Origin of the sequence: Microbacterium phyllosphaerae (assembly GCF_050628115.1) — a bacterium.
Lineage (GTDB): Bacteria > Actinomycetota > Actinomycetes > Actinomycetales > Microbacteriaceae > Microbacterium > Microbacterium phyllosphaerae_A.
Window position 1 is genome coordinate 3,766,759 of sequence record NZ_CP192502.1, and the last position, 55,315, is coordinate 3,822,073.

The 55,315-nt window shown below is 68.3% G+C and carries 53 protein-coding genes and 1 riboswitch (2 of these 54 running past the window's edge); of the genes, 34 read left to right on the forward strand and 19 right to left on the reverse strand.

Annotated elements, in window-relative coordinates:
- Nucleotides 1-590, reverse strand: partial view of a transcription-repair coupling factor gene (mfd, locus tag ACQ4LY_RS18085; protein WP_431073780.1) — the start only. 2,974 nt of this gene lie to the left of the window's left edge; the window shows 590 of its 3,564 coding nt (coding positions 1-590); the start codon lies at nt 588-590; the stop codon falls past the left edge of the window.
- Between the two features lie 78 nt (nt 591-668).
- On the opposite strand from mfd, the gene ACQ4LY_RS18090 reads away from it, so the two are divergent.
- The 7 genes from ACQ4LY_RS18090 (at nt 669) to ACQ4LY_RS18120 (ending at nt 6,226) form a co-directional block, all read left to right on the forward strand.
- Nucleotides 669-1,232: a GNAT family N-acetyltransferase gene (locus ACQ4LY_RS18090; protein WP_431073782.1), complete on the forward strand. Its 564-nt coding sequence runs from the start codon at nt 669-671 to the stop codon at nt 1,230-1,232.
- 46 nt (nt 1,233-1,278) lie between these two features.
- Nucleotides 1,279-2,142 carry an Fpg/Nei family DNA glycosylase gene (locus tag ACQ4LY_RS18095; protein WP_431073784.1) on the forward strand — a complete coding sequence of 288 codons (864 nt, stop codon included), beginning with the start codon at nt 1,279-1,281 and terminating at the stop codon, nt 2,140-2,142.
- Nucleotides 2,143-2,196: 54 nt separating this feature from the next.
- A riboswitch (FMN riboswitch) is annotated at nt 2,197-2,342 on the forward strand.
- Nucleotides 2,343-2,414: 72 nt separating this feature from the next.
- A complete protein-coding gene (gene ribD / locus ACQ4LY_RS18100; protein WP_431073786.1) occupies nt 2,415-3,449 on the forward strand; it encodes a bifunctional diaminohydroxyphosphoribosylaminopyrimidine deaminase/5-amino-6-(5-phosphoribosylamino)uracil reductase RibD in 1,035 nt (344 codons plus the stop codon).
- A complete protein-coding gene (locus ACQ4LY_RS18105) occupies nt 3,449-4,078 on the forward strand; it encodes a riboflavin synthase (protein ID WP_431073789.1) in 630 nt (209 codons plus the stop codon). Before ribD ends, ACQ4LY_RS18105 begins: the two co-directional genes overlap by 1 nt.
- Nucleotides 4,075-5,343 carry a GTP cyclohydrolase II gene (gene ribA / locus ACQ4LY_RS18110; protein ID WP_431073791.1) on the forward strand — a complete coding sequence of 423 codons (1,269 nt, stop codon included), beginning with the start codon at nt 4,075-4,077 and terminating at the stop codon, nt 5,341-5,343. Before ACQ4LY_RS18105 ends, ribA begins: the two co-directional genes overlap by 4 nt.
- The gene (gene ribH, locus ACQ4LY_RS18115; RefSeq protein ID WP_056308824.1) at nt 5,340-5,813 is read left to right on the forward strand and encodes a 6,7-dimethyl-8-ribityllumazine synthase; all 474 of its coding nucleotides are present in this window, start codon (nt 5,340-5,342) and stop codon (nt 5,811-5,813) included. The genes ribA and ribH overlap by 4 nt, the downstream gene beginning before the upstream one ends.
- A gap of 53 nt (nt 5,814-5,866) precedes the next feature.
- The gene (locus tag ACQ4LY_RS18120; protein WP_431073793.1) at nt 5,867-6,226 is read left to right on the forward strand and encodes a Fe-S protein; all 360 of its coding nucleotides are present in this window, start codon (nt 5,867-5,869) and stop codon (nt 6,224-6,226) included.
- Nucleotides 6,227-6,247: 21 nt separating this feature from the next.
- Here ACQ4LY_RS18120 and ACQ4LY_RS18125 read toward each other — a convergent pair whose 3' ends face one another.
- A complete protein-coding gene (locus tag ACQ4LY_RS18125; protein ID WP_431073795.1) occupies nt 6,248-7,333 on the reverse strand; it encodes an ATP-binding protein in 1,086 nt (361 codons plus the stop codon).
- Between the two features lie 210 nt (nt 7,334-7,543).
- Between ACQ4LY_RS18125 and ACQ4LY_RS18130 the strand changes: the two genes are divergently transcribed.
- Both ACQ4LY_RS18130 and ACQ4LY_RS18135 read left to right on the forward strand, forming a co-directional pair.
- A complete protein-coding gene (locus ACQ4LY_RS18130; protein ID WP_431073797.1) occupies nt 7,544-8,293 on the forward strand; it encodes an ion channel in 750 nt (249 codons plus the stop codon).
- A complete protein-coding gene (locus ACQ4LY_RS18135; protein WP_431073799.1) occupies nt 8,290-9,918 on the forward strand; it encodes an MFS transporter in 1,629 nt (542 codons plus the stop codon). Before ACQ4LY_RS18130 ends, ACQ4LY_RS18135 begins: the two co-directional genes overlap by 4 nt.
- A 30-nt stretch (nt 9,919-9,948) precedes the next feature.
- Here ACQ4LY_RS18135 and ACQ4LY_RS18140 read toward each other — a convergent pair whose 3' ends face one another.
- Nucleotides 9,949-10,932, reverse strand: coding sequence for a LacI family DNA-binding transcriptional regulator (locus ACQ4LY_RS18140; protein ID WP_431073801.1), 984 nt, complete (start codon nt 10,930-10,932; stop codon nt 9,949-9,951).
- Between the two features lie 160 nt (nt 10,933-11,092).
- Between ACQ4LY_RS18140 and ACQ4LY_RS18145 the strand changes: the two genes are divergently transcribed.
- The 5 genes from ACQ4LY_RS18145 (at nt 11,093) to ACQ4LY_RS18165 (ending at nt 16,537) form a co-directional block, all read left to right on the forward strand.
- Nucleotides 11,093-12,010 carry a carbohydrate ABC transporter permease gene (locus ACQ4LY_RS18145; protein WP_431073803.1) on the forward strand — a complete coding sequence of 306 codons (918 nt, stop codon included), beginning with the start codon at nt 11,093-11,095 and terminating at the stop codon, nt 12,008-12,010.
- Nucleotides 12,011-12,056: 46 nt separating this feature from the next.
- Nucleotides 12,057-12,902: a carbohydrate ABC transporter permease gene (locus ACQ4LY_RS18150; RefSeq protein WP_056311840.1), complete on the forward strand. Its 846-nt coding sequence runs from the start codon at nt 12,057-12,059 to the stop codon at nt 12,900-12,902.
- Between the two features lie 68 nt (nt 12,903-12,970).
- Nucleotides 12,971-14,326 carry an ABC transporter substrate-binding protein gene (locus ACQ4LY_RS18155; RefSeq protein WP_431073805.1) on the forward strand — a complete coding sequence of 452 codons (1,356 nt, stop codon included), beginning with the start codon at nt 12,971-12,973 and terminating at the stop codon, nt 14,324-14,326.
- 65 nt (nt 14,327-14,391) lie between these two features.
- Entirely contained in the window at nt 14,392-16,134 is a 1,743-nt protein-coding gene (locus tag ACQ4LY_RS18160) for a glycoside hydrolase family 35 protein (protein ID WP_431073807.1), read from the forward strand.
- A gap of 37 nt (nt 16,135-16,171) precedes the next feature.
- Nucleotides 16,172-16,537 carry an HNH endonuclease gene (locus ACQ4LY_RS18165; RefSeq protein WP_431073809.1) on the forward strand — a complete coding sequence of 122 codons (366 nt, stop codon included), beginning with the start codon at nt 16,172-16,174 and terminating at the stop codon, nt 16,535-16,537.
- Nucleotides 16,538-16,546: 9 nt separating this feature from the next.
- Here the strand turns inward: ACQ4LY_RS18165 and ACQ4LY_RS18170 are convergent, their stop codons facing one another.
- Complete coding sequence (locus ACQ4LY_RS18170; protein WP_431073811.1) at nt 16,547-17,068, reverse strand: GAF domain-containing protein; 522 nt, start codon at nt 17,066-17,068, stop codon at nt 16,547-16,549.
- Complete coding sequence (locus ACQ4LY_RS18175; RefSeq protein WP_431073813.1) at nt 17,065-17,562, reverse strand: metallophosphoesterase family protein; 498 nt, start codon at nt 17,560-17,562, stop codon at nt 17,065-17,067. The genes ACQ4LY_RS18170 and ACQ4LY_RS18175 overlap by 4 nt, the downstream gene beginning before the upstream one ends.
- Nucleotides 17,563-17,712: 150 nt before the next feature.
- On the opposite strand from ACQ4LY_RS18175, the gene ACQ4LY_RS18180 reads away from it, so the two are divergent.
- A complete protein-coding gene (locus tag ACQ4LY_RS18180) occupies nt 17,713-19,173 on the forward strand; it encodes an MFS transporter (protein ID WP_431073815.1) in 1,461 nt (486 codons plus the stop codon).
- A gap of 118 nt (nt 19,174-19,291) precedes the next feature.
- Here the strand turns inward: ACQ4LY_RS18180 and ACQ4LY_RS18185 are convergent, their stop codons facing one another.
- Nucleotides 19,292-20,323 carry a S66 family peptidase gene (locus tag ACQ4LY_RS18185; RefSeq protein WP_431073817.1) on the reverse strand — a complete coding sequence of 344 codons (1,032 nt, stop codon included), beginning with the start codon at nt 20,321-20,323 and terminating at the stop codon, nt 19,292-19,294.
- 93 nt (nt 20,324-20,416) lie between these two features.
- On the opposite strand from ACQ4LY_RS18185, the gene ACQ4LY_RS18190 reads away from it, so the two are divergent.
- Both ACQ4LY_RS18190 and ACQ4LY_RS18195 read left to right on the forward strand, forming a co-directional pair.
- Complete coding sequence (locus tag ACQ4LY_RS18190) at nt 20,417-20,623, forward strand: AsnC family protein (RefSeq protein ID WP_431073819.1); 207 nt, start codon at nt 20,417-20,419, stop codon at nt 20,621-20,623.
- A 77-nt stretch (nt 20,624-20,700) separates the two neighbouring features.
- Nucleotides 20,701-22,584 carry an ABC transporter ATP-binding protein gene (locus ACQ4LY_RS18195; protein WP_431073821.1) on the forward strand — a complete coding sequence of 628 codons (1,884 nt, stop codon included), beginning with the start codon at nt 20,701-20,703 and terminating at the stop codon, nt 22,582-22,584.
- A 156-nt stretch (nt 22,585-22,740) separates the two neighbouring features.
- Here the strand turns inward: ACQ4LY_RS18195 and ACQ4LY_RS18200 are convergent, their stop codons facing one another.
- Complete coding sequence (locus ACQ4LY_RS18200; protein ID WP_431073823.1) at nt 22,741-24,603, reverse strand: phosphoenolpyruvate carboxykinase (GTP); 1,863 nt, start codon at nt 24,601-24,603, stop codon at nt 22,741-22,743.
- Between the two features lie 109 nt (nt 24,604-24,712).
- On the opposite strand from ACQ4LY_RS18200, the gene ACQ4LY_RS18205 reads away from it, so the two are divergent.
- Entirely contained in the window at nt 24,713-26,155 is a 1,443-nt protein-coding gene (locus ACQ4LY_RS18205; RefSeq protein ID WP_431073825.1) for a helix-turn-helix domain-containing protein, read from the forward strand.
- Nucleotides 26,156-26,173: 18 nt separating this feature from the next.
- Here the strand turns inward: ACQ4LY_RS18205 and ACQ4LY_RS18210 are convergent, their stop codons facing one another.
- On the reverse strand, nt 26,174-27,235 hold the full coding sequence (locus tag ACQ4LY_RS18210; protein WP_431073828.1) for a winged helix DNA-binding domain-containing protein: 1,062 nt from the start codon (nt 27,233-27,235) through the stop codon (nt 26,174-26,176).
- A 36-nt stretch (nt 27,236-27,271) separates the two neighbouring features.
- Complete coding sequence (locus ACQ4LY_RS18215) at nt 27,272-28,720, reverse strand: glyceraldehyde-3-phosphate dehydrogenase (RefSeq protein WP_431073829.1); 1,449 nt, start codon at nt 28,718-28,720, stop codon at nt 27,272-27,274.
- Nucleotides 28,721-28,931: 211 nt separating this feature from the next.
- Between ACQ4LY_RS18215 and ACQ4LY_RS18220 the strand changes: the two genes are divergently transcribed.
- Nucleotides 28,932-29,303: a DMT family transporter gene (locus ACQ4LY_RS18220; RefSeq protein ID WP_431073830.1), complete on the forward strand. Its 372-nt coding sequence runs from the start codon at nt 28,932-28,934 to the stop codon at nt 29,301-29,303.
- Nucleotides 29,300-29,623 (forward strand): DMT family transporter, encoded by a 324-nt coding sequence (locus tag ACQ4LY_RS18225; RefSeq protein ID WP_431073831.1) that lies wholly within the window; start codon nt 29,300-29,302, stop codon nt 29,621-29,623. Before ACQ4LY_RS18220 ends, ACQ4LY_RS18225 begins: the two co-directional genes overlap by 4 nt.
- 32 nt (nt 29,624-29,655) lie before the next feature.
- Here the strand turns inward: ACQ4LY_RS18225 and ACQ4LY_RS18230 are convergent, their stop codons facing one another.
- Nucleotides 29,656-30,186, reverse strand: coding sequence for a hypothetical protein (locus ACQ4LY_RS18230; protein ID WP_431073832.1), 531 nt, complete (start codon nt 30,184-30,186; stop codon nt 29,656-29,658).
- A 65-nt stretch (nt 30,187-30,251) separates the two neighbouring features.
- On the opposite strand from ACQ4LY_RS18230, the gene ACQ4LY_RS18235 reads away from it, so the two are divergent.
- Nucleotides 30,252-30,836, forward strand: a complete 585-nt coding sequence (locus ACQ4LY_RS18235; protein ID WP_431073833.1) for a TetR/AcrR family transcriptional regulator — start codon at nt 30,252-30,254, stop codon at nt 30,834-30,836.
- 133 nt (nt 30,837-30,969) lie between these two features.
- Entirely contained in the window at nt 30,970-32,949 is a 1,980-nt protein-coding gene (locus tag ACQ4LY_RS18240; RefSeq protein ID WP_431073835.1) for a primary-amine oxidase, read from the forward strand.
- A gap of 70 nt (nt 32,950-33,019) precedes the next feature.
- On the opposite strand, the gene murQ is transcribed toward ACQ4LY_RS18240, so the two are convergent.
- Both murQ and ACQ4LY_RS18250 read right to left on the reverse strand, forming a co-directional pair.
- The gene (murQ, locus tag ACQ4LY_RS18245) at nt 33,020-33,955 is read right to left on the reverse strand and encodes an N-acetylmuramic acid 6-phosphate etherase (RefSeq protein WP_431073836.1); all 936 of its coding nucleotides are present in this window, start codon (nt 33,953-33,955) and stop codon (nt 33,020-33,022) included.
- Nucleotides 33,945-34,895, reverse strand: coding sequence for an N-acetylglucosamine kinase (locus ACQ4LY_RS18250; protein WP_431073837.1), 951 nt, complete (start codon nt 34,893-34,895; stop codon nt 33,945-33,947). The genes murQ and ACQ4LY_RS18250 overlap by 11 nt, the downstream gene beginning before the upstream one ends.
- A gap of 102 nt (nt 34,896-34,997) precedes the next feature.
- On the opposite strand from ACQ4LY_RS18250, the gene ACQ4LY_RS18255 reads away from it, so the two are divergent.
- Nucleotides 34,998-35,852, forward strand: coding sequence for a MurR/RpiR family transcriptional regulator (locus ACQ4LY_RS18255; protein ID WP_431073838.1), 855 nt, complete (start codon nt 34,998-35,000; stop codon nt 35,850-35,852).
- Nucleotides 35,853-35,876: 24 nt separating this feature from the next.
- On the opposite strand, the gene ACQ4LY_RS18260 is transcribed toward ACQ4LY_RS18255, so the two are convergent.
- Entirely contained in the window at nt 35,877-36,983 is a 1,107-nt protein-coding gene (locus ACQ4LY_RS18260; protein WP_431073840.1) for a DUF998 domain-containing protein, read from the reverse strand.
- A 112-nt stretch (nt 36,984-37,095) separates the two neighbouring features.
- Here ACQ4LY_RS18260 and ACQ4LY_RS18265 point away from each other — a divergent pair, with 112 nt between their 5' ends.
- The 7 genes from ACQ4LY_RS18265 to ACQ4LY_RS18295 all read left to right on the forward strand — a co-directional run bounded on the left by ACQ4LY_RS18265 (nt 37,096) and on the right by ACQ4LY_RS18295 (nt 44,210).
- On the forward strand, nt 37,096-38,052 hold the full coding sequence (locus ACQ4LY_RS18265) for a helix-turn-helix domain-containing protein (protein WP_431073842.1): 957 nt from the start codon (nt 37,096-37,098) through the stop codon (nt 38,050-38,052).
- 255 nt (nt 38,053-38,307) lie between these two features.
- On the forward strand, nt 38,308-39,099 hold the full coding sequence (locus ACQ4LY_RS18270; RefSeq protein ID WP_431073844.1) for a MoaF C-terminal domain-containing protein: 792 nt from the start codon (nt 38,308-38,310) through the stop codon (nt 39,097-39,099).
- Between the two features lie 58 nt (nt 39,100-39,157).
- Nucleotides 39,158-39,547, forward strand: a complete 390-nt coding sequence (locus tag ACQ4LY_RS18275) for a nuclear transport factor 2 family protein (protein WP_431073846.1) — start codon at nt 39,158-39,160, stop codon at nt 39,545-39,547.
- Nucleotides 39,548-39,618: 71 nt separating this feature from the next.
- Nucleotides 39,619-40,782 carry an ABC transporter substrate-binding protein gene (locus ACQ4LY_RS18280; RefSeq protein WP_431073848.1) on the forward strand — a complete coding sequence of 388 codons (1,164 nt, stop codon included), beginning with the start codon at nt 39,619-39,621 and terminating at the stop codon, nt 40,780-40,782.
- Nucleotides 40,783-40,901: 119 nt separating this feature from the next.
- Nucleotides 40,902-41,762 carry a branched-chain amino acid ABC transporter permease gene (locus tag ACQ4LY_RS18285; protein ID WP_431073850.1) on the forward strand — a complete coding sequence of 287 codons (861 nt, stop codon included), beginning with the start codon at nt 40,902-40,904 and terminating at the stop codon, nt 41,760-41,762.
- On the forward strand, nt 41,749-43,521 hold the full coding sequence (locus ACQ4LY_RS18290) for an ABC transporter permease subunit (RefSeq protein ID WP_431073852.1): 1,773 nt from the start codon (nt 41,749-41,751) through the stop codon (nt 43,519-43,521). The genes ACQ4LY_RS18285 and ACQ4LY_RS18290 overlap by 14 nt, the downstream gene beginning before the upstream one ends.
- 20 nt (nt 43,522-43,541) lie before the next feature.
- Nucleotides 43,542-44,210, forward strand: coding sequence for an ABC transporter ATP-binding protein (locus ACQ4LY_RS18295; protein WP_431073855.1), 669 nt, complete (start codon nt 43,542-43,544; stop codon nt 44,208-44,210).
- Nucleotides 44,211-44,227: 17 nt separating this feature from the next.
- On the opposite strand, the gene ACQ4LY_RS18300 is transcribed toward ACQ4LY_RS18295, so the two are convergent.
- Entirely contained in the window at nt 44,228-44,473 is a 246-nt protein-coding gene (locus tag ACQ4LY_RS18300) for a hypothetical protein (RefSeq protein ID WP_431073857.1), read from the reverse strand.
- Nucleotides 44,474-44,583: 110 nt separating this feature from the next.
- Between ACQ4LY_RS18300 and ACQ4LY_RS18305 the strand changes: the two genes are divergently transcribed.
- Nucleotides 44,584-45,237, forward strand: a complete 654-nt coding sequence (locus tag ACQ4LY_RS18305; protein WP_431073859.1) for an HAD-IA family hydrolase — start codon at nt 44,584-44,586, stop codon at nt 45,235-45,237.
- A gap of 130 nt (nt 45,238-45,367) precedes the next feature.
- Here the strand turns inward: ACQ4LY_RS18305 and ACQ4LY_RS18310 are convergent, their stop codons facing one another.
- The 3 genes from ACQ4LY_RS18310 to ACQ4LY_RS18320 all read right to left on the reverse strand — a co-directional run bounded on the left by ACQ4LY_RS18310 (nt 45,368) and on the right by ACQ4LY_RS18320 (nt 48,975).
- Complete coding sequence (locus tag ACQ4LY_RS18310; RefSeq protein WP_431073862.1) at nt 45,368-46,960, reverse strand: DUF222 domain-containing protein; 1,593 nt, start codon at nt 46,958-46,960, stop codon at nt 45,368-45,370.
- 385 nt (nt 46,961-47,345) lie between these two features.
- On the reverse strand, nt 47,346-48,161 hold the full coding sequence (locus tag ACQ4LY_RS18315; RefSeq protein ID WP_431073864.1) for an SDR family NAD(P)-dependent oxidoreductase: 816 nt from the start codon (nt 48,159-48,161) through the stop codon (nt 47,346-47,348).
- A gap of 67 nt (nt 48,162-48,228) precedes the next feature.
- Entirely contained in the window at nt 48,229-48,975 is a 747-nt protein-coding gene (locus tag ACQ4LY_RS18320; RefSeq protein WP_431073866.1) for an SDR family NAD(P)-dependent oxidoreductase, read from the reverse strand.
- A 243-nt stretch (nt 48,976-49,218) separates the two neighbouring features.
- Here ACQ4LY_RS18320 and ACQ4LY_RS18325 point away from each other — a divergent pair, with 243 nt between their 5' ends.
- From ACQ4LY_RS18325 to ACQ4LY_RS18335, 3 genes are read left to right on the forward strand one after another with little or no spacing between them, the layout of a single operon-like run.
- Nucleotides 49,219-50,676, forward strand: a complete 1,458-nt coding sequence (locus ACQ4LY_RS18325; protein ID WP_431073868.1) for an APC family permease — start codon at nt 49,219-49,221, stop codon at nt 50,674-50,676.
- Between the two features lie 42 nt (nt 50,677-50,718).
- Entirely contained in the window at nt 50,719-51,558 is an 840-nt protein-coding gene (locus tag ACQ4LY_RS18330; RefSeq protein ID WP_431073870.1) for a molybdenum cofactor biosynthesis F family protein, read from the forward strand.
- 1 nt (nt 51,559) lies between these two features.
- A complete protein-coding gene (locus ACQ4LY_RS18335; RefSeq protein ID WP_431073872.1) occupies nt 51,560-53,209 on the forward strand; it encodes an amidohydrolase in 1,650 nt (549 codons plus the stop codon).
- Between the two features lie 89 nt (nt 53,210-53,298).
- Here ACQ4LY_RS18335 and ACQ4LY_RS18340 read toward each other — a convergent pair whose 3' ends face one another.
- Together ACQ4LY_RS18340 and ACQ4LY_RS18345 are read right to left on the reverse strand one after the other, a co-directional pair.
- A complete protein-coding gene (locus ACQ4LY_RS18340; protein WP_431073874.1) occupies nt 53,299-54,774 on the reverse strand; it encodes a GMC family oxidoreductase in 1,476 nt (491 codons plus the stop codon).
- Nucleotides 54,771-55,315 carry the 3' end of an aldehyde dehydrogenase family protein gene (locus ACQ4LY_RS18345; protein ID WP_431073876.1) on the reverse strand. 901 nt of this gene lie beyond the right edge of the window, so 545 of the gene's 1,446 nt are visible here — the last part of the coding sequence; its start codon lies beyond the right edge, outside the window — the gene reads right to left on this strand; it ends in the stop codon at nt 54,771-54,773. Before ACQ4LY_RS18345 ends, ACQ4LY_RS18340 begins: the two co-directional genes overlap by 4 nt.

Genomic DNA, 55,315 nt, shown 5'->3' on the forward strand with positions numbered 1-55,315 from the left:
GGATGCTCGGAGATCGCCGGGAACACGTCGAGGATGCCGCCGCGCACGGCGAACTCGCCCCGTCGGGACACCATGTCCACTCGCGAGTAGGCGCGCTCGATCAGCTGTTCGACGACATGGTCGAGTTCGTGACCGCGTGTTCCTGCACGCAGCTCCAATGGCGCGATCTCACCGAGGTTGCCTGCGATCGGCTGCAGGGCGGCGCGCACCGATGCGACGACGACGAGCGGGTGATCGCCCGACCACTCGGCGATGCGGCGAAGGGTCTGGAGCCTCTGTCCGACCGTGTCGGGGCTCGGGCTGAGCCGTTCGTGGGGAAGAGTCTCCCAGGCCGGGAAGGTCACGACCTCGGCGTCGGGGATGTAGGCGCCGAGCGCTGCGGCGAGGCTCTCGGCTCGGCGACCGGTCGGAACGACGGTGAGGAGCGCCGGCGGCTGCCCGGCCGCTCGCCGCTTGTCGAGGAGACCGGCGAGCGCCGGGGCGTCGAGTCCGTCGACCAGGCCGAGATCGGCATCGGTCTGGGCCCACGTCAGGGCGTCACGAAAAAGAGATGCCTCTTCCAAGGCGCGCAGAATCCCCGGCACAGTCACCGGACAAGCCTAGCCGCGGGCACCGACACCGGCTCCCGGGTCTCTGGGCAGCGACTCCGCCGCCCATAGGATGCACGGATGGAACCGGTCACTCTCACCACCGAGCGTCTCGTCCTGCACGTGCCGGATGAGACTGACATCGACGCGATCACCGCCGCCTGCCAGGATCCGGAGATACCCCGGTGGACCACCGTGCCGAGCCCGTACAGGCGCACAGATGCAGAGGACTATGTGCGCCTGATCCGCGAATGGTGGGCCGACGGCAGCCAGACCATCTGGTGTGCGTACCGTGACGGCGAGCTGGTCGCCTCGGTCGGACTGCATCGCGTCACCGAACACCACACCGGCGGGGATGCGGAGATCGGATACTGGGTCACCGCCGAGGCCCGCGGCAACGGCTATCTCGTCGAGGCGGCGCGCGCCGTCGTCGACTGGGGCTTCGGAGAGCTCGGTCTGGCTCGGCTCGACTGGCGCGCGGTCGCGGGCAATGTGCCCTCCGCCAGGGCGGCACGCGCGCTCGGGTTCCGGTACGAGGGGTTGGGACGCCAGGCGCTCACCAGCGAGCGCGGCCGCGACGACGGATGGTTCGGCGGGCTTCTGGCCACGGACGACCGTGCACCGGTGCACTGGCCCGTCCTCTGAGCTGCGCCCCTAGCCGGGTGTCCCACCCCGATGACAGGATGAGCGCATGCCGGAGATGCCAGAAGTCCAGGGCCTGACCGCATTCCTCGCCGAGCGCACCGTCGGACGCACGATCGTCCGCACGAGTGTGGGCGCCATCGCGGCGCTGAAGACGTACGATCCCCCGAACACGGCGCCGCACGGAGCCAGGATCACCGCGGCCGCTCGACGCGGCAAGTTCATCGTGCTCTCGTGCGGCGACGACCTGCATCTCGTGTTCCACCTCGCCAAGGCCGGGTGGCTGCGCTGGTACGAGAATCTGCCGACGACGCTGATCAAACCAGGCAAGTCGCCCATCGCCATGCGGGTCGCGCTCGACGACGAGAGCGGATTCGACCTGACCGAGGCCGGCACGAAGAAGTCGCTCGCCGTGTACGTGGTGCGTGATCCGCAGGAGGTTCCTGGAATAGCGCGGCTCGGCCCTGATCCGCTCGAACCGACCTTCACACGAGAGGTCTTCGGCGGTCTGCTCCATGGGCGGCGCACGCAGATCAAGGGTCTGCTGCGCGATCAGAGCGTCATCGCCGGAATCGGCAACGCCTACTCCGACGAGATCCTGCACGCCGCGCGCATGTCGCCGTACGCGATCGCCGACAAGCTGGGCGATGACGAGGTCGACCGACTGTTCTCGGCGATGCAGACGACCCTGACCGACGCGGTCGCCGAGGCGTCCGGCAAGCCTCCGGCAGACCTGAAAGACGCGAAGCGTCGAGGGATGCAGGTGCACGCCCGCCGCGGCGAGGCCTGCCCCGTGTGCGGCGACACCGTGCGGAGCGTGTTCTTCGCCGACCGCTCTCTCGAGTACTGCCCGACCTGTCAGACCGGGGGCAAGCCGCTCGCCGATCGGCGCCTGTCCCGGTTGCTGAAGTAGCAATTCGACGCGGAATGAAATGTCCTCAGACGCGTTGAGTACACTCAGAGCATCAACGTGCTCCGGGGTCGGTGAGAATCCGAACCGGCGGTGACAGTCCGCGAGCGTCTCGGTTCTCCGAGGTGCCGATCCGGTGGAATTCCGGGACCGACGGTGGTGCGAGGCCCAGCCTCGCTAGTCCGGAAGGGAGGCAGCACGGTGCGCCGCCGTGCGCGCGTTCTGCCTGCGTCTCCCCTCGAGGAGAACCCCCGGAGCCTCAGAGAGGACCACGGATGGCAGTGAACGAGACGGAACGCCGGGCGATGACCCGTGCGCTCGAACTCGCAGCCCTCGGCCCACGCGGAGTGAACCCGCAGGTCGGCGCAGTCATCCTCGACCCCGATGGCATGGTGCTCGCCGAAGGATGGCACCATGGCGCTGGCACCCCGCATGCCGAGGTCGATGCGCTCTCGAAGCTCGAGCCGGGGGCGGCGCGAGGAGCGACCGCGATCGTCACCCTCGAGCCCTGCAACCACACGGGGCGCACCGGTCCCTGCGCGCTCGCGCTCATCGAGGCGGGCGTCGCCCGAGTGGTCTACGCCCTCGACGATCCCGGCGCGGTGTCGGGCGGCGGCGCCGAGCGCCTGCGCGCCGCGGGAGTGAGCGTCGACGCCGGCGAGCAGGCCGATGTCGCCCACGGGATCATCGACGGCTGGCTGACCGCCCAGCGACTGGGTCGGCCGCATGTGACCGTGAAATGGGCGCAGTCGCTCGACGGCCGCGCCGCGGCATCCGACGGCTCCAGCCAGTGGATCACCGGACCCGAGGCACGCGCCGACGTGCACCGACGCCGTGCGGCGGCAGATGCGATCGCCGTCGGCACCGGCACGGTGCTCTCCGACGATCCCTCCCTGACTGCGCGCGACGGAGACGCACTGTACGAGGCGCAGCCGATCCCGGTCGTGATCGGCTCGCGGCCCACCCCCGACGAGGCCGCGATCCGCCGGCATCCGCAGACCCCGCTCTTCTACGACACGCACGATCTGCACACCGTGCTCGCGGATCTGCACGCGCGCGGCATCCAGAGCGTGTTCGTCGAAGGCGGCCCCACGCTCGCGAGCGCATTCATCGCGCAGGGGCTCGCAGACCGGGTGCTCGCCTACATCGCGCCGGTGCTGATCGGCGGCGACCGGCTCGCTCTGACCGACATCGGCGTCGCCACGATCGACGCCGCCCACCGTCTGACGGTCGAGGAATGGCTGCCGCTCGGCGCCGATCTGCTCGCGATCGCCACCCCTGTGCTCGAACTCGAAGAAGGAGCCGCCTGATGTTCACCGGAATCATCGAGGAGATCGGCGAGATCACCGCGATCTCGCCCGCGGGAGACGGGTGGCGACTGACCGTGCGCGCGCCGAGGGCCGCCTCGGACGCGATCCACGGCGAGTCGATCGCCGTCTCGGGAGTCTGCCTGACGGTCGTGGGTTCGACGACCGACAGCTTCGACGCCGACGTGATGAAGCAGACGCTCGACGTCGCAGCCCTCGGCGGAGCGTCCGTCGGGACGCGCGTCAACATCGAGAAGGCGATGCCGGTCGGCGCACGCCTCGGCGGCCACATCGTGCAGGGACACGTCGACGGAGTCGGCAGCGTCGTCGACGTGCGACCGGGTGAGCAGTGGAGCGTGCTGCGCATCGCACTGCCGGACGATCTCGCCCCGCTCGTGGTCGACAAGGGCTCGATCTCGGTCGACGGCACATCCCTGACCGTGAGCGCTGTGAGCCCAGCGGATGCGGCGAGCCACTGGTTCGAGATCTCGCTGATCCCCGAGACCCTCGCCGCCACCACCCTCGGATCCCGAGCGGTCGGCGACCGTGTGAACCTCGAGACCGACATCCTCGCCCGCCACGTCGAACGCCTGCTGGCGTTCAGGGCAGCACCGGAAGGAGGCTCGCGATGAGCCTTTCCACCATCCCCGAGGCCCTCGAGGCCCTTCGCGCCGGGCGACCGGTCCTCGTCGCGGACGATGAGAACCGCGAGAACGAGGGCGATGTCATCCTCTCGGCCGAGCTCGCGACGCCCGAGTGGGTCGCCTGGACGGTCCGCTGGTCGTCCGGATTCATCTGCGCGCCGATGCCGACCGACCTCGCCGACAGCCTGAACCTGCCGCCGATGGTCGCCGCCTCCGAGGATGCGCGCTCGACCGCGTACACGGTGAGCGTCGACGCGGCGGAGGGCGTCACCACCGGCATCAGTGCGCATGACCGTGCGCACACGCTGAACGTCCTGGCGAACCCGGAGTCGACGGCCACCAGCATCATCCGCCCCGGGCACGTCCTCCCCCTCCGTGCGGTCGACGGCGGCGTGCGCGAGCGCAGCGGCCACACCGAGGCCGCCGTCGACCTCATGAAGCTCGCGGGCCTCCGCCCGGTCGGCGCCATCGCCGAGGTCGTCGCCGAAGACGGCAGCATGATGCGACTGCCTGGTCTCATCGAGCTCGGGGCGCGAGACGGCGTGCCGGTCATCACGATCGAGCAGCTCATCGCCCACCTCAACGAGATCGATCCCACCGGGTGGGCGCCGGAACGCGCCAGCCGTCGGGTGAGCCTGCGCGCGGACGCGACCGTGCCCACCACCCACGGCACCTTCCGCTTCCTCGCCTACAAGGACCGCGTAACCGGCACCGATCACATCGCCGTCGTCTCGGGCGAACCGGGCGAGACCGCCCTCGTCCGGGTGCATTCGGAGTGCCTGACCGGAGAGGCCTTCGGCTCGCTCAAGTGCGAATGCGGTCCGCAGCTGGATGCGGCACTCGACGCGATCGAGCAGGAGGGCGGCATCGTCATCTACATGCGCGGACACGAGGGTCGGGGCATCGGCCTGATCAACAAGCTCCGCGCGTACAGCCTTCAGGAGGAGGGCCTCGACACGGTCGACGCCAACCTCGCGCTCGGGCTCCCTGCGGATGCCCGCGACTACGCGGCCGCCGCCGGCATCCTCGCCGACCTCGGAGTGTCGAAGGTGCGTCTGCTGACGAACAACACCGACAAGGTGAATCAGCTGCGCAGCCTCGGACTCGACGTCGTCGAGCAGGTTCCACTGATCGTCGGAGTCGGCCCGAACAACCACCAGTACCTCGAGACCAAGCGTGACCGGATGGGTCACATCATCGGTGAGGCGGAGCTCGCAGAGGCTCTCGCCGACGGAAAGAAGGATCACTCATGAGCGGCGCAGGAGCACCCAAGACCGAGAAGATCGACGGACGCGGCCTCAAGGTCGTCATCGTCGCCGGCACCTGGCACGACGTCATCACCGACGGCCTGATCGCCGGTGCGCAGCGCGTGCTCGACGATGCGGATGCCGCCTATCGGCTCGTCCGCGTGCCGGGGTCGTTCGAACTCGCCCTCGCCGCGCAAGCGGCGTTCGCTGGCGGCGCCGATGCCGTGGTGGCACTCGGCGTGATCATCCGCGGCGGCACCCCGCACTTCGAGTACGTCTCGGCGGCCACCACCGACGGCCTCACGCGCGTGTCGCTCGATGCCGGAAAGCCGGTCGGATTCGGCGTCCTCACGCTCGACGACGAGAAGCAGGGTCTCGATCGCGCAGGGCTCGAGGGCTCGAAGGAGGACAAGGGTGCGGAAGCTGCGGATGCTGCGCTGCGCACCGCCCTCCTCGTGCGCGATCTGCGCGGCTGAGGTCAGCCTCCCCTTGCTGGCGCGCACGCCCCGCGTGCTCGTACCGTGAGGGCATGGAGACTCTGCGCCACGTCGTTCTGTTCGTCCATCTCATCGGCTTCGCCGTGCTCTTCGGAGCCTGGGCTGTGCAGGCCTTCGGCGGCAAGCACGAGTTCACGCGCCTGATGAGCATCGGCATGACGATCGCCGCGGTCGCCGGCCTCGCGCTCGCGGCCCCGTGGGGCCTCCCCGAGGGCGTCGAGATGAACTACGCCAAGATCGGCACGAAGCTCGTGGTGCTGCTCCTGATCGGCGCGCTCCTCGGCATCGGCACGGCGAAGCAGCGCAAGGCCGGCTCCGTGCCGCCGGTGATGTTCTGGCTGGTCGGCATCCTGACCGCTCTCAATGCCGCCATCGCCGTCATCTGGCGCTGACGCTTCCCGTCGCGCGCCGCGTCACTCACGCAGGGGCACGACGACGTCGCCGCCTGCCTCCTCCGTCAGCCGCGCTCCCATCTGCACGAAGGTCGGCTGCGCGATGAATCCACCGGCGAACAGAGCCTGACCCTGCGTGAATCCCTGCGCTCGGCGGATGTCGTCCTCGCCGACGAAACCGAACACCTCGGCAAGCTCGGCGATGTCGCGCGGAGCATTGACGCGCATGAGGCCGAGGTTGTCGCACTGCGAGAGCACATTCGGGTGGATCTTGGTCGGTCGCTGAGTCGAGAGGAACAACCAGAGGCCGAACTTGCGGCCCTCTGCCGCGATCTGCACGAGCTGCTCGGTGAGAGCTCGCTCCACCGCGTTGCGAGGTTCGGGCGAGCAGAGGTTGTGCGCCTCATCGATCACGATGAGGATCGGTCGACGGCTCTCCCTGCGCGACCAGAGCTGCTCCAGCACGGCGAGGGCTGCGACCTTCGGCTCGGCCGGGTGGTCGAACCCTCCGAGGTCGAGCACCGTCGCCCTCGGCCGTCCATCGATCACGTCGACGACGGAGTGCGCTCCTCGGGACCACAGATCCCACTCCAGAACCTGAAGGTTCTCCATGCGATTGGCGAGACGCACCCGGGCGGGTTCACCGGAGGCCCGGAACTCCTGCAGCATCCTGTCGGTGTCGAACTCCGTCGCGCTCACGGACCAGTGCAGCAGGACGTTGTACTCCTCAGCATCCGCGATCGGATCGATCTGCAGCACGGCCGCCTTCGCGGCCGGTGACAGATCGAGATATCGCGCGTGCAGACGTTCACCCTCCTGATGCCCGGATCGGAACACGCGGATGTCGGTCTGCGCGATCCGATCCGAGTGCTCGACGGGCGCGCCGTCGCGTGTCTCCGCCAGTCTCACGAAGTCCGCGTTCGGGTCGAGGATCAGCATGGGCAGCTCGGTGTGCAGCAGAAGCTGCTCCAGCACGACTCCGAGCGCGTACGTCTTGCCGCTTCCGCTCTGCCCGCACCAGAAGGTGTGCCGGTTGAATCTGCGCGCATCCAGCTTCGCGATCACGGTGGGGTCGGCGGTGAGGGTGCCGATGCTCAGGTCGGTCATGCCGCCACCGTAGCGTCGCGCGGGGCAGGATCCGCCCCCGACCTCACCCTGCGCGTGTGAGGTCCCGCTCCGGCCAGGGCTGTCGGGCCGGGCTCACCCTGAGAGGATGACGTCCCACTGCGGCACCCGAGCGGTCGGAGCGATACTGGCGAAGGATTCTCGGACGACCGGCGCGATTCCCTCCCACCGGCGCGCGAGTGAGGAGTCCTCATGGGATCTGACGACGCACGGCGCAGCCCTCAGCCGAGTCTCCGAACTCCTGCGGGATCGACGGCCGCCGGATGGCGCAGCGGATACTGGTTCGTCCTGGTGCTCCTCGTCGTCACCTACGGGCTGTGCGCGATCCAGGACACGAGCAACCCGAGTCCGCCGGCGTTCCTCGTGCAGCTCGTCACCGTCGCCGTCGTGCTCCGGGTCACCCGGGCTCACCGACGCGTGCAGCGCGTCGCATGGGTGATCCTCGCGGTGGCGGGCGTCGCAGCGATCATCACGACCGCGCTCGGAACCGAGGGGCAGTTCCTCGACATCGCCCTGTCGACCGCGTCGATGGTCGCCTTCTTCATCGCACCAGTGGCGATCATCCGGCATCAGGTGCAGCGTCGCGGACTCGACATCGAGGCGCTGTTGGCCGCGACGGCGGCGTATGTCCTCGTCGGAATGTTCTTCACGCTGCTCTACAACCTGGTCGCGCTGCTCACGGCATCGCCCGCATTCGGGGAGGAGGTCGTGAACTCGCTGTCCAGCCAGCTCTTCTTCTCGTTCACCACGCTCACCACCACCGGGTACGGCAACATCGTTCCCGTCTCCGCCGGTGTCCAGACGATCGCTGTCGCAGAGGCGATCACCGGGCAGCTGTTCCTGATCACGGCGGTGGCCAGGATCATTCGCGGATCCCGCGGGCCCGCCTACGAACCTGCGCCCCCGGCCGCGGCCGCGCCTGCACCCCAGGAGCAGTCATGAGGAAATGGAATGTCGTGGTCGTGCTCGGGGCCGCGCAGTTCGTGATGGTCCTCGACGGCACGGTCATGAACGTGTCGATCTCGACGGTCGTCAGCGACCTCGACACCTCGGTGGCGGCGATGCAGGCGGCGATCACGTTCTACACGCTCACGATGGCGGCGTTCATGCTGTTCGGAGCCAAGCTGGGCGATGTGTGGGGGCGACGCCGCGCCTTCGTGATCGGCTCCTGCGTGTATGCGCTGGGGTCCCTGCTCACCGCAGTGAGCCCGTCGGTGGGATTCCTGTTCCTCGGCTGGTCGATCATCGAGGGGCTCGGTGCGGTGCTGGTGATCCCGGCGATCGCCGCGCTCGTCGCCGACAACTACCGGGGGCGGGAGCGCGTCACCGCCTTCGCCGTGATCGGCGCCGTCTCGGGAGCCGCGGTCGCCGCGGGCCCGCTGATCGGCGGCGCGGTGACGACCTACTCCAGCTGGCGGTTCGTGTTCGCCGCCGAGGTGGTGATCATGCTCGGTGTCGTGCTCTGTGCGCGGATCATCACGGATTCCACGCCGCGGCAGAAGATCCGCATCGACATCGGCAGCGTCCTCCTGTCGTCGGCAGGTCTGGTGCTGATCGTCTTCGGAATGCTGCAGAGCAAGACCTGGGGGTGGGTGATCCCGCTGCACACGCCCGAGATCGGCGGGGTCGCTCTCGCTCCTCTGGGAGTCTCCCTGACGACGTGGTGCATCGGCCTCGGAGCTGCGTTGATCTCCCTGTTCATCCGGTGGCAGCGCCGGCTGCTGCGCGACGGGCGGCCACCTCTGATGCAGCCGGATCTGCTCTCCATCACCACTCTGCGCAGCGGTCTCTCGGTGCTCGGCGCCCAGTACACCGTGACGGCCGGGTTGTTCTTCATGGTGCCGGTGTACCTGCAGATGACGCTCGGGCTCGACGCGCTCGAGACCGGAATCAAGATCTTCCCGCTCTCCGTGGCCCTGGTGCTGTTCTCCATCGTGGGCACGGCCCTGTCGCGGCGTTGGTCGCCTCGCCGCATCGTCCGCGTCGGGCAGTGGGTGCTGGTCGTCAGCGCTGTGCTGCTGCTCGGTTCCGTGACCGAGGATCTGCGGGGCGTGCTGTTCGGAGTCGGCATGTTCTTCACGGGGAGCGCGCTGGGGCTTCTGGCCTCCCAGCTCGGGAACGTCAACATGTCGAGTGTGAGCGAGAAGGACACGAGCGAGGCAGGCGGGCTGCAGGGCGTTTTCCAGAACCTCGGGTCGTCGCTCGGCACCGCTCTGATCGGCTCTCTCCTGATCGGGGCGCTGTCGACATCGTTCGCCTCCGACGTCGCCGCGAGCGCTCTTCCTGCGGAGGTGCGCGCGACCGTGAGCACGGCGACGGATCGCGGCGTCACCGTGATCCCGGCGGCCGACGTGGTCGGTCTCGGCGAGGCCGCCGGTCTCACCGATGACGAGGCGACCGAACTGGCGGAGATCTACCGCGCCTCGCAGCTCTCATCGTTGCGCGTGGCATTCGTGGGACTGATTGCGATCAGCCTGCTGTCGATACTGTTCTCGCGCGGCATCCCGGCCGAGGCCATGATCCGCCGACGAACGGGCGCCGACGAGAACGCCCCGGAGAAGACATGATCCTCGCGCGTCGACGACGAGCCGCCTGATTCAGCGGCGAGGGGATGCCGTGCTCTCGCGCACCACGAGCTCGGTGCCGACGAGGGGTGTCTGAGCGCGCTCTCCCCCGTCGAGCTCGGCGAGCAGCGCATCCACGGCCAGCGCGCCCACGCGTTCCGGGTGCTGCTGCACCGTGGTGAGCGGGGGCCAGAGCTGCGCGGCGTCCGGCAGACCGTCGAAGCCGACCACGCTCACGTCTCCGGGGATGTCGCGCCCGGCCTCACGGAACGCCCGTACGACGCCGATCGCCATCTGGTCGTTCGCCGCGAACACCGCTGTGACCGCGTCATCGTCACGTAGTCCGAGCCCCGCGCGATAGCCGGACTCCGCTGACCAGTCGCCCTGCAGCGGATCGGGAGCGGTCACCCCGCGGGACTCGAGCGTCTGCCGCCAGGACTCCCGTCGACGCTCCGCCGAGTACGACTTCGCAGGGCCCGCGATGTGCCACACGGTCCTGTGACCGAGGTCGAGCAGATGCTCGGTCGCGAGTCGGGCTCCCTGCGCCTGATCCGTGTCGACGAAGGGATGCGCGTCTCCGCGGTTCGAGTCGACCAGCACGACGGGGAGCCCGTCGGGGATCTCGACCTCGGCCTCATCGAGTTGATGGGCCTCGATCACGATGATGATGCCGTCGACCGCGTGCTCCTCGAGCCTGCGGAAGGCTCCCGCCACGGTGTCGCGGGCACTCGACTCGACCGGGATCAGCGTCAGCGCGTATCCCATCTGCGAGGCACGCACGGCGATCGCGTCGAGCGTGCGCTGGTTCCCGTAAGAGCTGAACGAGAACATGATGACCCCGATGGCGCGGAATCGGCCCGATCGCAGTGCCCGAGCAGCACTGTTGGGGCGGTACCCGAGTCGTTGCATGGCGTCTTCGACTCGGACTCTGGTCGCTGCCCCGACATAGCCTCGGGCGTTCACGACACGGGAGACGGTCTGCCCGGAGACGCCGGCTTCACGCGCGACGTCTTCCATCGACGGGTCTCTTCGCCGCTGCGGCGGCTCTGCCGACTGCTCCGAGGTCACGATCAACCATCCATTCATATGTTGACGTTGACACACTAGCAGCGCATCGCATATGTTGACGTTGACACACGGCGCGGTGAGCGCTCGATCTCTAAGAAGGTTCTCGTCAATGACGACTCAAGACTCCGCAGCACTTGCGGGCAACGGCATCCGCCGGCGCGAGAAGCGCGACTGGAAGGGCTGGGCCTTCGTGGGCCCGTTCATGGTCGTCTTCGCGCTGGTGTTCCTGACACCTCTCGCCTACGCGCTGTACCTCAGCTTCTTCCAGGAGAAGCTGATCGGCGGCACCGCGTTCGTGGGATTCGACAACTATGTGCGCGCACTCACCGACCCCCAGTTCTGGGAGGCGTTCGGCCGCGTCGTGCTGTTCCTCGTCGTGCAGGTGCCGATCATGCTCGTCCTGGCGCTGGCCGCAGCTCTCGCCCTCGACAGCGCACGCCTGCGCGGAGCGTCCTTCTTCCGCATCCTGATCTTCCTGCCGTACGCGGTGCCGGCCGTCGTCGCCGTGCTCATGTGGGGCTACATCTACGGCGACCAGTTCGGTCTGACGTCGAACTTCAACGACTTCCTCGGCAGCGACCTCATCACCCCGTTCGCTCGCGAATGGATCCTGGTCTCGATCGGAAACATCGTGACGTGGCAGTTCGTCGGCTACAACATGCTGATCTTCTACTCCTCGCTGAAGACGATCCCGACCGACATGTATGAGGCGGCGTCCCTCGACGGCGCCGGCGCGTGGCGGACGATCTTCTCGATCAAGATCCCCAACGTCCGCGGCGCCCTCGTGATCGCCACGATCTTCTCGATCATCGGCAGCTTCCAGCTCTTCAACGAGCCCAACATCCTGCGCCCACTGGCCCCGAACGTGATCACGACGTACTTCACACCCAACATGTACGCGTACAACCTCTCGTTCGCCGGACAGCAGTTCAACTACGCCGCGACGATCGCCATCATCATGGGCGTCATCACCGCGGTGATCGCCTACGTCGTGCAGCTGCGCGGCTCGAAGTCTGAGGTGCGCTGACATGGCACTCCCCCTCGCTCGCCCCTCGCAGAAGCGCCACGACCTGATGAACCCGCGCAAGTCCAAGACGCTGCTCATCGTGATGGTCGCGTACGCGCTCTACACGCTCGTACCGCTCGTCTGGCTGCTGTTCAGCTCGACCAAGACGCAGTCGGGACTCTTCAGCTCGTTCGGCCTGTGGTTCTCCGACGACTTCGCGTTCTTCGACAACCTCGTGGCCACGTTCTCGTACCAGGACGGCATCTTCCTGCGCTGGCTCGGCAACACGCTCCTCTACGTCGTGGTGGGTGCCGGCGGTGCGACGCTGCTTGCCACCATGGCCGGCTACGGACTGGCGAAGTACCGCTTCCCCGGTCGCCGCGCGGTGTTCGCCGTCGTCCTCGGAGCCGTCGCCGTGCCCGGCACCGCCCTCGCCGTGCCGACCTTCCTGCTGTTCAGCGAGCTCGGTCTCACGAACACGCCGTGGGCCGTGATCATCCCGTCGCTGATCAGCCCGTTCGGCCTGTACCTCATCTGGGTGTTCGCCTCGGAGTCGGTGCCGACCGAGCTGCTGGAGGCCGCCCGCATCGACGGCGCCGGCGAGTTCCGCACCTTCTTCACGATCTCGATGAGACTGCTCGCTCCCGGCATCGTGACCGTCGCGCTCTTCACGGTTGTCGCGACCTGGAACAACTACTTCCTGCCGCTGATCATGCTGTCCGACCCCGCGTGGTACCCGCTCACCGTCGGCCTCAATCAGTGGAGCTCGCAGGCGATCGGCGCGGGGTCCCAGCCGATCTACAACCTCGTGATCATGGGCTCGCTGCTCACCATCATCCCGATCGTCATCGCCTTCCTGCTGCTGCAGCGCTTCTGGCAGTCAGGTCTCACCGCCGGAAGCGTCAAGCAGTAGCTCCCGGCAACCCTCTGCACCGCACACGTCGGTCCGACGCTGGACCGCACCCCCGAAAGGACACAGCAATGAAGCACCTTCCCTCCCCGGCCGCACGGCGCACCCTCGCCGTGCTCGCGGCCGGAACCGTGGCAGCGCTGGCGCTGGCCGGTTGCAGCACCGGCGACGCAGGCTCAGGCTCAGCCTCCGGCGACGGCTCGTTCGACTCCGTGGAAGCGGCCCTCGAGAAGGGCGGCGAGATCACGTACTGGTCGTGGACTCCCTCTGCCGAGGCCCAGGTCGAGGCTTTCGAGAAGGAGTACCCGAACGTCACGGTGAACGTGGTCAACGCGGGCACCAACAACGAGGAGTACACCAAGCTCCAGAACGCCATCAAGGCCGGATCCGGCGCCCCCGACGTCGTGCAGGTCGAGTACTACGCGTTCCCGCAGTTCGCCCTGACCGACGCGTTCGTCGACCTCTCGCAGTACGGCTTCGCCGACTTCGAGGACGACTACACCGCCTCGACCTGGAACTCCGTGACCGACGGTGACGCCATCTACGGCCTGCCGCAGGACTCCGGCCCCATGGCGCTCTTCTACAACAAGGCCGTGTTCGATGCCGCAGGCGTCGCCGTTCCCACCACGTGGGACGAGTACTACGAGGCCGCGAAGGCGATCCACGCCGCCAACCCCGACGCCTACATCACCAACGACACCGGCGACGCCGGCTTCGCGACCTCGATGATCTGGCAGGCAGGCGGCAAGCCCTTCGCCACCTCCGGCACCGACGTCACGATCGACCTGCAGGACGACGGGTCCAAGAAGTGGACCGAGAACTGGAACCGCCTCGTCGAAGAAGACCTGCTCGCCCCGTACGGCAGCTGGAGCGACGAGTGGTTCCGCGCCCTCGGCGACGGCAGCCTGGCGACCCTCGTGATCGGCGCCTGGATGCCCGGCAACCTGATCACCGGAGCTCCGGACGGCGCCGGTGACTGGCGCGTCGCGCCGATGCCGACCTACGACGGCACCCCGGCGACCGCAGAGAACGGCGGCGGCGGCCAGGCCGTGACCACGCAGAGCAAGAACCCGGAACTCGCAGCCGGCTTCCTGTGGTGGCTGAACAACTCCGAGGAGAGCATCTCGACGTTCCTCGAGTCCGGCGGATTCCCGTCGACCACCGCCGAGCTCTCGAGCGACGAGTTCCTCGCCGACGCCCCCGAGTACTTCGGCGGACAGAAGATCAACGAGGTCCTCGCAGCCGCGGCCGACGACGTCGTCGAGGGCTGGAACTACCTGCCCTACCAGGTCTACGGCAACAGCATCTTCGGTGACACCGTGGGCCAGTCGTACCAGAACGGCACCGACCTGAACGAGGGCCTCATGACCTGGCAGGACGCGCTGGTCGAGTACGGCAACTCGCAGGGCTTCGCCGTCAACAAGTAATCGCACGTCCGGGCCGGACGGGGATCAGTTCCCCGTCCGGCCCTCCCCATCGAAAGCACCTCATCGTGACCTCCTTCTCCATCGGCGAGACAGACTTCCTCCGCGCAGGGCGCCCCCATCAGGTGATCGCCGGCGCCCTCCACTACTTCCGGATCCACCCGGATCAGTGGCAGGACCGCATCCGCAAGGCCCGCCTGATGGGGCTCAACACGATCGAGACCTACGTCGCCTGGAACGCGCACGAGCCGCGCCGCGGCGAATGGAATGCCTCGGGCTGGAACGACCTCGGACGTTTCCTCGACCTCGTCCAGGCCGAGGGGATGGACGCGATCGTCCGCCCCGGGCCGTACATCTGCGCCGAATGGCACAACGGCGGCCTTCCGAACTGGCTCACCGCGGGAGAGCGCGAGCTGCGCTCCTCTGAGCCGACCTTCCTGTTCGATGTGAGCGAGTACCTGCGCCGCGTCTACGAGATCGTCGCCCCGCGGCAGATCGACCGCGGCGGCTCGGTCGTGCTGGTGCAGATCGAGAACGAATACGGCGCCTACGGCTCCGACAAGGACTACCTCGAGGCACTCGTCGCGCTGACCCGCGAGTCGGGGATCACCGTGCCCCTCACCACGGTCGACCAGCCGACCGATCGGATGCTGGCAGACGGCAGCCTGCCCGAGCTGCACAAGACCGGATCCTTCGGCTCGCGCAGCGCCGAGCGCCTCGCCACGCTGCGCACCCACCAGCCCACGGGCCCGCTGATGTGCTCGGAGTTCTGGGACGGCTGGTTCGACTGGTGGGGAGGCGTGCACCACACCACCGACGTGGATGCCGCGGCCGCCGACCTCGACGAGCTCCTCGCCGCGGGAGCCTCGGTCAACATCTACATGTTCCACGGCGGCACCAACTTCGGTCTCACGAACGGTGCGAACCACAAGGGCCGCTACCTGCCGATCGTCACCTCGTACGACTACGACGCCCCTCTCGACGAGGCCGGAAACCCGACGGCGAAGTTCTTCGCGTTCCGCGATGTCATCGCCAGATACGCACCGGTTCCCGACGAGATCCCGGCCGCGGCCACCGCGGCACCGGTCTTCTCCGTGCCCCTGAACCCCGCGGGTTCGTGGGCGGATGCCGCGGAGTCGGCGCCCGCATCCTCGGTTCCGCGAACATTCGACGAGCTGGAGCACCTGAGTGCTCTGGTCCGCTACGACCTCGAGCTTCCCGGTGGACGCGGCGGTCAGCTCGTTCTCGAGGAGGTTCGCGACCTCGCCTGGGTGAGCGTCGATGGCCGGACCGTCGGCACGCTGTCCCGCACACGCCATGACCGCGCGCTGAGGATCCCCGCCGGCCGCACGCTCAGCATCCTCGTCGAAGAACAGGGTCGCGTGAACTACGACCACCGGCTCGGCGAGCAGAAGGGTCTGATCGGGGCTCCTGCGCTCGACGGCGCGCCGCTGACCGGTTGGCACTCGACTCCGCTCGACGTCGCGGAGATCGCGGCGGAGATCGCATCCCGCGGCGGGGCTCCGTCGGGCGGCGCGGGAAGCACACCGTCCGCGTGGGTGGGCGACTTCGATCTGGACTCCCCCGCCGACCTCTTCCTCGACACCGCGTCGTGGAGCAAGGGGTACGCGTTCGTGAACGGTTTCTTCCTCGGTCGCTATTGGCGCAACGGTCCGCAGCGCACCCTCTTCGTGCCGTCGCCCGCGACCGTCGCGGGGGCGAACAGACTCGTGGTGCTCGAGCTGGAGCATCTGATCGACGCGACCGCGGACTTCGTCTCGGCACTCGCTCTCGGCGACACAGAGGAATAGAGCGCCGGCCCCGGCATCCGCCCAGTACCGTGTGTCTGTGCCGCGCCGAAGGTTCTCCACCCCCACGCCCGCTGCGCGCGCCCGCTATGCGAAGCGACGTCAGGGCCGCGTGGCGAGGGCGGACAACGACCTCACCCCCCAGCAGTGGGCCTCGCTGCAGGAGGCCTGGGGCGGATGCGCGTATTGCGGAGCGCGCGACATCGCGCTCCAACGCGACTGCGTGATGCCGATCTCCCGAGGTGGCCGCTACACCGTCGAGAACGTGGTGCCCGCGTGCGGGTCGTGCAACGCGAGCAAGCGCAACGATGAGGTCACGTCGTGGCTCCGCCGCAAGCGACTCGACGAGCGCGCCTTCCTCGGCCGATACGCCGAGATCCTCCGCGACCTGCGCCAGACCGACTGAGCGGCCCCGCTATCCGCCCTGGCGCTCCTCCCAGATTGCGGTGGTGAGGCGAGCGGCGTCGGCCCGGGTGATGCTCTGCCAGTTGCGGCCGCCACGCGCGAACGCCTCGTGCACACCGGACGGCACCGCGGCCGGCTCGACCGGACGATCGAGCCAATCGCACGCGCGCACGTGGACGAGATCGACATCTCGCGCCTCGCCCGACGCGTCGTAGCGCCAGGGTCCGGTGATCCGTCCCAGCCACAGCACTTCGTCGACGTCGCGCGTCCAGACGAAGGATCCTTCGGAGGCGGAGACGAACCTCTCCAGACGGCGGGCCGTCCGCTCACCGTAGACGGCATCGACTGCGGCGAGCGCATCGGTCGGCGATCCGGGGATGCGGTCGAGGCGACCCCCGACTCCGCAGACCCCGATCCGCAGTGCGCGGTCGACCGCGAGCCCCTCGCTCACTCCGTCATCGCGCGACCGCATCGGGGCGCGGTGCACCGCGGGAACCTCGACGTGTTCGCCCGCGCGACGTGCGGCGGTCATTCGATCGGCACCAGCGTCGCGTCGATCCGTCCGCCGTCGATCGTGACCGTCATCATCGTGCAGACCGGCTGGCGACGACGATCGGTGGGCGAGCCGGGATTGAGCAGCCGCATCCCCGACGGGGCGACGGTGTCCCACGGAATGTGGGAGTGCCCGAACACGAGCAGGTCCACCGCGGGGAATGCGGCGTCCATCCGCTCCTCGCGACGCTGCTTCGACCCTGTCTCGTGCACCACCGCCACGTCGACCTCTTCGACCGTGAACCGGGCGATCTCGGGCAGACGCTCACGCAGGTCGGGACCGTCGTTGTTGCCGAAGACACCGTGCAGCATCCTCGAGCGCGACTCGAGCAGGTCGAGCGTCGCGACGTCGACCCAGTCGCCGGCATGCACGACGATGTCGGAGTCGTCGACCGCACGCAGCACGGCATCCGGCAGGCGCTTGGCTCGTGCCGGCACGTGCGTGTCCGCGAGCAGCAGCAGACGTGTCGTCATGGTCTCTCCGATCTCGCAGCGTCCCGCATCCTTTTCGACTCTACGCACGCCGCGCCCCGGACCGCCGTCACACGTACACAGCAAACGCTCAGGAAGGCGTAGGATCTCTCGGTGCCTCGGTATACCGGGCACTCGGAACTAAGGAGCAGTATGAGTACGACCACAGCGCCCGCGAATCCGCGCTCGCGCGTCATCACGGCGAGCCTCGTCGGCACCACGATCGAGTTCTACGACTTCTACGCGTACGCGACCGCGGCCGTTCTCGTCTTCCCGGTGCTGTTCTTCCCCACCGGCAACGACACCACATCGCTGCTCTCGTCGTTCGCCGTCTTCGGCGCCGCGATGGTCGCTCGCCCGATCGGCGCGGTGGTGTTCGGACACTTCGGCGACAAGTTCGGACGCAAGGCCACGCTCGTCGCCTCGCTTCTGACGATGGGCATCGCGACGTTCATCATCGGACTCCTCCCCACGTTCCAGCAGATCGGCTGGTGGGCCGCCCTGCTGCTGCTGATCATGCGTCTGGCGCAGGGCTTTGCGCTCGGTGGCGAGTGGTCGGGTGCGGCTCTCGTCGCCACCGAGAACGCTCCGGCCGGCAAGCGCGCCTGGTACGGCACGTTCCCGCAGCTCGGAGCCCCGCTCGGCTTCATCATCGCCAACTTCCTGTTCCTCGGCATCAACTGGCTGCTGCCGCACGCCGAGAACCCCGCACTCAAGTCCGAGGCGTTCCTGTCGTGGGGCTGGCGCATCCCGTTCCTGTTCTCCGCCGTGATGGTCATCATCGGCCTGTGGGTGCGACTGAAGCTCGTCGAGTCCGACACGTTCAAGAAGGCCGAGAAGAAGGGGGCGATCCGCAAACTGCCGCTCGCGACCGTCTTCCGCCACCACTGGAAGCAGCTGATCCTCGGCACGTTCATCATGCTGGCGACGTACGTCCTCTTCTACCTGATGACGAACTTCACCCTCGCGTACGGCACAAAGCCGGCCACCCTCGAGACGGCGTCCGCCGCCGCACAGGCCGCGGCGGAGGCGACCGGCAAGGACTTCGACGCGTCGGCGTTCGCTGCCCAGTTCTATCCCGGTCTCGGATTCGGCTACACCGACTTCGTGCTCATGCAGATCGTGGGCGTCGTGTTCTTCGGGATCTTCACCCTGCTCTCCGGCCCGATCGCGGATGCGATCGGCCGCCGCAAGCTGCTGCTGTGGGTCACCGGGCTCATCATCGTGTTCGGCTTCACGTTCAACGCCTTCCTGCTCCCGGCGATGGACCCGAAGTTCACCGGCGCTCTGGCGCAGGCCTTCCTCGTGTTCGGCTTCATGCTCATGGGCGCGACGTTCGGCCCGATGGGCGCGCTGCTTCCGGAGCTCTTCCCGACGAACGTCCGCTACACGGGATCCGCGATCTCGTACAACGTGTCGTCGATCCTCGGTGCGGCCGTGGCCCCGCTCATCGCCCTCTGGCTCTGGGAGCTCGGCGACGGAGCACCCTGGCTCGTCGGCCTGTACCTGTCGGCGATGGGCGTGCTGACCTTCATCGCACTGCTGCTCTCGAAGGAGACCAAGGACAACGACTACGACGAAGACCTCGGCATCGCCGCGGCCGTCGAACTCTGACACGTCCCCACAGGCGAAAGGGCGGCACCTCCTCGGGAGGTGCCGCCCTTTCGGATTCTCGCGGTGGTCGTCGATTCGGTGACGTCGATTCAGCGTCGTCGATTCGGGGACGTCGCGCTCAGTACGAGGCCGTGACCGTGCGCGTGGCTCCGTCGAGAACCATGGTTCCGCCGTACGGCAGGATCCACTGGGGGCGCGTATGCCCGAAGGGCACACCGACGCAGACGACTGCGTCCGGGTTGTAGCGGGAGACCGTCTCGATCACGACATCTCGCTGCGCCGCGCGAAGGGCGTCGCCCTCGTCGTGTGACGGCAGGAAATCGAAGTCGCTCACGGGCGGACGCGCGACGACGACCCCCGCGACCGCGTCGAGGATCCCGCGTTCTCCCAGTCCCCGCATCCACCGGCCGACCCAGCTCGCGGGCGGGCGCTCCTCGCTCGTCTCCAGCAGCAGGATGCCGCCGCGGAGGTCGTAGGCGGTCGGCAGCCGGTCGGCGAGTGCGAGCCCGTCGATGACCTCGAGACATCCACCCCACGTGCGTCCCTCGACCCGCGATGCGGGGCCCGACCAGGCCCATTCCTCGGTCGCGATCCGGTCGCCGTACTCCGAGAGCGCGAGGGGATCCTGCCAGCGCCGTCCGTTGTCCTCCGACTCGCCGGGTTCCGTGATCTCGACCGTGCCACCGTTGAGCAGCGCCGCGCGAAGCGACCGCAGGTGCACGTCGTCGACTGCGGGCCCGGGACCGAGATGCACCGCGGTGGACCCGCCGTGGTAGCTGCGGATGCCGAGGCCCCAGAGCCAGTTCAGGATGTTCGTGTTGTCGCTGTACCCGAGGAAGGGCTTGGGGTCGGCCTGCGCGAGCGCGGCGTCGAGGTGCGGCACCACCAGGATCTGATCATCACCGCCGATCGTCGCGAGGATCGCCCGGATGCCGGGGTCTGCGAACGCGGCGTTCACATCGGCCGCGCGAGCCTCCGGGCTCGCGTCGAGCTGACGCGTCGTCGCGTATTCGACGGGCACGAGTCCGGTGAGGTCCTGAAGCCGGCGCATCGCCTGCTCGTGGAGCTCCGGCGCGACCGCGGGCGCGGCGAACGCGGGTGAGAGGACGGCGATCCTGTCGCCGGGGACGGGTTTCGGTGCAGCCAGCATCCGCCCAGTCTCGCACCGCGAAGCCTCAAGCGCTCGTCAACATGAATTGACAAACCGCGCCGAGTCAACAATGATTGACGCCGGAGGCCCCTCATGACGATCGAGACAGCACTGGCACAGGACGACGGCGGAGAGCCGCTCTCCGAGCTCCACCGCCTCGCGGCGCTCCGCACAGAGCTCGCCCGGTCCGAGGAGGCCCAGGTGCGCCGAGCGCGCAACCTCGGCTATTCGTGGCAGGCGATCGCCAGCGCACTCGGCGTGACCAAGCAGGCGGTGCACCGCCGGTTCGGCAAGCGCTGAGGCGCATACAGCCCATCCACAGAATTCGCCCCTGCACGAAGTACGGTCGAACTACCCCTTTCAGAACGAGGTTCCGCATGTCCAGCACGGCGACGTCACGCCGACGCGGACGCGGCGCGCCGCAGGATGGTCCGCGCGCCACTTTCCGCCAGCTCCTCCCCTTCCTCTTCGAGCACAAGCGCACGCTCATCGTCGTCGCGGTGCTCAGCGTGTTCGGCGCTGCCACGTCGCTCGCGCAGCCGCTGCTCGTCGGCCAGCTGATCGAAGCCGTGCAGTCCGATCAGGGCCTCGGCGTCCTCGTGTGGGTGCTCGTCGGGCTCGTGGTGGTCTCGTCGATCATCTCGGGTTACCAGCACTACCTCCTGCAGCGCACCGGCACCGCCGTCGTGTACTCCAGCAGGCGCAAGCTGATCTCCCGCATCCTGCACCTGCCGATCAGCGAGTTCGACGCGCGGCGCACCGGCGACCTCGTCTCGCGGGTCGGCACCGACACCACACTGCTGTACGCCGTGCTCACTCAGGGGCTCGCGGATGCCGTCGGCAGCGCCATCCTGTTCCTGGGCGCGCTGATCGCGATGCTCGTGATCGACCCCGTCCTGCTCCTGTTGATCGTCGTCGTGATCGGCATCTCGGTGGTGGTCGTGACCGCGCTCAGCGGCCGCATCCGCACAGCGTCCACCGCGCAGCAGGAGAAGGTCGGCGAACTCGCCTCCGGAGTCGAGCGGGCTGTGGGCTCGATCCGCACCGTGCGCGCGTCCGGCGCCACCGAGCGCGAGACCGAGTCCGTGTCGACGCTCGCCTCCGAGGCGTACGGCATCGGCGTGCGGATCGCGAAGATCTCCTCGCTCGTCGTGCCGATCGCCGGTGTCGCACTGCAGGTGTCGCTGCTCGTCGTCCTCGGTGTCGGCGGATTCCGTGTCGCGGCCGGCACGATCACGATCGCCTCCCTGATCACGTTCATCATGTTCCTGTTCATGCTCGTGATGCCGCTCGCCACCACCTTCGGAGCGATCACCTCGGTGAACCAGGCGCTCGGGGCACTCGGCCGCATCCAGGAGGTGCTGAACCTGCCGACAGAGACGCAGCACGATGCCGAGACCGCCTCCTCCTTCACGCGCGATGCCCCCGACTCCGACGCTCCGGCCATCGAGTTCCGCGATGTGCGCTTCCGGTATCCGGAGAACGTGGTCGCTGCCCGCCAGGCCGCCGCCAAGGAGGCGCAGACGCTGCTCGCCGATGCGCACCTCGAGTCCGCCGACGACGCTCAGACCGCGTCCGAGCGCGAGGTTCTGCGCGGAGTGTCGTTCGCGGTGCCGCGAGGCGCACGCGTGGCGCTCGTCGGCCCCAGCGGTGCCGGGAAGAGCACGATCCTGTCGCTCGTCGAGCGGTTCTACGACCCCACGGGCGGTTCGATCCGCCTCTATGGGCACGACGCCCGCACCTACCCTCGTGACGAGCTGCGCGCGCAGTTCGGCTACGTCGAACAGGATGCGCCGACGCTCGCCGGGACCCTCGCCGACAACCTTCGACTCGCCTCCCCCGACGCCTCCGATGCCGAGTGCGAACAGGTGCTGCGTGCCGTCAACCTGGGCGACGTGCTCGAGCGCGATCCCCTCGGTCTCGAGGCACCGGTCGGCGAGGACGGCGTCATGCTCTCGGGAGGCGAGCGCCAGCGCCTCGCGATCGCGCGCGCGCTGCTGACCGACGCCCCGATCTTGCTGCTGGACGAGTCCACCTCGTCGCTCGACGGGGTCAATGAGCAGCGCATGCGCGAGGCGATCGATGCGGTCTCGACCGACCGCACGCTGATCGTGATCGCGCACCGACTGTCGACCGTCGTCGACAGCGACCTCATCGTCGTGCTGCAGGACGGTGTCGTCGTCGGTCAGGGCACGCACGCCGAGCTCGTGGAGTCGACGCCGCTGTATCGCGACCTCGCGCGGCATCAGCTGCTCGCCTGATCACGCGGCTGTCCTTCTCACAGGCCTGTCAGGCAGAGAAATACGCGAAGGCGGGATGCCGGAGACCACTCAGCCATGGGTTCGTCTCTGACGTCCCGCCTTCGCGGGTCTGGGAGGGATGAGGCGCCGGCTCCCCCGAACCGGCGCCGGTCTGTGTCAGGCCTTGTCGAGCCTGTAGCGCAGCGATGCCAGCTCGGCGCGGAGTGCGGCCGGCACCTTCTCGCCGAAGGTGTCGTAGAACTCCTCCGTCAGGTCGGCCTCGGTCTTCCACGCCTCGGTGTCGACCGCGAACAGCTCGTCGAGATCAGCCTCGGGAACCTCGATGCCGTCGAGGTTGAGGTCCGAGACGATCGGCAGACGACCGATCGGGCTGTCGACGGTGGACACCTCGCCGGAGATGCGGCGGATGATCCAGTCGACGACGCGCGAGTTGTCGCCGAATCCGGGCCACAGGAACCGGCCGTCGGAGCCCCGACGGAACCAGTTGACCTGAAAGATGCGCGGTGCGCGGTCGAAACGCAGTCCCCGGCCGACCTTGAGCCAGTGGCCGAAGTAGTCGGCCATGTTGTAGCCGCAGAACGGGAGCATCGCGAACGGATCGCGGCGCAGCTCGCCGACGGTGCCCTCGGCCGCAGCCGTGCGCTCGGACGAGATGTTGGACCCGAGGAACACGCCGTGCGTCCAGTCGGTCGCCTCGACGACGAGCGGCACGTTGGTCGCGCGGCGTCCGCCGAAGAGGATGACGTCGAGCGGCACCGCCTCTTCCCAGTCCTCGGAGATCTGCGGGCACTGTGCGGCCGAGACCGTGAAGCGCGAATTCGGGTGCGCGGCCGGGCGGTCGGAGTCCGGCGTCCAGTCGTTGCCCTCCCAGTCGACGAGGTGCGCGGGCGCCTGATCGGTCAGCCCCTCCCACCACACGTCTCCGTCGGGGCGCAGCGCGACGTTGGTGAAGATCGTGTTGCCCCACAGGGTCTCGACGGCCGTCACGTTGGTCGACTCGCCCGTGCCGGGTGCGACACCGAAGAAGCCGGCCTCGGGGTTGATCGCCCAGAGGCGACCGTCCTCACCCGGGCGGATCCACGCGATGTCGTCGCCGAGAGTCTCGACGCGCCACCCGGGGATGGTCGGTCGCAGCATGGCGAGGTTCGTCTTGCCGCAGGCCGAGGGGAATGCCGCAGCGACGTGGTAGGCCTTGCCCGAGGGGTCGATCACCCGGATGAGCAGCATGTGCTCGGCGAGCCAGCCCTCGTCGCGGGCGATGACCGAGGCGATGCGCAGAGCGAAGCACTTCTTCGCCAGGATCGCGTTGCCGCCGTAGCCCGAGCCGAACGAGTAGACCTCGAGCGTCTCGGGGAAGTGCACGATGTACTTGTCGTCGTTGCAGGGCCACTCGACGTCGGGCTCACCCGCGGCGAGCGGCGCTCCGACCGAGTGGACCGTCTTGACCCACGGCGCTCCGTCGGCGATCTGACGGGTCACGGCATCGCCGACACGGGTCATGATGCCGATGGATGCGACAGCGTAGGCGCTGTCCGTGACCTGGACGCCGATGTGCGAGAGCGGGCCTCCGACAGGCCCCATCGAGAACGGGACGACGAACATCGTGCGACCGCGCATCGATCCCTCGAAGATCTGGTTCATCTTCTCGCGCATCTCGGCCGGCGGGGCCCAGTTGTTCGTGGGGCCGGCGTCTTCTTCGCTCTCCGACGAGATGAAGGTGCGGCCCTCGGTGCGGGCGACGTCGCTGGGGTGCGAGCGGGCGAGGTACGAGCCGGGGCGCCACTCGGGATTGAGCTTGATGAGCTTGCCCTCGTCGACCAGGCCGCGCAGCAGCCAGTCGTTCTCGGCGCGCGAACCGTCGACCCAGTGGATCGAGGCCGGTTGCGTGAGCGTGGCGATCTCGTGGACCCACGCGGTGAGCTCCGCCATCGCGGGGGTGTCATACGTCGGAGCCGTCCCGAAGGTGCGCACCGGTGCGACGGATGCTGCTCGGGGGGTGAAGACTTCGGCGATCGCCATGACTACTCCTTTGAAGTGAGGGGCGTTTGTTCCATCTTCTTCCGGTTGAAGGACGACTTTCCGCCATTCAGGCCGATAAGAATGACGGTTCTTTCGCTAAGATCAAGGAATGGCTCCTTCCGGCATCCACCTCGCGACTCTCGGTCACCGCATCAGACACCACCGCCTCGAGAAGGGGTTCACACTCGATGAGCTCGGCGCACTCGTCGGCGTGGCCGGCTCGCAGCTGAGCCTGATCGAGAACGGCAAGCGCGAACCCAAGCTCTCCCTGCTTCAGGCCATCGCGCAGGCCACGGACACACAGGTGACGGATCTCATCTCGGGCGAGCCGCCGAACCGCCGTGCGGCGCTGGAGATCGAGCTCGAACGTGCGCAGGAGAGCCCGGTGTTCCGTCAGCTCGGCGTCGCGCCCGTGCGCGTCACCAAGGGCATGAGCGACGAGACCATCGAGTCGATGCTCGGACTGCACCGCGAGCTGCAGCGACGAGAACGCGAGGCGATCGCGACGCCCGAGGAGGCGCGACGGGCCAACACGGAGCTGCGGCTGCGAATGCGGGCGCAGCACAACTACCTCGGCGACATCGAGAAGCTCGCAGAGAAGCAGCTGCGCTCGGCCGGGCACGTGCAGGGCGCTCTGACCCACCGCACGGTGAGCATCATGGCCGACAAGCTCGGTTTCGAGTTGATCTACGTCAACGACCTGCCGCACTCGACGAGGTCGGTGACCGATCTCGAGAACGGCCGCATCTACCTGCCGCCGGCGTCGATCCCCGGCGGCCACGGTCTGCGGTCGATGGCGCTGCAGGCCATGGCGCACCGCCTGCTCGGGCACACCCCACCCACCGACTATGCCGACTTCTTGCAGCAGCGTCTCGAGATCAACTACTTCGCGGCGTCCTGTCTGATGCCCGAGACGGCCTCGGTGGCCTTCCTGCAGCAGGCGAAGAAGGACCGCAACCTCGCGGTGGAGGACTTCCGCGACGCGTTCGGCGTCACGCACGAGGCCGCGGGCATGCGCATGACGAACCTGCTCACGCAGCACCTCGGCATGTCGCTGCACTTCCTCCGCGTCGACGGCACCGGAGCGATCACACGGGTGTACGAGAACGACGACCTCCCGCTGCCGATGGACGTCACCGGCGCCGTGGAGGGTCAGCGTGTGTGCCGAAAGTTCCAGGCACGCGCAGCGTTCACTCAGCAGAACCGGACGAACGAACATCACCAGTACACGGACACGCCGTCGGGCACTTTCTGGTGCTCCACCCAGACCGGCGCCGCGACCGACGGCGAGTTCTCGATCACGGTGGGCGTGCCCTTCGACGACGCCCGCTGGTGGCGCGGGCGCGAGACGACGGACCGCGCCGTGTCGACGTGTCCTGATGAGGCCTGCTGCCGGCGCCCCTCGGCTGATCTCACCGAGCGCTGGAACGGCAAGGCCTGGCCGAGCGCACGCGTGCACACGCACATGTTCTCGCCGCTCCCCCGCGGGGCCTTCCCCGGCGTCGACGACAACGAGGTCTACAACTTCCTCGGGCGGCACGCGAGCGAGTGACGGCGACCGCCCGACGGCTCACCCGTCGAGGAAGCGGGTGAACCGCGCGAGCGCCGCACGCACCGCCTCCTCGTCTGCGACGTGCCCGCCGGCCGCCGGTGCAAACAGCTCCGGCGGAGACCCGAGCGACGCACTCGCGTGCGTCCAGCATCCGACCACCCGGCCGTCCGAGACGATCGTCGCGCGCACCATGCCGTTCTTCCCGGGCCCCACCAGTGCGAGGTGCTCGGGGGCGCACACCGCTGTGCGATCGGCGTACGAGATGTAGTACTCGTCGAAGGCCCCGAGCGCCCGCACGTACGCCGCGCCCGAAGAACGTCGCGGTCGGACGGTCGAGACGAACACCCCGTCATCGACCTCCGCCACTCTTCCCCGCGCGCGGGTGAGCGCCTCACGCGACTGCCCGAGAGTGAGCCCCGACCACCAGGCGAAGTCGTCGACCCCGGCGGGACCGTGCCCGTCGATGTACCGCACGAAGAGCTCTGCGAGCGGATCTTCGGGCGTCGCGTGCTCGCGGAGGTGCTGCTCGACCAGGACGAATCGCTGTTCCCGCCCCACGCCGTCCCGCTCGACGACCGGCCCCTGACAGATCAGACCGTCGAGGGTCATCTCGCTCAGCAGGTGGATGCCCCGCTGCCCGCTCGGGTCGATGCCGATACCGGTGAAGACGTCGAACATCTCGGCCCGCGTGAGGCCGCCGTCACGAAGACGCGGCACCGCTGCCGCCACGACGGCTGCGACCATCGCCCCGTCGATGCCGAGATCGCGCCGCCTGCCCGCCGCCTGTGCGCGCTGGCGCTCGGCGGTCACCGAAAGCACCCAGCGGAGGTCACGTGCCGGAATGATGTGGAGCGTTCCTCGCATGGTCCAGGCACGCACCAGGTCACCCCGGGCGAAGGCGCGATCGACCGCACTCAGTGTCGGTTCGCCGCGTGTTCGTGCGGCCAGGGCCCAGCGCCCTGCGGTGAAGTCCTGACTCTGCACCGCGAGCATGTGCGACGCGGCGTCGACCACCGTGCGCGCAGGCGCACTGAGCCGATGCGAACGGAGCCGCTCGGCGAGCAGAGTCGAGGTCTTCATGTCCTCATCATGTCGGGGAGAGCCGACATCGCGCACTCACCCGTGCAGCGTGACCTCACGACGCTCCGGGAGCACGATCGGGTGCGACCCTGCCATGACCTCGAGCACCCGGATCACCTGGCAGGAGTACCCGTACTCGTTGTCGTACCAGACGTACAGGACCACGTCCGTCTCGTTCGCGATGGTCGCGAGCCCGTCGACGATCCCGGCGCGGTGCGATCCGACGAAGTCCGTGGAGACGACCTCCGGGCTCTCGACGTAGTCGATCTGCTGGCGCAGCTTCGAGTGCAGCGAGACACGGCGCAGATAGTCGTTGAGCTCGTCCTTGACCGCAGGGCGCTCGAGGCTCAGGTGCAGCACGGCCAGCGAGACATCGGGAGTGGGCACCCGGATCGCGGAACCGGTGAGCTTGCCCTCGAGCTCCGGGAGCGCTCGTGCGACGGCTTTCGCGGCTCCCGTCTCGGTGATCACCATGTTCAGCACGGCCGAGCGACCCCGACGATCGCCGCTGTGGAAGTTGTCGATCAGGTTCTGATCGTTGGTGAACGAGTGCACCGTCTCGACATGACCCCGGACGATTCCGTAGGCCTCGTCGACCGCCTTGAGCACGGGCGTGATCGCGTTCGTGGTGCAGGATGCGGCCGTGATGATGCGGTCGTCGGGTTCGATGGTGCCGTCGTTGATCCCGTGCACGATGTTCTTCAGCGCACCCTTGCCCGGGGCGGTGAGAAGCACCCGCGCGACGCCGGTCGCCTCGAGGTGGCGGCTGAGCCCCGCCTCGTCGCGCCAGCGTCCGGTGTTGTCGACGACGATCGCGTCGTCGATCCCGTAGGCGGTGTAGTCGATCGTCGAAGGGTCATCGGAGTAGATGACCTGGATGCGTGTGCCGTTCGCGATGATCTGCTCGGCGCCTTCGTCGACCGTGACGGAGCCCGCGAAGCGGCCGTGCACCGAGTCGCGCAGCAGCAGCGAGGCGCGCTTGACGAGGTCGTTGTCCGAGCCGCGGCGCACGATGATCGCTCGCAGGCGCAGACCGCTGCCTCCGCCGTTGTGGGCGATGAGGATGCGGGCGAGCAGCCGGCCGATGCGGCCGAATCCGTAGAGCACGACGTCGGTGGGTGCGGCAGCGATCGCCCCGACAGCGGGCGCGAGCGCCTCCGCCAGGTAGGCGTCGAGTGTCAGGCCGCTGTCGGCGTGCTCTGCGACGAGGCGGGCGAGATCGAGAGAGGATGCGCCTGGCGCCAGCTCATGGACGCCCTCGAGCACGGCGAGGGTCTCATCGACCTCGAGGCGTTCGTGCCCGAGCTGCGCGACCCGGTCGTGCACCTCGACGATGCCCGTGGCGGAGAGCCCCAGCAGTCGGTGTCCGTGGAGCGAGGTGACCACGTCGCGCTCGCGCTTGAGAGCGCCGATCAGCGGGATCATCCGCTCGGCCAGCTCTTCTCTCGCCGTCCAGTCGTCGTGGGGTGCGGCGGTAACGTTCATCTGCGTCCTTGCATGTGTGAGCGCGCCGAGGTCGCCGGCGCGCGAGATTGCCGGGTGAGCTTCGGGGGATGCACCCCAGGGTACGCGCCGTGCGAGAGTGTTCCGAAATCGCGGCCTCCCGCCCGCCGTTCACCTGCGCGACAGGGAATCGTGCGAGCATCCGACGCGTTCTCCCCCACGCCCCCACGCACACCTCGTCGAAAGGCCCCCGATGACAGCTCGCCCTCGCAGATCGGCCTGGCCGCCGCTGCTGATCGCGATCGTTCTCGAGGTCAGTGCCACCTTGTCGTTGCGCGCCGCCGAGGGCTTCGCCCATCCGCTGTGGCTGATCCCCGTCGTGATCGGCTACACGGGCTCGTTGTGGCTGCTGTCGATCGTGCTCGACCGCGGGATGCCGGTGGGTGTGGCGTACGGCATCTGGTCAGCCATCGGCGTCGTGCTCACCGCGATCATGGGCACGGTGCTCTTCGGTGAGCTGCTCGGAACGGTGCAGATCATCGGGATCGGGGCGATCGTCATGGGCGTGCTGCTCGTCGAGCTCGGATCCCACACGCGCGAGGCACCGGCCGAGGCGGCGTCGTGATCTGGGCGCTCCTCGTCCTCGCGATCGCGAGCGAGGTGACCGCGACTCTCAGCCTGCGCGCATCGGAGGGCCTGCGACGAAAGCGATGGATCCCGGTGATCGTCGTCGGATACCTCGCCGCATTCACACTGCTCGGCACGATCCTGGCGATGGGAATGCCTGTGGGTGTCGCCTACGGCGTGTGGGCCGCCGCCGGTGTCGCCATCACGGCGATCCTGGGTCGAGTGATCTTCAAGGATCACTTCTCAGTCATGATGGCGATCGGCGTCGCGCTGATCGCCCTGGGTGTGGTGCTGATCGAGTTCGGCGGCGCGCACTGATGCCTCCCGCCGATAACGGAGCTCGTCGCCCGTCAGTACCCCAGGCACATCACGGTGACTCCGGCGGCCATCGCCCACGACTCGACCCTGAGCAGACGGGCAGTACGCCCCTGGTGCACGGGAACGAGCACCCACTCTGAGACGACCGACCAGAGCACCACCCCGACGACCCCGATGATGACGAGCGCCGACAACAGCCCGTCGAGTCCGTGGCCGCCGTGGCCGCCGGCCTCGACCGGGGATTCGCCCGTCGACAGGCTCTCGAACGAGCAGATCGCCATCACGAGCGACACCAGGGCGCGGTGGCAGCACGTCGCCGCCGCAGGCGTTCCCCGCACGCCGGCAGTGCCGAGCATCGCCGACACGAGAAGGACGGTCCCGAGCGCGAGTCCGACCGTCGCGTCGCCGTCCATAGCCGCGATCACGATCATCGCCGCCGCCATGATCAGGGCGCTCTGCCTCCCCTGCCACGGCACAGCCCGCCAGGCGGCGACGCATGCCGCGGCCGAGACGACGGCGGCGAGCGCCATCAGCCACGGCGCTGCGGGGAGGAGCGGATCCACACCCGCATCATATTGATCAGTCGCTCAAAATAGCCAGACCCCGCGCGATGCGACAGGATGGCCTTGTGCCCCGCGTCGTAGATCACGATGAGCGCCGACGGCAGATCGCCGAGGCGCTGCTCGCCGTGGCGGCACGCGACGGCCATGAGGCGGTGTCTTCTCGCGCCGTGGCCAAGGAGCTCGGCGTCGCGACGGGATCGCTCTGGCACTACTTCGACGGATTCGACGATGTCGTGCGCGCCGCGGCGGCCGAGATCACCCGCCGCACCGACGAGCGGATCAGGTCGGCGACCACCGGGCTGCGCGGCCTGGCCAGGCTAGACGCCCTCATGCGCGAGGTCCTTCCCGTCGACGACGGCACGCGCACCGAGGCCTACGTGGTGGTCGGGTTCTGGGGCCGCCTCGCCGCACTCGCCTCCAGTCCGGAAGCGGGGTCACCGACTTTCGCGACCTGGCAGGACGGCATCAGCGAGTCCCTCGACGAAGCCGTCGCCGACGGCGAGCTGTCACCCACGACGCCGAAGCATGCGCTCATGTCGCTGCTGCGTTCGATCACCTACGGGCAGCAGGTGCTCGAGGTCACCGAACCTCACGGCGCCGAGGCGCACCTCGCTGTGCTCGACAGCATCCTCTCGCCCTGGCGAGCCTGAGCACTCACCCTCAGCGACCTGCGCCCCTCCACCGGAATCGTCTTCCCGACGCTCTTGTGCACCTCGGCCGCATCGGCGTACCATCATGCCAATCCGTTTATTGAGCACTCGCTCGAAATAGTGAGGTACGACGATGTCCCACCCCCAGCCCGTCACGATCGACCCGATCGCCACACCGCACCCACTCGACCCGCTCACCGGCGAGGAGATCGCCGCAGCCCGAGCCGTGCTCGAATCCGCCGGCCTGCTCGGCGAGACCGTGCGGGTGCCGATGCTCCTCCCAGACGAGCCCACCAAGCAGGAGCTCGCGACATGGAAGCCCGGCGCGCCGATCGACCGACGGATCGATGCGACTCTGCTCGACACGGCGACGGGCACAGCGACCGAGGTCACCGTCTCGATCACGCGCGGCGAGGTGCTGCGAAACGAGCGGGTGCCGAACGACGCCCCGCCCTACGGACAACCGCAGTACCTGTTCGAGGAGTACGGCCGCGCGGAGGAGATCGTCAAAGCCTCCCCCGAATGGCAAGCCGCGATGACGCGCCGCGGTCTCGCGGATCACATGGAGCTCGCCTTCTGCGGCCCCCTCGCTCCGGGATACACCGGCCGGGCAGATGAGGTGGGTCGCCGCGTGATCCGCTCGCTCACCTTCCTGAAGTACGACGAGAACGACTCGCCCTGGGCGCATCCGGTCGAAGGCCTCGTGGTGCACATCGATCTGACCGCGGGCAGCGTGATCCGCATCGATGACGAGGGCGACGTGCCGGTGCCCGCCGGCCACGGCAACTACTACTCCGAGGTGCAGGGCGCGGCCAGGACGACCCTCAAGCCGATCGAGATCACCCAGCCGGAAGGCCCGAGCTTCACAGTCAGCGGATCGCTCGTCGAGTGGGAGAACTGGTCTATGCGGGTGAGCTTCAACGCCCGCGAGGGACTCGTGCTGCATGACGTCGCATTCGACGGACGCTCCGTGCTCAGCCGGGCGAGCGTGCCCGAGATGGTCGTTCCCTACGGAGACACCGCCCCGGGCAGATTCTGGATCAGCTACTTCGACGCGGGCGAGTACCTGCTCGGCAAGAACGCGAACCACCTCGAGCTGGGCTGCGACTGCCTGGGCGTGATCCGCTACCTCGACGGCTACGTCGCCGACGATCACGGCAACCCCGTGCGCATCCCGAACGTGGTGTGCATGCACGAGGAGGACTACGGAATCCTCTGGAAGCACACCGACCTCGCAGGGCGCTCGGACGTGCGCCGTTCGCGCCGCTTCGTGATCTCGTACTTCTCGACCATCGGCAACTACGACTACGGCTTCTACTGGAACTTCTCGCTCGACGGCTCGATCGAGGTCGTGGCCAAGGCGACCGGAGTCGTGTTCGCTGGCGCAGGCGAGCCCGGCGTGCGGCAGAAGCACGCGACCGAGCTCGCGCCCGGGGTGTTCGCCCCCGTGCATCAGCACCTGTTCTGCGCGCGGCTCGACGTCGCGATCGACGGCGACGAGAACCGCCTGTTCGAGATCGACGCGAAGCGCATCCCGATGGGACCCGAGAACCCGTTCGGGAACGCCTTCACCTGGTCGGAGACGCAGCTCCTCACGGAGCTCGGGGCGCAGCGCGAGGCCGACACCTCGGTCGCCCGCGCGTGGGAGGTGCAGAGCACCACCCGCACGAACCACGTCGGACGCCCCACTGCGTACCACCTGATCCCCGAGCCGACGGCGCTGCTCATGGCGGATCCGGCGTCATCCGTCGCCGCTCGCGCGACGTTCGCCACCAAGCATCTGTGGGCGACGCAGCACGAGCAGGGACAGATCTGGCCGGCCGGTCGCTACCCCAACGCGCACCAGGGCGGCTCAGGTCTGCCCGAATACTCTGCCGGTGACCGCTCGCTCGACGGCGAGGACATCGTGCTGTGGCACACGTTCGGCCTCACGCACTTCCCGCGCCCGGAGGACTGGCCGATCATGCCCGTCGACTACGCCGGATTCTGGTTCAAGCCGAACGGCTTCCTCGACCAGAACCCCGCGATGGACGTGCCCCCGTCATCTCAGGCGCACGGCTCGGCAGAAGCCGGATGCTGCGGTGGTGGTGAGTCCTGCACCTGCGGCCACTGACCCGAGCCCGGGTTCGCGACGTCGCTCTCGTCGGGCGCTCCCCGGCGGAAGCACGCGTCGAAGGTGCCCCTCACGAGAGATCGGCGATCGCGACGCGCAGGATGCCGTCCGCATCGCGGAGTGCCTGCGCCGAGCGGTCCGCCGATGCCCCGGTCGACAGCATCAGGATCGCGAGCTTGACCGAGCCGTCGGCCGCGGTCAGGGCGGCGGCGGCGTCGTCGACGGTGGCGCCGGTGAGTTCGGTCACCGTGCGGATCGAACGGGCGTGAAGCTTCTCGTTCGTCGCGAGCAGGTCGACCATCACACCGCGATGCGTCTTGCCGAGTTTGATCATCGACAGCGTGGTCAGCATGTTCACGACGAGCTTCTGCGCGGTACCCGACTTCAGGCGCGTCGACCCCGAGATGAACTCGGGCCCCGTGACCACCTCGATCGCGATGTCCGCCACCGCGCCGATGTCGGATGCCGCGTTCGAGGCGATCGCCACCGTGAGCGCGCCGACGCCACGGGCGAACTCCAGTCCCCCCACCACGTAGGGCGTGCGCCCGGAAGCGGAGATCCCGACGACCGTGTCGCGCCCGGTCAGCCCGATCTCACGCAGTGACAGGCCCGCGGCCTCGGCGTCGTCCTCGGCGTTCTCGACCGCGGACCGGATCGCCGTCTCACCTCCGGCGATGAGGCCGACGACCATCGACGGATCCGTGCCGAATGTCGGCGGGCATTCGCTGGCGTCGAGCACGCCGACGCGGCCGGCGGTTCCTGCACCGATGTAGATCAGGCGGCCGCCTTCGCGGAAGCGCGCGGTGATGGCTTCGACGGCCGCCGCGATCTCGGAGCTGCGCTCGGCGACGGCTTCGGGGACGCGGCGGTCCTCGGTGTTCATCCGGTGCACGAGCTCGATCGTGTCGAGCAGGTCGAGATCGCCGCGCTCGGTCGACGATGCTTCGGTTCCGAGCGTCGACAGCACGTCGAGAAGGTCGGTCAGTCGGGAGGAGTCATTCGGCACGGTGGACGAACCTTTCATGGGGAAGATCGGCACGGTCTGCGATGAGCAGCGCGCCGTCGAGAGCATCACCGGCACAGGCGATGACCGCCCGCCCCGCAACGCGCAGAGCGTCTTCGATCCCGGCGCGGAACCAGACATGTTCGGTGAGGCCGCCGTGCAAGGCCACCTCGGCGCTGCTCGACGACGCCGCGACCGCTGAGGCGGTGAGCAGGCGGATGCTCTCTGCAGCGATCCCGGCGGCGACGACGTCACCGGACTCCGCGGCGTCGAGCACGAGCGGGGCGAGGGTCGCGAGCCGACGCGGCAGAGGGCCGTCCTGAGCGAGCCAGCCGTGGATCGCGGACGGTGCGCCGATCGGCATGGCCACGGCATCCGTGAGGTCGGTGCTGGACCCGAGGCCGACGGATGCTCGCAGCACCGCGCGCAGGGCCTCTCGCCCGAGCCACGAGCCGCTGCCGAAGTCGCCCAACTCAGGCCCCCAGCCGTCCACGAGCGTGGCCCGACCGCCATCGAGGCCACTGTCGACGCCGCCGTCGACCCCGAGCGCTGCCGCGCCGGTGCCCGCGATGAGGAGCACTCCCGGGTCTCCGTCGAGGGCGCCGACGTGCGCCGAGACGACGTCAGACGTCACTGCGGCGGGAACGCCCAGCGCGTCCGCGAGCCGACGAGCGAGCTCTGCTGCTGCGGCCGGTGCAGTCCAGGCACCGGCGGCACCGACGGAGATCGACGAGATCGGCACATCGAGATGAGCCGTCAGCGGAAGGATCGAGTCGAGCGCGGCGGCGACGCCACCGACTGCAGCCAGGCCGGGCGCACCGACGCCGTGGCGAAGGGGTCGACGGGCGGATCGGCGGCCGGTCACGGCATCCGGCTCCGAGACGGCCACGCGGCACCGTGACTTGCCGAGATCGACGGCCACGACGGCGGATGGAGAAGACATGGAAATAGTCTACGCACTGAGTACCAGGCATGAAATAATTGTTCAGAACGACCCGACCACCTACCCCGCCCGCTCCCAGAGCCGCCAGGACGCAGGAGATCTATGAGCATCCAGACGACGATCGCGACAGCGGCCGAGAAGCTCCCGCCGTCGCTCGCGCGCATCGCCCGCACCATCTCCGACGATCCGACGATCGTTGTCGACAGCACCATCACCGAGATCGCCGCGACCTGCGCCACCTCCGTCGCCTCCGTCGTGCGATTCTGCCGAGCGATCGGCGTGAACGGTTACGCGGCGCTGCGCATGGCCCTGGCTGCCGAGCTCGGACGCGAGTCCGTGCAGTTCCCCGCATCGACCGGCTTCGGCGCGGAGATCTCGGCGGCGGACTCACTCCGGGAGGCGACAGCCAAAGTGGCGGCGCTGGAGTTGCTCGCGATCGAGGAGACGATCGCCGGCGTCGACTACGACGTGCTCGCCGCCGCGGTGGATGCGGTCGACGATGCCGACCGCATCCTGCTCTTCGGCATCGGCGCCAGCGGTCTCGTCGCGGCCGACCTCGGCCACAAGCTCCTGCGCATCGGCCATGCGGCGATCGTCCTCACCGACGCACACGAGGCGAGCGCCGCGGCCGCACTCGGTGCCAAGAAGACCGTGGCGATCGGCTTCTCCCACTCGGGCACGACCCGCGAGACGCTTCACTTCCTGCAGACCGCCCGCTCGGCGGCGAGCACCACCATCGGCGTGACCGGCGCATCAGGTTCCCCGCTCGCCTCGGAGGCGGACCACGCGCTGCTCAGTCATGCCCGTGAACCTCGCCTCCGCGCCGGCGCCATGGTCAGCAGGATCGCGCAGCTCGCCCTGGTCGACTGCCTCTTCGTCGGGGTGGCGCAGAAGCGCCACGCTCACTCCGTCCACGCCCTGCAGCGCACAGCCGAAGCCACGCAGACGCTGCGCTGAGCCGTTCGCTGCGCATCCCGCCTCTCAGGCAGGCACGGGATCGCTGCGATGCTCCGTGCCGACCGAACCTGCGGTGCGCAGGAACACGATGATCCAGCTGAAGATCAGCACGGCGGCGATCAGCTCGACCGCCGTGAGGTTGTAGTACCCGACGGCGAAGAACGCCGCGAGCAGGATGATCACGAGCACGTAGATCCAGCCGAACACCACGAAGACCCGCGGGATGGTGCGGAGGAACCACGGCAGCCCGACGACGATCACAGCGAAGGCGACCGTCATGCCGGTCGCGACCGTGTTGTGCACGAGGAAGAACTCGTCCACGGGGAAGACCCCGACGCACGCGAGGAAGACGCCGATCAGGATGAGGCCGCCCCGCACGACGAACCGTCCGCGACGATCGACGGGGTCGTCGACGGGCAGGCCGGCTGTCGCATATCGGGCGATCGTCGTCACCAGCACGCCGGCGATGATGAGCGTGGCGTTGAAGGCCGACGAGGCGCTGTTCGTGCTCATGCCGAGAGCCGAGAGGTTGTCACGCCACCAGTGCACGTCGCTCGAGGCGAGCATCGCCGCGAACGCCCCGACGACGAGGAAGACCGCGAGCACGAGCGAGAGCACGGTGGGCGTGAGCGCGACGGCGCTGAGGAACGTGACGTAGGCGGTGAGCGCGAACGCCACTGCGACGAGGACGGCTCCGGGGAACGGGAACACCGGAGCATCCGTGAAGCTCCGCTCGAGCAGTTCGGCGATGCCGAGCCAGCCGAGATACGCGATCGCCGCATGGGCCAAGGCGATCGCCACGAGGTCGTACCAGCGCAGCCGGTCACCGGGAACGCTGAAGCCGTCCCGTGTGCCGTCGGGTGCCACTGTCGCTGGGCGGGAGACGAGACGCCCGAGGGCGAACGCGAGCACCGCGGTGACCGCGCCACCGTACGCCGCGAACGCGCCGATCGACCCCGTGCCGCTGATCGCCATCTCATGGCCCCAGAAGACAGGGAATCCGATCGCGAAGCCCAGAAGCAGGAAGACGGCGCCGACGATGAGTGCGGTCGCCTCGAAGACGGCGTCCGAGGTGTCGGGTCCTCGCAGCTGCCGCAGGACCTGCACGACCCTCTCACCGAGATCTCTCATCGCCCGCCTCCGTCGACATCATAGAAGCCTCGCGGTTCCGAACGAGCCGGTGATAGCATCACGACACGGATCGTATACAACGTCGTCGTTCCACCACCCGAGGTAGTCAGACATGAACGGTGTGCCCGCAGCCCCCGCCGAATCGGTATCCACGCTCATCGCGCGCAATATCAGCGAGTTCAGAGCGGCCGTGTCGGAGTCGTTCGTCCCCCTTCAGGTGTCGACGTCGGGTCCCGACCACTTCCGAGGGGTGATCCGCGGCGCCTCCGTCGACGAGGTGCACGTGAACGAGGTGCGCGCGACCTCGCATGTCGTCGAGCGCACCCCCGAGCTCATCGCCCGCAGCGACCGGTCGTACTTCAAGCTCAGTCTGATGCTCGCCGGGACCGGGATGCTCATCCAGGACGACCGCGAAGCCGTGCTGCAGGCTGGCGACCTGGCCGTGTACGACACCGATCGCCCGTACTCCCTCGTGTTCGATGACGACTTCCGCACCATGGTCGTGATGTTCCCCAAGCACCTCATCAGCCTTCCGTCCGACATGGTCGGTCAGCTCACGGCGGTGCGGATCTCGGGGCAGGGCGGGCTCGGCGGAATGGTCGTGCCCTACCTCACACAGCTCGCCGGCAATCTCGATCAGCTCGCCGGAACCACCGGAGCGCGCCTGGCGCACAGCGCCCTCGACCTCGTCACGACGGTCTTCACGCGTGAGCTCGGGCTCGACGAGGTGTCGACCGATCCGCACCGCGCGCTGGTGCAGCGCATCCGCTCGTACATCGATCGCAATCTCGCCTCCACCGACCTCGGCCCCGCCTCGATCGCCTCGGCGCACTTCATCTCGACCAGGCACCTGCACGGGCTCTTCCAGGAGCAGGGAGTGACGGTCTCGACCTGGATCCGCACGCGGCGCCTCGAGCAGTGCCGGCGCGATCTGCTCGACCCGATGCTCGCCGACCGTCCCGTCGCGGCCATCGCCGCACGCTGGGGGTTCGTGGATGCCGCGCACTTCAGCCGCGCGTTCAAGACGGCCTTCGGCATCTCCCCCAGCGAGTACCGCGCCGCGCACTGAGCGCGCGTCGGGGCTCCCGCGAGGGCGCCTTCCGACGCGACCTGATCGCGCGTTCCGACACGACCTTCGTCCGTCATCGGCGCGTCCACCGGGCACGACCTTGCCCCGGAGGGCACGCCGGTTGACTCTCGGCGCGCGATGGCACCGCATCGCTTGAGCGGATGCCGTGCGCCGCCGGAGCATGAGGCAAGCACACCGCGAGGACGCGGTGCCCGGAGCGAGGATGCTCCGCAGCATGCGACGTCAGGACTCCTCATGACCGCCCCTGCCACGACCGATCCCGCGCTCGACGAATGGCGCACCTACGACGAGTTCGCCGCAGGGATCGACACATTCCGCTTGCCGAACGCCTCACTCTCAGGCACCACGATCACGCTGACGCTCGATGACGATTCCACGCTGTCGCTCTCGTTCGACGCCGTGGCTGTCACCTGGTCGGGTCTCGGCGAGTCAGGCACCGACCCCTACGACGCCGTGGCGGTGCGCGAAGACGTCGTGTTCGTCAACATCCCGCTCGAGAGCCGCGAACGCGAGGCGATCACCGTCGTCTACTCGACGACGACGCATCGCGCCATGGTCGTACGATCGCGCATCGCCGCCGAAGCCGTCGAGGGCACCCCGCAGGTCGGGCAGGACTTCTGGGCGGCGACGACCGATCGAGGAGCGGCCACCGGCGAGGTGCCGGGGCCGAGCCGCGACCTGATCGGCAAGCGCAACGTCTACCGCTACAGCCCTCAGCACCTCTACGAGCACGTCTACATCTCGAGCCGGCGCTACGCGTGGCAGTGCCTCGAGGGCGTGCAGCGGGGCCACGGCGACATGGACCTCTCCACGGTCTGGAAGTTCGCCGACGGCCTCTACCTGTTCTGCTTCCGCGAGTTCCGCATCGCGGTCGCCAGTGTCTGGCTGCATGACCTCGGCTATCAGCTGATGACGACCGGCATCTTCCTCGGCCTGAACGGCGACGGTGATGCCGAGCACTCGCGGGGCGGCGGGCACATCTATCCGCTCGGCTCGGTCGACTACCCCGACGCGCAGCCGGTCTGACCCGGCCTCCACACCGCGCCCGGATCTGGATATGGACATGGAGACGAAGGGATCCCCCATGGGCAATGCAGACATCATCACGGCCCACTACGCCGCCAACGACCGCGGAGACCTCGACGGCATGCTCGAGTCGTTCGCCGACGACGTGCGGTGGACGGAGGCTGCAGGATTCCCTTACGCCGGCACGTACATCGGGCCGGATGCCGTGACTGCCCACGTCTTCGCGCGCATCCAGGACGAGTGGGACGACTACACGGTCGCGATCGACGAGGTGATCGACGGCGGCGACGTGGTCGTGGGAATCGGCACCTACTCGGGCACCTACCGCTCGACCGGGCGGTTCTTCGCCGCCCGCGTCGCCCACGTCTGGCGGCTGGCAGGCGGCAGGGTCGTCGCCTTCGAGCAGTTCACCGACACGGAGCTCGTGAACCGCGCGCTCCGCGGCTGAGCCCTCGCAGCGCGCCACCAGCCGCATCACCCGATCACACAGCAGCACCCGAATCGAGAGGCAGGAACCACATGAACAAGCGAGTATCCGGCACCGCGGCGCTCATCGCCGTGGCGGCCCTCACCCTGGCCGGCTGTGCCGGCGGAGACGGAGGCGGCGAAGGAGCCCCCATCGTGGTCGGCTCCGTGAACACGATCAGCGGCCCCGCGACCTTCCCCGAAGCGTCGCAGGCGGCAGCGGCGGTCTTCGACGCGTTCAACGAGGCCGGCGGCCTGGACGGTCGGACCATCGAGTACAAGACCCTCGACGACAAGGGCGACCCGGCCACAGCCACCGCGTCAGCCCGAGAGCTCGTCGGCAGCGACGGGGCCGTCGCGCTGGTCGGATCAGCGAGCCTGATCGAGTGCGAGATCAACGCGAAGTACTACGAGCAGGAGGAGATCCTCTCGCTGCCCGGCATCGGAGTCGATACCGGCTGCTTCGCGAGCGACAACATCTCCCCCGCCAACGTCGGTCCGTTCAACGACATGACCCTCACGTTGCAGTACGGCTCGGAGGTGCTCGGACTCGACGACATCTGCATCCTGCTGGAGATCGCAGGATCCACCCGACCCACCTACCAGGCGGCGATCGACAAGTGGACCGAGATCACCGGCAAGGAGCCGAAGTACGTCGACGACACCGTGCCGTACGGCGCATCGGATTACACCCCGTACATCGTGAAGGCGCGCGAGCAGGGCTGCACGGCTCTCGCGATCAACCCGGTCGAGCCCGATGCGATCGGCCAGGTCAAGGCGGCGAACGCCCAGGGCTGGGACGACGTGACCTGGCTGTACCTGACCAGCGTCTACAGCGAGAACTTCGCCGGTGCGATCGACAACGCGGGTGCGGGCATCTACGTCCCCGCCGAGTTCTACCCGTTCACCGATGACAACGAGATCAACTCCGAGTGGCGCGAGCTGATGGAGGCGAACGACATCCCGCTCACGTCCTTCAGCCAGGGCGGATACCTCGCGGCGAAGTACTTCATCGAGGTGCTCGAGGGCATGGACGGCGACATCACCCGCGAGAGCGTCACCGACGCGCTGCGCGGCATGGACCCGATCGAGAACCCGATGGTCGGAACGCCGTATGTCTTCGGCACCCAGAACACCGCGGGCTGGCCGATCATCCTCGAATCCGGCACGAATGCCTGGGAGAAGATCGCCGACGACTGGCTGCGCATCGGCGAGTAGCCGACCCTCGCCTGCCGCCGAGCGCATTCTCGGCGGCAGGCTCTCCCCCTCCCGGATCCGAGCTCGCCTCGGCACAGATGCTCTCGGATCGGAAGCTCTCAGATCAGAAAGGACGCCTCATGCTGCAAGGCGCCATAGCCGGTCTCGCCGCCGGTGGTCTCTACGCCGTCCTCGGCGTATGCCTGACCTTGATGTCCCGCCTCGTGCGGGTCGTCAACTTCGCACAGGCCGCGACCGCGATGTTCGGCGCGTTCAGCGCCGTGTGGTGCGTCAGCGAACTCGGGGTGCCGATCTGGCTCGGATCCGTGCTCGGTGTGCTCGTCGGCGGACTCCTCTCGGCCGCGATCGGATGGATCGCGGCGACGTGGCTCTCCGAGGCCTCCACGACGACCCGATCGGCGATGACCGTCGGGCCGCTGCTCCTGCTGATCTCCCTGTCGTTCATCCTGTTCGGCAACAAGCCTCAGCCGTTCACCCCGATCATCGCGGGTCCCGCTTTCTCGTTCGGCGGTGTCGTGATCAGCCAGGTCACGGTCGCGACGGTCGTCATGGCCGTCGTCACGGCGGTCGCGGTGCGCATCGTCCTTCGCCGCACGAGGGTCGGCACGCAGCTGCGCGCGCTCTCCGAGCGTCCGACGACTGCCGAGCTGCTCGGCATCCGCTCGCGCCCGCTCTCGATCGCCGTGTGGTTCGTCACGGGTGTGATCAGCGCGATCGCGATCATCATCGTGGCGCCGTCGCAGTCCAACGATGCGACGGCGCTCGCCATGCTCATCGTCCCCGCGGCGGCCGCCGCACTTCTCGGAGGCTTCCGCCGCCTCGATCTCGCCGTCATCGGCGGCGTGGTTCTCGGTGTGCTGAGCGGTCTCGTCGCGCAGATCGACGAGGTCGCTCTCGTGCGCAACTTCCTCCCGTTCCTGTTCATCGTCGTCCTGCTCCTGTGGACGCAGCGCAAGGAGGTGTGGGATGCCGCTCGCTGACCGTCCCTGGTTCCGTCTGTCCTGGCCCTTCGTCGTCGCGGCCGTCGCGATCGGAGTGGGTGCCGTGCTGAGCACGGCACTCCCGGGCTACTTCGTCTTCCTTGCGATCAGCGCGGTCATCGCGTCCATCGCGATCCTCGGTCTCGGCATCGTCACGGGGTCCGCCGGCATGATCGCCCTGTGCCAGCTCACGTTCGCCGCCGTCGGCGCCTGGATCGTGTCGCTGCTCAACGTGATGCAGGCGCCCGGCGGTTTCGTCGTCTGGCTCGCGTTCGGCGGCATCGCGGCAGGGCTCGTCGGCATCCTCGTGGGATTGCCGGCGCTTCGGCTGCGGGGCGTGAACCTCGCCGTCGTCACCCTCGGATTCGCCGCGGCGGCAGATGTGACCCTGGTGCAGATCCAGTTCCCCGGCTCCGCCGACGGCACCGCGATCGAGCGACCCGAGCTGTTCTCGAACGATCGGGAGTTCTTCTTCCTGTCGATCGTCGTGCTCGCCATCTGCGCTCTCGGCGTGTTCTTCCTTCAGCGCGGCCGGTGGGGCTCGAGCTGGAAGGCCGTCGCGTTCTCCGAGCGAGGCACGGCCGCAGCAGGGCAGAGCGTGCAGACCGCCAAGCTCACGGCCTTCGCGGTCTCGGCCGCCCTCGGCGGCATCGCCGGCGGGCTGCTCGCAGGTCAAGTGCAGCTGCCTTTCGCGTCGAGCTTCACGCCGCTGCAGTCCCTCGCGCTGTACGTGCTCGCGATCATGTCGGGGGCGCATCTGATCGACATGGCGATCTTCGGCGGCATCCTCTGGGTGCTCGTCCCCGAGCTGCTGAAGCGCTGGGGCGTGCCGCAGGACTGGGCCTTCGTCGTCTTCGGGGTCCTGGGAGTGCAGGCGCTCACCAGCGGCACCAACCTCGGACAGGGAATCCGCAACCTGATCTGGAAGCGCGCGGATCGCAGGACCGCGACAGCGAAGCTGACCGCGCTCCCTCCGGATGCCGACGCCGAGGCCGCCCTGATCACCACCACGACGACCGCGACCCTGGATGAGCGAGCGCTGGACGGCGCTCCGGTGCTCACGGTCGAGGGGCTCACAGTGCAGTTCGGTGCGCTCAAGGCTCTGGACGATGTGTCCTTCCGGGTTCCTGCAGCGTCGATCATGGGCCTCATCGGACCGAACGGCGCCGGGAAGTCGACGTTCGTCGATGCGATCAGCGGCTTCCTGCCGAAGCACGGCGGTCGTGTGCTTCTCGGCGACCGTGACCTCGGCGGACTCTCGCCCACTCGTCGCGCGCGGCTCGGACTACGCCGCACCTTCCAGCAGGACAGAGTGCCGCCGGCACTCTCGGTCGGAGCGTATGTGCGGTTCGTCGCTCGACGTCGACTCGCGGCATCCGACATCGACGAGGTGCTGGAGTTCTTCGGATGCCCGCCCGCGCGTTCGCGGCTGTCGAGCGTGGATGTCGGCACCCGCAGGCTCGTGGAGGTGGCTGCGAACGTGCTCGCGCGTCCCCGGCTGCTGATCCTCGATGAACCCGCCGCAGGGCTGTCGCACGAAGAGCACTTGGCGCTCGCGGCGCGGCTGCGCGAGCTGCCCGCTCGATACGGGGTGGCGCTGATCATCATCGAGCACGACCTGGATCTGGTGCGCTCGGTCTGCCCGACGCTCACCGTGCTCGACTTCGGTCGGGTGCTGGCATCGGGGCCGCAGGCCGAGGTGCTCGCGAACCCGGCGGTCGTGAAGGCCTATATGGGAGAGACGGAGCTGCTGAAGTGAGCGAACTCGTATTGGATTCCGTGACTGTCAGTCGTGGAGCGGGCCCCGTGATCTCCGACGTGTCGCTGACCGTCAGAGGTGGCGAGGTTCTGGCCCTCGTGGGCCCGAACGGTGCCGGCAAGACGAGCCTGATCGAATCGGTGTCGGGGGTGACACCGCATTCGGCCGGGACGCTCACGCTCGACGGCGAGCCGCTCGACAAGTTGTCGCGGGTGGCGAGAGCACGCCGAGGCATCGTGCACATCGAACAGGGTCGCGCGGTGTTCCCCTCTTTGACCGTGCGCGAGAACATCTCGCTCACGGCACGGACACCTGCGGAACTGGATGCTGCGCTCGAACAGTTCCCCGAACTCGAGAAGCGCATCGACTCGCCGACCGCGCTCCTGTCGGGAGGTGAGCAGCAGATGGTGGTGCTCGCGCGCGCCTTCGCCGCGAAGCCGAGGATCCTCCTGATCGACGAGATGTCGCTCGGGCTCGCGCCGGTCGTCTTCATGCGGCTCATGCCGATCGTGACTTCGATCGCGGAGTCCGGTGTCGGCGTGCTCCTGGTAGAGCAGTTCACGCAGCTCGCGCTCGGTCTCGCCCGCGAGGCGGTCGTGGTGGCCGGAGGACAGGTGTCATTCCAGGGCACCTCGGAGGCTCTGCAGCAGGACCCGCAGCTGCTGCACCGCGCGTACCTCGGCGGGTGAAGGTGATCTGAGCGACGTCAGTCCTCGTGGTCTGGCTCCGGCTGCTCGTTCCTCGTCGTCCCTCGGGCGATCAGAGCGACACCGCCGAGCAGCACGAGCAGCGCGAGGCCGTGCGTCACCCATCCGAGGACTGTGCCCATCCCGAGCTCCACACCCCAGCCACCCTGGTTGCGCAGAACGAGCCAGCCGAGGAACGCGGCGACGAACACGACTCCTGCGCCGATCAGAAAGCCGCGTCCGCGACGTGTCGGTGTGCTCGACAAGAGATCCCCCCGGTTCTCGACAGTGCTTCGCCACACTAACAGGTGCTTCCGCAGCGCTCCAGCCTGAGTCGCCGATGAACAGCAGCATGCCGCGGCAGTAGCCTGAACGGATGACCGAGACCATCAGCGCCCGCGCCGTCCTGCTCGACATGGACGGCACCCTCGTCGATTCGACGGCCGTCGTGGAACGCCTGTGGCTGGCCTGGGCTGCGCCGCACGGGATCGATCCCGAGACGGTGCTGAGCGTCGTGCACGGACGACAGGGCCATCAGAGCATGGCGATCATGCTGCCGGATCGGGACCACGAGATCAACATCCGCGAGAACGCCGTGATGCTGGCGAACGAAAGCAAGGACGTCGACGGGGTCGTCGCGATCGACGGCGCCGACGTGCTGCTTTCGGCGCTGCTGGCCTACCCGCACGCGATCGTGACCTCGGCTGATGTCACGCTGATGAATGCGCGTATGGGGCAGGCGGGGCTCACCGTGCCCTCGCTCACAGTGACGGCCGAGAACGTGTCGGCGTCGAAGCCGGATCCTGAGGGCTTCCTGCTGGGCGCGAAGCTGCTCGGTGTCGACCCGGCCGACTGCGTCGTGTTCGAGGACTCGGGTGCGGGCCTTCAGGCTGCCCACGCCGCGGGCATGCGTGTGATCGGGGTCGGCTCGCACGCCACCGCGCATGAGCCGACCTTCCATGTCGACGACCTCACCCAGGTGTCCGTCGTGCCTACGGCCGACGGTGGATTCGAGCTCACTGTGCGGTGAGACGGTGATGCGGTGAGACGGTGATGCGGCAACCGTCGTATCGGTGATGCGGTGACCGTCGTACCGGTGACGAGCCAGCCATCGCGTCGATGATCGAGTGATGGGGTCGCGTAGACGACACTCGCCAACGTCATCCAGTGCGGGCAAGCCGCGCGCGGACTTTCGATCGCGCCCCGCTGAGTCGTGGCGTGCGCCAACGTTGTTCGGGGTCCCACCATTTCGGCCCCCGCACCTGCGGGAGACCGTCGTTCATGCGGATCTCCCACCCCGAGCTGCCGAGGGAACGGTGGTGCCACCAGCACAACGGCACCCCGTTGTCGGTATGGGTCGGACCGCCCCTGGCGTGTTCGGTGACGTGGTGGATCTCGCACCACGATGCGGGGACGTGGCATCCGGGGATCAGGCATTCCTTGTCGCGGGCGACGATCGCGCGGCGTTGATGCACGGTGAAGACACGGTCGGTGGTGGTGATGCCGATGATCCGCCCCTCATCCATCAAGACCCGTTGGATGGTGCCCGAGCATCCGATGTGCGCAGCGACGGAGACGGGCAGGTGGGCACCGGATCCGGGGATCGTCGCCCAGCCACCGTTGCCGCCCGCTGCGCCGGCGAGGTCTTTCGCGTCAACGTTGACGACCAGGACGGGTGATGACCCACCGAGGGTGGGCATGTCGTTGTGGCGGGCCGCGATCGCGAGCACCATCGCGAGCGCGTCGTGGCGCTTCTGCGACGCGGTGCGGTCATCGAGCACGCACCGCGGATCGGAATTGAACGGATCCGCGTGGTCGCCGTCGGCGCCAGCATCCGCATCCGCATCCGCATCCGCATCCGCATCCGCATCCGCATAGACGTCAGAGGCAGAGGCAGAGGCAGAGGCAGCGCCGACATCCGTGCTGTCGCCGTCGCTGGGGGCGAAGTGCACGCCGGGCATCGGTGGGCCGTCGCCTTTGGGGTTGAGGATCGCGTCGATGATCAACTGCAACTGCGCCGCGACCTCGGGAGTCAGATACCCGCGGATCGCGTGCACGCCGTCTTTGAGACGGCCGATCGTGATGCCCCGCCGACGTCGGGAGGCGTCATCCTTCGGTTCTTCCCCATCGGGGTCGAACATCGACGCGAGATCCTCCGCAAGAGCCTTCAAGTCCTGCACCGTCGGCGCCGGACCCGGTGCATCCTCGTCACCCTCGGGATCTGAGTCGGCGTCAGCGTCCGGATCATCCTCGACACCCGTATCGACACCGTGCCCGCGGGCGCACCCGGCCAACGCGACATCCGCTGCCAGGCGTTGATCGACCGTGAGCCGATCCCACACCTTCTCGATCGGACCCGTCGCCGCAAGGAAACCCGCAACCCCGACCACCCCGTCCAGCAGCGCGAGCCGCAGCTCCGACCACCGGGCCGGCATCCGCTCCCCCGACAGACTCACCGGGCGCCGCACGAGGTCGACGACCTTGTCGACCCGTGTCGCTCCCCGCACATCCACCCGCACCGTCCGCTGCAACAACTCGTTCAGCCCCCGGCACCCCGCCGAGTGAGGGAAATCACCCGGATCACCCGTCGCGATGGTCTCCACGATCACCGCCTCGGCCCGACGGAACACCGCCCCCGCACCCTGCAGCACCATGATCCGATCCGCGTCCGTCAACCCGGCTAACCCATCATCGGACAGCATCGTGTCGAGGTCGGCGATGACCCGATCCAGAAGCTCCGTGGTGCTGTTCATACCCCTAAGTCAACACGCAACCACCGACATTGAAGGCCCGAAAACATCCCGTTTTACCCCAGATCAGAGCCGTATTCCAATCTCCCAGAATGACACAGAGTCATCCAGCGAGAGGACACCCGACAAGCGGTCGTCAACCGCAAGAAGGGCGCGACCCTGGGAACACGAGAGACGCGGGACCCCAAACGCGCGACCCGAACAATGGACCCGAAACGCGCGACCCGAAACACGGACCCGAAACGCGGAAGACGGAACACGGAAAGGTCATCGGGACGATCGCGGGACGACCGAACCAGACACCAGCACCAGCACCAGCACCAGCACCAGCACCAGCACCAGACACCAGACACTAGACACCCAGAGACCAGACGAATGAACGAAGCCCCTACATACCGGCGTGATCGAAGGCGATGGTCGGCACATCCACGACATGCGATCCACCGTCAGCCACGATCACGGCGCCGGTGATGTACGACGACTCCCCTGATCCGAGGAACCGCACCACCGAGGCGATCTCCGCGGGCCGTGCCGGTCGACGCAGCGGCACGTCGGCCGTCACGGCCGCATATGCCTCCTCGCGCGATCCGAGCCCGGCCTGGGTGGCGAACTCGTCCATCTCGTCGTCGGCCATCGGCGTCTGCACCCACCCGGGGCAGATCGCGTTCACCCGGACCCCCTGACGCCCGTAGTCGCGGGCCAGGGTGCGAGTCAGGCCGATGAGCGCGTGCTTGCCCACCGTGTACCCGGCCACCGACGGCCCCGCGAACAGCCCCGCCAACGACGAGACGATGACGATCTGCCCTTTGGCCTCGATCAGCGCGGGGAGCGCCTCCCTGGCCATGATGAACGCCGTCGTGAGGTTGGCGCGGATGGCGGCATCCCAACTGTCGTCATCGGTGTCAGCGACGGGTGAGAACCCGTGTCCCCCGGCGTTGGCGACGAGCACGTCGAGGCGTCCGAAGGTGGCGAGGACCTCGGCGACGGCGGCTCGAGCAGACGCCGTGTCGGCGGCGTCCGCGACAATGGGATGCGCCCCCACCGCGGCTTCGACAGCGCGCAGGGGTTCGGCGCGACGCCCCACCACGACGACATGCGCCCCCTCGGCGGCGTACCTCTCGGCGATCGCCGCACCGATGCCCGTTCCTCCCCCCGTGATGACGACGACGCGTCCGGAGACGGTGGATCCGACTGCAAGTCCCATTTCTGCTCCTGTTCTTCTGCACTCTCGCGCGGTTCTCCGCGCTCTGCGATCATCCGGTCGGTGGCGGTCAGGCCGGAAAGCCTGACCTGGCTGAGTACCCGAAATCACTCACGACGGTCGTGCCGTTGATCGCCCGGCTGCGGGAAGACACGAGATAGACCACGTGCGAGGCCACTTCCTCCGCGGTCTGCACCGGAAAGGACGGCGCTGCGAACGTCTCGGCTCCGAGGTCGCCGCGACTCATCGGCGTGTCCACGATCGACGGCGCGACCGTGTTCACTCGGATGCCGTCGCCTGCCAGGTCGACCGACAGTGCACGACCGAACTGCACGAGCGCCGCCTTCGACGCGCAGTACGGCACCATGCCGGCGGAGGCGACGAACGCCGAGTCGCTCGAGATCAGGACGACGGATGCCGCGTCGGCGGCGCGCAGCGCGGGAAGCGCTGCCGACACCACCAGGAATGCCCCGGTGACGTTGACCGCGAACACGGCGTTCCATTCGCCCAGCGAGATCTCGTCGATCGGCGACCCCACCGGACCCGAGATCCCTGCGCAGCAGACCACCGCGTCGAGGCCGCCGAGCGCACCCACCGCCGTCGCGACCGCCCTGTCGACCTGAGCCTCATCGGTGACGTCAGCCACGAGCACGACAGCGTCATCGCATCGTCTCGCCACCTCTGCGAGTGATTCGCCATCACGATCGAGCAGTGCGACGCGCACACCTTCCGCGGCGAGCGCCAGCGCGGTCTCCCGGCCGATGCCGCTCGCCGCTCCCGTGATCAACGCGGTGGTGTCGTGCAGCTGCAGATCCATGTTCTCCCCGAGGCTCCGCCGCTGCGCCGGCGGCGCGATGCGAGGACGGCGGTGTCTTCACCGTCATCCTGCTCCCGGTCATCAGCTCCGAGAATGCGCGGAGGAGTGCTGTGCGCCCTGGAACCATCGTCCTTCGCTCAGCGTCAACCGCCGCGGGCACCACGCGAGCAGAATCGCTCTATCGGCGAGACCTCTCGTCGTCGAGGCCGTCTCGCACGGCCGTCCCCGAGCAAAGGAGCCGACGTGGCAGACCCGACATCTGCGTCCACGACGCAGCAGAACCACACCTCACTCCGACCCGGCGCACTGGGCGTCGCCGGGATCGTCTTCCTCGTTCTCGCAGCCGTCGCTCCGTTGACCGGCATCGTGGTCGTCGCCTCGCTCGCCATCGCGCTCGGCAACGGCGGCGGCACTCCGATGTCGTTCTTCCTCGTGGCGGGCATCCTGCTGCTGTTCGCCGTGGGCTACGCGCAGATGTCGAAGCAGCTCGTCAACGCCGGCGGCTTCTACGCCTTCGTCGTGAAGGGCCTCGGCCGCACCGGCGGGCTGATCGCCGGTCTGATCGCGACGCTCGGCTACAACTTCTTCGTCGTCGGCACGATCGGCACCAGCGGCTTCTTCATGCAGAACATCATCCGCGACCTCACCGGCCTCGACGTGCACTGGTTGATCTGGGGCCTGCTGTCGATCGTCGTGTGCTTCGTGCTGGCGAGGGTCGGCGTGGACTTCTCGTCGAAGATCCTCGGTGTGTGTCTGGTGCTCGAGGTGCTGATGCTGGTCGTCTTCGACGTGTCGGTGCTCGTGCAGACGGGATACGACCTGGCGGCGTTCAGCCCCGAGGCTGTGTTCTCGGGCTCGCTGCCGATCGGCCTCCTGCTCGCCGCCACCGGCTTCCTCGGTTTCGAGGCGACCGCGCTGTTCAGCGAGGAGGCGAAGCAGCCGCTGCGCACCATCCCCCGGGCGACCTACACGTCGATCATCGCGATCGGTGTGATCCTGGGCGTCACCACGTGGGCCGTCGTCAGTGCGACCGGCGTCGCGCAGGCACAGGCCACGGCTCTCGAGCACCTGCCCACCGGCGACCTGATCTTCATGCTGTCTCAGCAGTACCTGGGAGGCCCGCTGACCACGGTCATGATGATTCTGCTGCTGGTCAGCCTGTTCGCGGCCATGCTCGCATTCCACAACTCCGCGACCCGCTACCTCTACTCCCTCGGACGCTCGAGGATCCTGCCTCGCGCTCTCGCCCGCACGCGCCCCAACGGCGCCCCGCAACTCGCCGGCATCGTGCAGGCCTCGTTCGCCGCGCTCGTCGCGATCATCTTCGCGATCGCCGGGGCCGATCCGATCCTCACCCTGGTGCCGGCGATGCTCGGCTTCGGAACGCTGAGCGTGCTGATCCTGCAGGGTCTCGCGGCGATCTCGATCGTCGTGTACTTCCGGCGCAAGGGCGACCCTCGCTGGTGGAGCACGTTCATCGCTCCCGGGATCGGGTTCATCGGAATCGCCGCGATCTCGGTACTCGCGATCGTGAACTTCAACATCGTCGCCGGCTCCGAAGAGCTCGCGATCCGGCTGATGCCCCTGCTCCTCGTGCTCGCACTGATCGGCGGCATCGTCTACGGCGCCTATCTGAAGCGATCGAAGCCGGCCGTATACGAGGGACTCGCTTCGGACCTCGAGCGCTTCAGCGACCGCTGACGCATCCGCACATCCCACAGCCACTCACATCCAAGGAGAGACATGACGACCCTGAACCCCGCAGACACCTCCACCTGGCTGCCCCTCGAAGGCCTCGCCCCCGGCTTCGACGCGAACAAGGCACCGCACTCCACCGCTCTCAGCGGCACCGAGATCACGGTCGTCGATGCGCGAGGGACGCGCATCTCGCACCGGTTCGCCGACACCACGGTGACCTGGGACTACCGCCCGGGCGCAGAGGACCCGACGGAAGCCACCACCGACACCGATGACTACGAGGCTTTCGAGGTCGATGACGACCTCTACTTCGTGCAGATCCATCACAACTACCTGCCGAATGAGACGGTGTCGTTGGTCGTCGATCTCCGCCATGGCCGGGCGCTCGCGATCATCTCCCTGATCCTGCCTGCGCCCGAACAGGGCCGCACCCGTGTGCAGCACGTGTTCGCCCCGTCGGTGATCGAGGACGCTGTCGTGACCGGGGTCGAGCCCGCACCCACCACGACCCTCATCGGCCGCAGGGTCGAGTGGGTCTACAGCGAGGAGCACGCGTACGAGCACGTCTACCTATCCGAGCGCTGGTACTCCTGGCAGTGCCTCGCCGGCCCCGAGCGCGGACTCGCCGACACCGACGAGAACAGCGTGTGGGAGGTGCGCCCCGGCATCTACGTCTTCGCATGGCGCGAGAAGGTCATCCCGTGCGCATCCGTGACGATCGCCGACCACCGCGACGTGAACGCGATCCGCTCGCACGGAGTGCTCTTCGGCCTCGACGAGTCGGGCGAGGTGCCGACGCACTTCACGTTCGGCGCTCACGGCCGCCTGCTCTCCACCACCCACCACGCGACGGGTCTCGAGCCGGCGCTCTTCGGGGCTCTCTGACATGGCGGCGGCCGAGGCCGACCTGATCGTCACGGGCTCCGTGATCCGCACGGCGGATCACCGGCATCCGATCGTCGAGTCGTTCGCGGTGCGTGAAGGGCGGATCCTCGCCGTCGGCACCAGGGGCGAGATGGATGCTCATCGCGGGCCGCGCACACGGATGCTGGATGTCGGGGATGCCGCGATCTACCCCGGCTTCGTCGACGTGCACAACCATCACGCGATGGCCGGTCGCACCGAGCTCTTCGAGCTCTCGCTGCCGCCGTCGCTGACCCTCGACGAGATCCTCGACCGCGTGCGCGACAAGTCATCGACCTTGCCGCCCGATGCCTGGATCATCGGCGGTGTCGTCGCCACGACAGTGCTGTCGACCCTCGCCAACACGGCGAGCCGGCAGCGACTCGACGAGGCTGCGGGCGGACGCCCCGTCGTCATCGTCGAGGACTCGCGCCACAACCGGTGGGCGAACACTCGTGCGCTCGAACTCGCGGGGATCACCGTCGACAGCATTCCGTCCGGCGGTGTCACCGTGCTCGACCCCGATGATGGGACGCCGACCGGTGTACTGCTGGAGGCCGCGGGCATTCCGGTGCAGGAGGCGTATGACCGCAGCGGTGGACTGACCGGCGAGCAGCACGTCGACGCCTCCCGCCGAGGGGTCGAGATCCTGAACTCGTTCGGCATCACGGCGTTCCAGGATGCCGGGGTCTCGACCGACATCCTGGGCGCCCTGGCCGCGCTCGACCGTGCGCAGGAGCTGAACGCCTGGGTCGTGTCGTCTCTGCTGATCAACGACGAGATCTTCGGATTCGACCCGATCGGCGAGCCGCTCATCGCCCGCGGTGAGGAGTTCCGCACACCCCACCACCGGCCGGACTTCGTGAAGATCTTCCTCGACGGCGTTCCGCCGGCGCGCACCGCGTCGTTCCTCGAGCCGTACGTGGCCGACGCGCTGCACGGAGCGCACTTCCACGGAGAGACGACGATGACCTTCGATGAGCTCCACGCGTGGCTGCGTTCGGTGGCCGAGCGGGGGCTCGGCGCCAAGGTGCACTGCACGGGCGACGGGTCGGCTCGACTCGTGCTCGACGCCGCCGAGAGGATCCGGGCCGACGGCTTCACGACCCCGATCCAGATCGCGCACGGTCAGTTCCTCGCAGACGACGACATCCCGCGTCTGCATGCCCTCGCTGTGTCGGCCGACATCTCGCCGTTCATCTGGTTCCCGGGGGTCATCCCCCAGGCGCTGGCCGAGGTTCTCGGCGACCGGGCCGAGCGCTCGCAGCCCAACCGCGCGCTGCTCGACGCCGATGCTCTCGTCGCCGGCGGCTCGGACTGGCCGGTCAGCGAATCGCCGAACACTCTCGAGGGCCTGCAAGGGCTCGTGACCCGTGCCGACCCGCTCGGACGGGCTCCCGGCGTGTTGTGGCCTGATCAGGCGATCACGGCGGAGGAAGCCCTCGAGGTCTTCACGATCAACGCCGCCACGGCCATGGGACTCGGGGCCGAGACCGGATCACTGACCCCGGGCAAGTCCGCCGACTTCGTGGTGCTCGCCCGCGATGCGATCGCCGGGCCGGCCGACGAGATCGTGCACACCCGAGTGCTCTCGACCTGGTTCGAGGGCCGCGAGGTATTCACGGCGAGCTGACCTCGCACCCCGGACCACCACGCGAAACCCCCTCCTGCACACGTCCGCAGGAGGGGGTTTCGGTGTTCGAGGAGGGCTCGCTTCCTGCCTCAGTCAGCGAGCAGGAAGCTCGCGCCGCGCTCGCCGATCATCGCCGCCGGAGCATTCGTGTTGCCGCTCGGAACCGTCGGGATCACCGAGGCGTCGATCACGCTCAGCCCCTCGACGCCACGCACCCTCAGGGTCGGATCGACCACCGCCTCGGCATCCGACCCCATCCGGCAGGTGCCGACCTGGTGGTGGTAGGTGATGGCGGTGCGGCGCACCCAGTCCTCGATGTCGGCGTCCCCCACCTCGGGGCCGGGGTACGCCTCGGTCGCGCCCCACTGCTCTGCGAGGGCGGGCTGCGCGCCGATGCGGCGGCACTGACGGACGGAGGCTGCGAGCGCCGCGACGTCTCGCTCGTCTTCGAGAGCCGCGAGGTCGATCAGTGGCGGGTCTTCGAGGTCGGGGCCCGAGAGAGTGAGCACGCCCCGGCTGTGCGGTGTCACGAGCCCCGCCATGAGAGTGAACCCGTCGTCGCCTCGCGGTTCGAGGTCTCCCCACATCGGCACGGAGAAGTGGATGGGCTGAGTGTCGGGTTCTGCGAGCCCCTCGCGACTGCGCCAGAACAGATGCGACTGCGTGACGGAGACCCCGGTCTGCGGCGGACCGACAGGTCGCTCGGTCGTGAAGATGACCGGCGAGAGCAGATGGTCGTGCAGGTTCTTGCCCACCGAGGGCGAATCGACGACGACGGGGATGCCGAGCGCCGCGAGTTCCTCGGCCGGGCCGATGCCCGACCGCAGCAGGATCACGGGGGAACCGATCGCGCCGGCGGACAGCACGGTCTCGTCTGCGAAGAGCTCTTCGACGTCGGCGTCGACGTCGGACGCCGTGCCGAGGCGCACCCCCACCGCGCGACCGCCTTGGACGATCACCGAGTGCACCTCCCGACCGGTGACGATGGTGAGCCGGTCGGCGATCGGCTGCGCATACGTCATCCACGTGTTCACGCGCCGCCCGTCTCTGATCGTCACCTGCTGCTGCGAGACGCCGTCGAGCGTGCCCCCGTTGTAGTCCGGGTTGTGCGGCAGTCCCTCCTCGACCGCGGCATCGATGATCGACGCCTGGATCGGAGACAGCGCATAGTCGTCGGTCACCGGCAGCAGGTCGTTCTCGATCGCCTGGTACACGGGTTCGACCGCGTCCCAACCCCATCCCGTCGCACCCGCGCGCTCCCAGGAGTCGTAGTCGGATGCGGCTCCCCGCACCCAGATCATCGCGTTCAGCGCATGCGATCCACCGGTGACCTTGCCACGAGGCAGGTGCAGCCGCCGGCCGCCCGCGTGCTCCTGGGGCACGGTGAAGAAGTCCCAGTCGTCGGCGGAGTGCCAGAGCTCCCCCGCCCTCGACGGATCGTGGATCGCGGGGTTCGAGTCATAGCCGCCGGCCTCGATCAGCGTCACCTCGACACCGGCATCCGCAAGCCGCCGCGCGACGATCGCGCCCGAGGTGCCGGCACCGACGACGATCGCGGTCTTCATGCCCGCGCCTTCCGGCCGGGGCCGGACACGACCTGCGACACGGCGACGGACTTGAGCCCTTCGACTCCGAATTCCAGGCCGTAGCCGGAGCTCTTCACCCCGCCGAAGGGCACCATCGGATGCAGCCCTCCGTGCGAGTTGATCCACACCGTGCCCGACTGCATGCGGGTCGCCGCCTCACGCGCGGCATCCGGGTCGCTCGACCAGACCGAGGCTCCGAGACCGACGTCGACCGCATTCGCGAAGGCGAAGGCCTCGTCGACGTCGCTGTAGCGGATCACCGGCAGTGCGGGACCGAACTGCTCCTCCTGCACGAGGGCTGCGTCGTTGTCGATGTCGGCGACGATCGTCGGGCGATAGAACAGCTCGCCGAGCTCGGGCGCCGCTTCGCCACCGGTCACGACGCGAGCACCGCGGCTCTTCGCCTCCTCGACGAGCCGTGACACGATGTCGAACTGCGCCCGGTTCTGCAGCGGCCCCAGCACGTTGTTCTCATCGAGCCCGTTGCCGATCGGCACCGACGCCGCGATGCCGGCGAGCG

Excerpts from the sequence above, each read along its gene's own strand:
- ACQ4LY_RS18090 (WP_431073782.1), top strand. The coding sequence starts at position 669 with ATGGAACCGGTCACTCTCACCACCGAGCGTCTCGTCCTGCACGTGCCG.
- ACQ4LY_RS18095 (WP_431073784.1), top strand. The coding sequence starts at position 1,279 with ATGCCGGAGATGCCAGAAGTCCAGGGCCTGACCGCATTCCTCGCCGAG.
- ribD (WP_431073786.1), top strand. The coding sequence starts at position 2,415 with ATGGCAGTGAACGAGACGGAACGCCGGGCGATGACCCGTGCGCTCGAA.
- ACQ4LY_RS18105 (WP_431073789.1), top strand. The coding sequence starts at position 3,449 with ATGTTCACCGGAATCATCGAGGAGATCGGCGAGATCACCGCGATCTCG.
- ribA (WP_431073791.1), top strand. The coding sequence starts at position 4,075 with ATGAGCCTTTCCACCATCCCCGAGGCCCTCGAGGCCCTTCGCGCCGGG.
- ribH (WP_056308824.1), top strand. The coding sequence starts at position 5,340 with ATGAGCGGCGCAGGAGCACCCAAGACCGAGAAGATCGACGGACGCGGC.
- ACQ4LY_RS18120 (WP_431073793.1), top strand. The coding sequence starts at position 5,867 with ATGGAGACTCTGCGCCACGTCGTTCTGTTCGTCCATCTCATCGGCTTC.
- ACQ4LY_RS18125 (WP_431073795.1), bottom strand. The coding sequence starts at position 7,333 with ATGACCGACCTGAGCATCGGCACCCTCACCGCCGACCCCACCGTGATC.
- ACQ4LY_RS18130 (WP_431073797.1), top strand. The coding sequence starts at position 7,544 with ATGGGATCTGACGACGCACGGCGCAGCCCTCAGCCGAGTCTCCGAACT.
- ACQ4LY_RS18135 (WP_431073799.1), top strand. The coding sequence starts at position 8,290 with ATGAGGAAATGGAATGTCGTGGTCGTGCTCGGGGCCGCGCAGTTCGTG.
- ACQ4LY_RS18140 (WP_431073801.1), bottom strand. The coding sequence starts at position 10,932 with ATGGAAGACGTCGCGCGTGAAGCCGGCGTCTCCGGGCAGACCGTCTCC.
- ACQ4LY_RS18145 (WP_431073803.1), top strand. The coding sequence starts at position 11,093 with ATGACGACTCAAGACTCCGCAGCACTTGCGGGCAACGGCATCCGCCGG.
- ACQ4LY_RS18150 (WP_056311840.1), top strand. The coding sequence starts at position 12,057 with ATGAACCCGCGCAAGTCCAAGACGCTGCTCATCGTGATGGTCGCGTAC.
- ACQ4LY_RS18155 (WP_431073805.1), top strand. The coding sequence starts at position 12,971 with ATGAAGCACCTTCCCTCCCCGGCCGCACGGCGCACCCTCGCCGTGCTC.
- ACQ4LY_RS18170 (WP_431073811.1), bottom strand. The coding sequence starts at position 17,068 with ATGACCGCCGCACGTCGCGCGGGCGAACACGTCGAGGTTCCCGCGGTG.
- ACQ4LY_RS18175 (WP_431073813.1), bottom strand. The coding sequence starts at position 17,562 with ATGACGACACGTCTGCTGCTGCTCGCGGACACGCACGTGCCGGCACGA.
- ACQ4LY_RS18180 (WP_431073815.1), top strand. The coding sequence starts at position 17,713 with ATGAGTACGACCACAGCGCCCGCGAATCCGCGCTCGCGCGTCATCACG.
- ACQ4LY_RS18185 (WP_431073817.1), bottom strand. The coding sequence starts at position 20,323 with ATGCTGGCTGCACCGAAACCCGTCCCCGGCGACAGGATCGCCGTCCTC.
- ACQ4LY_RS18190 (WP_431073819.1), top strand. The coding sequence starts at position 20,417 with ATGACGATCGAGACAGCACTGGCACAGGACGACGGCGGAGAGCCGCTC.
- ACQ4LY_RS18195 (WP_431073821.1), top strand. The coding sequence starts at position 20,701 with ATGTCCAGCACGGCGACGTCACGCCGACGCGGACGCGGCGCGCCGCAG.
- ACQ4LY_RS18200 (WP_431073823.1), bottom strand. The coding sequence starts at position 24,603 with ATGGCGATCGCCGAAGTCTTCACCCCCCGAGCAGCATCCGTCGCACCG.
- ACQ4LY_RS18205 (WP_431073825.1), top strand. The coding sequence starts at position 24,713 with ATGGCTCCTTCCGGCATCCACCTCGCGACTCTCGGTCACCGCATCAGA.
- ACQ4LY_RS18210 (WP_431073828.1), bottom strand. The coding sequence starts at position 27,235 with ATGAAGACCTCGACTCTGCTCGCCGAGCGGCTCCGTTCGCATCGGCTC.
- ACQ4LY_RS18215 (WP_431073829.1), bottom strand. The coding sequence starts at position 28,720 with ATGAACGTTACCGCCGCACCCCACGACGACTGGACGGCGAGAGAAGAG.
- ACQ4LY_RS18220 (WP_431073830.1), top strand. The coding sequence starts at position 28,932 with ATGACAGCTCGCCCTCGCAGATCGGCCTGGCCGCCGCTGCTGATCGCG.
- ACQ4LY_RS18240 (WP_431073835.1), top strand. The coding sequence starts at position 30,970 with ATGTCCCACCCCCAGCCCGTCACGATCGACCCGATCGCCACACCGCAC.
- ACQ4LY_RS18250 (WP_431073837.1), bottom strand. The coding sequence starts at position 34,895 with ATGTCTTCTCCATCCGCCGTCGTGGCCGTCGATCTCGGCAAGTCACGG.
- ACQ4LY_RS18255 (WP_431073838.1), top strand. The coding sequence starts at position 34,998 with ATGAGCATCCAGACGACGATCGCGACAGCGGCCGAGAAGCTCCCGCCG.
- ACQ4LY_RS18260 (WP_431073840.1), bottom strand. The coding sequence starts at position 36,983 with ATGAGAGATCTCGGTGAGAGGGTCGTGCAGGTCCTGCGGCAGCTGCGA.
- ACQ4LY_RS18265 (WP_431073842.1), top strand. The coding sequence starts at position 37,096 with ATGAACGGTGTGCCCGCAGCCCCCGCCGAATCGGTATCCACGCTCATC.
- ACQ4LY_RS18270 (WP_431073844.1), top strand. The coding sequence starts at position 38,308 with ATGACCGCCCCTGCCACGACCGATCCCGCGCTCGACGAATGGCGCACC.
- ACQ4LY_RS18275 (WP_431073846.1), top strand. The coding sequence starts at position 39,158 with ATGGGCAATGCAGACATCATCACGGCCCACTACGCCGCCAACGACCGC.
- ACQ4LY_RS18280 (WP_431073848.1), top strand. The coding sequence starts at position 39,619 with ATGAACAAGCGAGTATCCGGCACCGCGGCGCTCATCGCCGTGGCGGCC.
- ACQ4LY_RS18285 (WP_431073850.1), top strand. The coding sequence starts at position 40,902 with ATGCTGCAAGGCGCCATAGCCGGTCTCGCCGCCGGTGGTCTCTACGCC.
- ACQ4LY_RS18290 (WP_431073852.1), top strand. The coding sequence starts at position 41,749 with ATGCCGCTCGCTGACCGTCCCTGGTTCCGTCTGTCCTGGCCCTTCGTC.
- ACQ4LY_RS18305 (WP_431073859.1), top strand. The coding sequence starts at position 44,584 with ATGACCGAGACCATCAGCGCCCGCGCCGTCCTGCTCGACATGGACGGC.
- ACQ4LY_RS18310 (WP_431073862.1), bottom strand. The coding sequence starts at position 46,960 with ATGAACAGCACCACGGAGCTTCTGGATCGGGTCATCGCCGACCTCGAC.
- ACQ4LY_RS18315 (WP_431073864.1), bottom strand. The coding sequence starts at position 48,161 with ATGGGACTTGCAGTCGGATCCACCGTCTCCGGACGCGTCGTCGTCATC.
- ACQ4LY_RS18320 (WP_431073866.1), bottom strand. The coding sequence starts at position 48,975 with ATGGATCTGCAGCTGCACGACACCACCGCGTTGATCACGGGAGCGGCG.
- ACQ4LY_RS18330 (WP_431073870.1), top strand. The coding sequence starts at position 50,719 with ATGACGACCCTGAACCCCGCAGACACCTCCACCTGGCTGCCCCTCGAA.
- ACQ4LY_RS18335 (WP_431073872.1), top strand. The coding sequence starts at position 51,560 with ATGGCGGCGGCCGAGGCCGACCTGATCGTCACGGGCTCCGTGATCCGC.
- ACQ4LY_RS18340 (WP_431073874.1), bottom strand. The coding sequence starts at position 54,774 with ATGAAGACCGCGATCGTCGTCGGTGCCGGCACCTCGGGCGCGATCGTC.